The 56504-nt window shown below is 43.3% G+C and carries 64 protein-coding genes and 1 tRNA gene (2 of these 65 running past the window's edge); 54 read left to right on the top strand and 11 right to left on the bottom strand.

The genetic code is table 11. The features are described from left to right. Positions 1-557 carry the 3' portion of an ABC transporter permease gene (locus tag U1P77_RS00730; protein ID WP_321156569.1) on the top strand. The gene continues 217 nt to the left of window position 1, outside the view, so 557 of the gene's 774 nt are visible here — the last part of the coding sequence; its start codon lies beyond the left edge, outside the window; it ends in the stop codon at positions 555-557. Between the two features lie 273 nt (positions 558-830). After that, on the top strand, positions 831-1703 hold the full coding sequence (gene queF / locus U1P77_RS00735) for an NADPH-dependent 7-cyano-7-deazaguanine reductase QueF (protein WP_321155566.1): 873 nt from the start codon (positions 831-833) through the stop codon (positions 1701-1703). A 148-nt stretch (positions 1704-1851) separates the two neighbouring features. On the opposite strand, the gene U1P77_RS00740 is transcribed toward queF, so the two are convergent. Both U1P77_RS00740 and U1P77_RS00745 read right to left on the bottom strand, forming a co-directional pair. Beyond that, complete coding sequence (locus U1P77_RS00740; protein WP_321155567.1) at positions 1852-3570, bottom strand: proline--tRNA ligase; 1719 nt, start codon at positions 3568-3570, stop codon at positions 1852-1854. Positions 3571-4270: 700 nt separating this feature from the next. Then, positions 4271-5965: a cryptochrome/photolyase family protein gene (locus tag U1P77_RS00745; RefSeq protein WP_321155568.1), complete on the bottom strand. Its 1695-nt coding sequence runs from the start codon at positions 5963-5965 to the stop codon at positions 4271-4273. Positions 5966-6144: 179 nt separating this feature from the next. Here U1P77_RS00745 and U1P77_RS00750 point away from each other — a divergent pair, with 179 nt between their 5' ends. The 7 genes from U1P77_RS00750 to U1P77_RS00780 all read left to right on the top strand — a co-directional run bounded on the left by U1P77_RS00750 (position 6145) and on the right by U1P77_RS00780 (position 14555). Next, positions 6145-6825: a phosphoribosylanthranilate isomerase gene (locus tag U1P77_RS00750; RefSeq protein WP_321155569.1), complete on the top strand. Its 681-nt coding sequence runs from the start codon at positions 6145-6147 to the stop codon at positions 6823-6825. A 193-nt stretch (positions 6826-7018) separates the two neighbouring features. Then, positions 7019-8305, top strand: a complete 1287-nt coding sequence (trpB, locus tag U1P77_RS00755; RefSeq protein ID WP_321155570.1) for a tryptophan synthase subunit beta — start codon at positions 7019-7021, stop codon at positions 8303-8305. A 185-nt stretch (positions 8306-8490) separates the two neighbouring features. Beyond that, a complete protein-coding gene (gene trpA, locus U1P77_RS00760; RefSeq protein ID WP_321155571.1) occupies positions 8491-9315 on the top strand; it encodes a tryptophan synthase subunit alpha in 825 nt (274 codons plus the stop codon). A gap of 325 nt (positions 9316-9640) precedes the next feature. Then, positions 9641-10594: an acetyl-CoA carboxylase, carboxyltransferase subunit beta gene (gene accD / locus U1P77_RS00765; protein ID WP_321156570.1), complete on the top strand. Its 954-nt coding sequence runs from the start codon at positions 9641-9643 to the stop codon at positions 10592-10594. 313 nt (positions 10595-10907) lie between these two features. Then, positions 10908-12308 (top strand): bifunctional folylpolyglutamate synthase/dihydrofolate synthase, encoded by a 1401-nt coding sequence (locus tag U1P77_RS00770; protein ID WP_321155572.1) that lies wholly within the window; start codon positions 10908-10910, stop codon positions 12306-12308. A 197-nt stretch (positions 12309-12505) separates the two neighbouring features. After that, on the top strand, positions 12506-13708 hold the full coding sequence (locus U1P77_RS00775) for an SPOR and LysM peptidoglycan-binding domain-containing protein (protein ID WP_321155573.1): 1203 nt from the start codon (positions 12506-12508) through the stop codon (positions 13706-13708). A gap of 304 nt (positions 13709-14012) precedes the next feature. Further along, positions 14013-14555, top strand: coding sequence for a DUF2726 domain-containing protein (locus U1P77_RS00780; RefSeq protein WP_321155574.1), 543 nt, complete (start codon positions 14013-14015; stop codon positions 14553-14555). A 15-nt stretch (positions 14556-14570) separates the two neighbouring features. On the opposite strand, the gene U1P77_RS00785 is transcribed toward U1P77_RS00780, so the two are convergent. The 5 genes from U1P77_RS00785 to gatC form a co-directional block, all read right to left on the bottom strand. Further along, positions 14571-15656, bottom strand: a complete 1086-nt coding sequence (locus U1P77_RS00785; RefSeq protein WP_321155575.1) for a DUF1853 family protein — start codon at positions 15654-15656, stop codon at positions 14571-14573. 180 nt (positions 15657-15836) lie between these two features. Continuing rightward, a tRNA-Pro gene (locus tag U1P77_RS00790) sits at positions 15837-15913 on the bottom strand. A gap of 111 nt (positions 15914-16024) precedes the next feature. After that, positions 16025-17563: an Asp-tRNA(Asn)/Glu-tRNA(Gln) amidotransferase subunit GatB gene (gatB, locus tag U1P77_RS00795; RefSeq protein ID WP_321155576.1), complete on the bottom strand. Its 1539-nt coding sequence runs from the start codon at positions 17561-17563 to the stop codon at positions 16025-16027. Further along, entirely contained in the window at positions 17563-19059 is a 1497-nt protein-coding gene (gatA, locus tag U1P77_RS00800; protein WP_321155577.1) for an Asp-tRNA(Asn)/Glu-tRNA(Gln) amidotransferase subunit GatA, read from the bottom strand. Before gatA ends, gatB begins: the two co-directional genes overlap by 1 nt. A 132-nt stretch (positions 19060-19191) precedes the next feature. After that, the gene (gene gatC / locus U1P77_RS00805; RefSeq protein WP_321156571.1) at positions 19192-19506 is read right to left on the bottom strand and encodes an Asp-tRNA(Asn)/Glu-tRNA(Gln) amidotransferase subunit GatC; all 315 of its coding nucleotides are present in this window, start codon (positions 19504-19506) and stop codon (positions 19192-19194) included. Positions 19507-20391: 885 nt separating this feature from the next. On the opposite strand from gatC, the gene U1P77_RS00810 reads away from it, so the two are divergent. The 33 genes from U1P77_RS00810 (at position 20392) to rplQ (ending at position 40475) form a co-directional block, all read left to right on the top strand. Beyond that, entirely contained in the window at positions 20392-21429 is a 1038-nt protein-coding gene (locus U1P77_RS00810; RefSeq protein WP_321156572.1) for a rod shape-determining protein, read from the top strand. A gap of 248 nt (positions 21430-21677) precedes the next feature. After that, positions 21678-22640 (top strand): rod shape-determining protein MreC, encoded by a 963-nt coding sequence (mreC, locus tag U1P77_RS00815; RefSeq protein WP_321155578.1) that lies wholly within the window; start codon positions 21678-21680, stop codon positions 22638-22640. Positions 22641-22752: 112 nt separating this feature from the next. Further along, a complete protein-coding gene (gene mreD / locus U1P77_RS00820; RefSeq protein ID WP_321155579.1) occupies positions 22753-23238 on the top strand; it encodes a rod shape-determining protein MreD in 486 nt (161 codons plus the stop codon). Positions 23239-23395: 157 nt separating this feature from the next. Next, a complete protein-coding gene (locus U1P77_RS00825; RefSeq protein ID WP_321155580.1) occupies positions 23396-24067 on the top strand; it encodes a Maf family protein in 672 nt (223 codons plus the stop codon). A gap of 134 nt (positions 24068-24201) precedes the next feature. Further along, positions 24202-25803, top strand: a complete 1602-nt coding sequence (locus U1P77_RS00830; protein ID WP_321155581.1) for an Rne/Rng family ribonuclease — start codon at positions 24202-24204, stop codon at positions 25801-25803. Positions 25804-26276: 473 nt separating this feature from the next. Next, positions 26277-26588 carry a 30S ribosomal protein S10 gene (gene rpsJ / locus U1P77_RS00835; RefSeq protein ID WP_010196670.1) on the top strand — a complete coding sequence of 104 codons (312 nt, stop codon included), beginning with the start codon at positions 26277-26279 and terminating at the stop codon, positions 26586-26588. Positions 26589-26637: 49 nt separating this feature from the next. Continuing rightward, the gene (gene rplC, locus U1P77_RS00840; protein ID WP_321155582.1) at positions 26638-27276 is read left to right on the top strand and encodes a 50S ribosomal protein L3; all 639 of its coding nucleotides are present in this window, start codon (positions 26638-26640) and stop codon (positions 27274-27276) included. Between the two features lie 14 nt (positions 27277-27290). Then, positions 27291-27893 carry a 50S ribosomal protein L4 gene (gene rplD, locus U1P77_RS00845; RefSeq protein ID WP_201556513.1) on the top strand — a complete coding sequence of 201 codons (603 nt, stop codon included), beginning with the start codon at positions 27291-27293 and terminating at the stop codon, positions 27891-27893. Beyond that, a complete protein-coding gene (gene rplW / locus U1P77_RS00850; protein ID WP_321155583.1) occupies positions 27890-28240 on the top strand; it encodes a 50S ribosomal protein L23 in 351 nt (116 codons plus the stop codon). Before rplD ends, rplW begins: the two co-directional genes overlap by 4 nt. Positions 28241-28251: 11 nt before the next feature. Beyond that, positions 28252-29076, top strand: a complete 825-nt coding sequence (gene rplB, locus U1P77_RS00855) for a 50S ribosomal protein L2 (RefSeq protein ID WP_321155584.1) — start codon at positions 28252-28254, stop codon at positions 29074-29076. A 12-nt stretch (positions 29077-29088) separates the two neighbouring features. Then, positions 29089-29364 (top strand): 30S ribosomal protein S19, encoded by a 276-nt coding sequence (gene rpsS, locus U1P77_RS00860; protein WP_201556516.1) that lies wholly within the window; start codon positions 29089-29091, stop codon positions 29362-29364. 10 nt (positions 29365-29374) lie between these two features. Further along, positions 29375-29704: a 50S ribosomal protein L22 gene (gene rplV, locus U1P77_RS00865; RefSeq protein WP_201556517.1), complete on the top strand. Its 330-nt coding sequence runs from the start codon at positions 29375-29377 to the stop codon at positions 29702-29704. 3 nt (positions 29705-29707) lie between these two features. Next, positions 29708-30433 carry a 30S ribosomal protein S3 gene (gene rpsC, locus U1P77_RS00870; protein ID WP_201556518.1) on the top strand — a complete coding sequence of 242 codons (726 nt, stop codon included), beginning with the start codon at positions 29708-29710 and terminating at the stop codon, positions 30431-30433. 3 nt (positions 30434-30436) lie between these two features. Further along, complete coding sequence (rplP, locus tag U1P77_RS00875; protein ID WP_201546358.1) at positions 30437-30850, top strand: 50S ribosomal protein L16; 414 nt, start codon at positions 30437-30439, stop codon at positions 30848-30850. Next, on the top strand, positions 30850-31047 hold the full coding sequence (gene rpmC / locus U1P77_RS00880) for a 50S ribosomal protein L29 (RefSeq protein WP_201556520.1): 198 nt from the start codon (positions 30850-30852) through the stop codon (positions 31045-31047). The genes rplP and rpmC overlap by 1 nt, the downstream gene beginning before the upstream one ends. Then, positions 31044-31322 (top strand): 30S ribosomal protein S17, encoded by a 279-nt coding sequence (gene rpsQ, locus U1P77_RS00885; protein ID WP_321155585.1) that lies wholly within the window; start codon positions 31044-31046, stop codon positions 31320-31322. Before rpmC ends, rpsQ begins: the two co-directional genes overlap by 4 nt. 182 nt (positions 31323-31504) lie before the next feature. After that, positions 31505-31873, top strand: a complete 369-nt coding sequence (gene rplN / locus U1P77_RS00890; RefSeq protein WP_010196702.1) for a 50S ribosomal protein L14 — start codon at positions 31505-31507, stop codon at positions 31871-31873. Positions 31874-31881: 8 nt separating this feature from the next. After that, positions 31882-32199 carry a 50S ribosomal protein L24 gene (gene rplX / locus U1P77_RS00895; protein ID WP_321155586.1) on the top strand — a complete coding sequence of 106 codons (318 nt, stop codon included), beginning with the start codon at positions 31882-31884 and terminating at the stop codon, positions 32197-32199. Positions 32200-32220: 21 nt separating this feature from the next. Beyond that, entirely contained in the window at positions 32221-32757 is a 537-nt protein-coding gene (gene rplE / locus U1P77_RS00900; RefSeq protein ID WP_201556523.1) for a 50S ribosomal protein L5, read from the top strand. A gap of 12 nt (positions 32758-32769) precedes the next feature. After that, positions 32770-33075, top strand: a complete 306-nt coding sequence (rpsN, locus tag U1P77_RS00905) for a 30S ribosomal protein S14 (RefSeq protein ID WP_201556524.1) — start codon at positions 32770-32772, stop codon at positions 33073-33075. Positions 33076-33086: 11 nt separating this feature from the next. After that, positions 33087-33485 carry a 30S ribosomal protein S8 gene (gene rpsH, locus U1P77_RS00910; RefSeq protein ID WP_321155587.1) on the top strand — a complete coding sequence of 133 codons (399 nt, stop codon included), beginning with the start codon at positions 33087-33089 and terminating at the stop codon, positions 33483-33485. Positions 33486-33706: 221 nt separating this feature from the next. After that, positions 33707-34240 carry a 50S ribosomal protein L6 gene (rplF, locus tag U1P77_RS00915; RefSeq protein ID WP_321155588.1) on the top strand — a complete coding sequence of 178 codons (534 nt, stop codon included), beginning with the start codon at positions 33707-33709 and terminating at the stop codon, positions 34238-34240. A gap of 11 nt (positions 34241-34251) precedes the next feature. Further along, positions 34252-34602, top strand: a complete 351-nt coding sequence (gene rplR, locus U1P77_RS00920; protein ID WP_321155589.1) for a 50S ribosomal protein L18 — start codon at positions 34252-34254, stop codon at positions 34600-34602. 2 nt (positions 34603-34604) lie between these two features. Continuing rightward, positions 34605-35120 (top strand): 30S ribosomal protein S5, encoded by a 516-nt coding sequence (rpsE, locus tag U1P77_RS00925; protein WP_201556528.1) that lies wholly within the window; start codon positions 34605-34607, stop codon positions 35118-35120. Between the two features lie 20 nt (positions 35121-35140). Then, positions 35141-35320 carry a 50S ribosomal protein L30 gene (rpmD, locus tag U1P77_RS00930; protein WP_201556529.1) on the top strand — a complete coding sequence of 60 codons (180 nt, stop codon included), beginning with the start codon at positions 35141-35143 and terminating at the stop codon, positions 35318-35320. After that, positions 35320-35760: a 50S ribosomal protein L15 gene (gene rplO, locus U1P77_RS00935; protein ID WP_321155590.1), complete on the top strand. Its 441-nt coding sequence runs from the start codon at positions 35320-35322 to the stop codon at positions 35758-35760. The genes rpmD and rplO overlap by 1 nt, the downstream gene beginning before the upstream one ends. A gap of 19 nt (positions 35761-35779) precedes the next feature. After that, positions 35780-37111 carry a preprotein translocase subunit SecY gene (secY, locus tag U1P77_RS00940; protein WP_321156573.1) on the top strand — a complete coding sequence of 444 codons (1332 nt, stop codon included), beginning with the start codon at positions 35780-35782 and terminating at the stop codon, positions 37109-37111. 31 nt (positions 37112-37142) lie between these two features. Continuing rightward, positions 37143-37259, top strand: coding sequence for a 50S ribosomal protein L36 (gene rpmJ / locus U1P77_RS00945; RefSeq protein ID WP_010196721.1), 117 nt, complete (start codon positions 37143-37145; stop codon positions 37257-37259). 259 nt (positions 37260-37518) lie between these two features. Further along, positions 37519-37875, top strand: a complete 357-nt coding sequence (gene rpsM / locus U1P77_RS00950; protein WP_321155591.1) for a 30S ribosomal protein S13 — start codon at positions 37519-37521, stop codon at positions 37873-37875. Between the two features lie 20 nt (positions 37876-37895). Continuing rightward, positions 37896-38285 carry a 30S ribosomal protein S11 gene (gene rpsK / locus U1P77_RS00955; protein ID WP_058368279.1) on the top strand — a complete coding sequence of 130 codons (390 nt, stop codon included), beginning with the start codon at positions 37896-37898 and terminating at the stop codon, positions 38283-38285. A 48-nt stretch (positions 38286-38333) separates the two neighbouring features. Continuing rightward, entirely contained in the window at positions 38334-38975 is a 642-nt protein-coding gene (rpsD, locus tag U1P77_RS00960; protein ID WP_010196731.1) for a 30S ribosomal protein S4, read from the top strand. 113 nt (positions 38976-39088) lie between these two features. Then, positions 39089-40096, top strand: a complete 1008-nt coding sequence (locus U1P77_RS00965) for a DNA-directed RNA polymerase subunit alpha (protein ID WP_201556533.1) — start codon at positions 39089-39091, stop codon at positions 40094-40096. Positions 40097-40115: 19 nt separating this feature from the next. Beyond that, positions 40116-40475: a 50S ribosomal protein L17 gene (rplQ, locus tag U1P77_RS00970; protein ID WP_201617858.1), complete on the top strand. Its 360-nt coding sequence runs from the start codon at positions 40116-40118 to the stop codon at positions 40473-40475. Between the two features lie 134 nt (positions 40476-40609). On the opposite strand, the gene U1P77_RS00975 is transcribed toward rplQ, so the two are convergent. After that, positions 40610-41230, bottom strand: a complete 621-nt coding sequence (locus U1P77_RS00975; protein ID WP_321155592.1) for an L-threonylcarbamoyladenylate synthase — start codon at positions 41228-41230, stop codon at positions 40610-40612. Positions 41231-41614: 384 nt separating this feature from the next. After that, the gene (locus U1P77_RS00980) at positions 41615-42337 is read right to left on the bottom strand and encodes an elongation factor P hydroxylase (protein ID WP_321155593.1); all 723 of its coding nucleotides are present in this window, start codon (positions 42335-42337) and stop codon (positions 41615-41617) included. A gap of 184 nt (positions 42338-42521) precedes the next feature. Here U1P77_RS00980 and U1P77_RS00985 point away from each other — a divergent pair, with 184 nt between their 5' ends. The 6 genes from U1P77_RS00985 to lysM all read left to right on the top strand — a co-directional run bounded on the left by U1P77_RS00985 (position 42522) and on the right by lysM (position 47169). Then, positions 42522-43112, top strand: a complete 591-nt coding sequence (locus U1P77_RS00985; RefSeq protein WP_321155594.1) for a YceD family protein — start codon at positions 42522-42524, stop codon at positions 43110-43112. Between the two features lie 350 nt (positions 43113-43462). After that, positions 43463-43645 carry a 50S ribosomal protein L32 gene (gene rpmF / locus U1P77_RS00990; RefSeq protein ID WP_062533653.1) on the top strand — a complete coding sequence of 61 codons (183 nt, stop codon included), beginning with the start codon at positions 43463-43465 and terminating at the stop codon, positions 43643-43645. A gap of 444 nt (positions 43646-44089) precedes the next feature. Then, complete coding sequence (gene fabD / locus U1P77_RS00995) at positions 44090-45058, top strand: ACP S-malonyltransferase (RefSeq protein WP_321155595.1); 969 nt, start codon at positions 44090-44092, stop codon at positions 45056-45058. Then, on the top strand, positions 45055-45783 hold the full coding sequence (gene fabG, locus U1P77_RS01000) for a 3-oxoacyl-ACP reductase FabG (protein ID WP_414479025.1): 729 nt from the start codon (positions 45055-45057) through the stop codon (positions 45781-45783). The genes fabD and fabG overlap by 4 nt, the downstream gene beginning before the upstream one ends. Positions 45784-46056: 273 nt before the next feature. Beyond that, positions 46057-46293 carry an acyl carrier protein gene (gene acpP / locus U1P77_RS01005; protein ID WP_201556541.1) on the top strand — a complete coding sequence of 79 codons (237 nt, stop codon included), beginning with the start codon at positions 46057-46059 and terminating at the stop codon, positions 46291-46293. 366 nt (positions 46294-46659) lie between these two features. Beyond that, positions 46660-47169, top strand: a complete 510-nt coding sequence (gene lysM, locus U1P77_RS01010) for a peptidoglycan-binding protein LysM (RefSeq protein WP_321155596.1) — start codon at positions 46660-46662, stop codon at positions 47167-47169. A 130-nt stretch (positions 47170-47299) separates the two neighbouring features. On the opposite strand, the gene queG is transcribed toward lysM, so the two are convergent. After that, positions 47300-48499 carry a tRNA epoxyqueuosine(34) reductase QueG gene (gene queG, locus U1P77_RS01015; protein ID WP_414479026.1) on the bottom strand — a complete coding sequence of 400 codons (1200 nt, stop codon included), beginning with the start codon at positions 48497-48499 and terminating at the stop codon, positions 47300-47302. A gap of 246 nt (positions 48500-48745) precedes the next feature. Between queG and U1P77_RS01020 the strand changes: the two genes are divergently transcribed. Continuing rightward, positions 48746-50533 carry an NAD(P)H-hydrate dehydratase gene (locus tag U1P77_RS01020; RefSeq protein ID WP_321155598.1) on the top strand — a complete coding sequence of 596 codons (1788 nt, stop codon included), beginning with the start codon at positions 48746-48748 and terminating at the stop codon, positions 50531-50533. A gap of 42 nt (positions 50534-50575) precedes the next feature. Here U1P77_RS01020 and U1P77_RS01025 read toward each other — a convergent pair whose 3' ends face one another. Further along, a complete protein-coding gene (locus U1P77_RS01025) occupies positions 50576-51079 on the bottom strand; it encodes a DUF4124 domain-containing protein (RefSeq protein ID WP_321155599.1) in 504 nt (167 codons plus the stop codon). 974 nt (positions 51080-52053) lie between these two features. On the opposite strand from U1P77_RS01025, the gene U1P77_RS01030 reads away from it, so the two are divergent. From U1P77_RS01030 to U1P77_RS01050, 5 genes are all read left to right on the top strand, one after another. Next, positions 52054-53766: an acetolactate synthase 3 large subunit gene (locus U1P77_RS01030; RefSeq protein ID WP_321156575.1), complete on the top strand. Its 1713-nt coding sequence runs from the start codon at positions 52054-52056 to the stop codon at positions 53764-53766. Further along, complete coding sequence (gene ilvN, locus U1P77_RS01035) at positions 53766-54263, top strand: acetolactate synthase small subunit (protein WP_321155600.1); 498 nt, start codon at positions 53766-53768, stop codon at positions 54261-54263. Before U1P77_RS01030 ends, ilvN begins: the two co-directional genes overlap by 1 nt. Positions 54264-54485: 222 nt before the next feature. Next, positions 54486-55502, top strand: coding sequence for a ketol-acid reductoisomerase (gene ilvC, locus U1P77_RS01040; RefSeq protein ID WP_201556547.1), 1017 nt, complete (start codon positions 54486-54488; stop codon positions 55500-55502). Positions 55503-55771: 269 nt separating this feature from the next. Then, entirely contained in the window at positions 55772-56197 is a 426-nt protein-coding gene (locus tag U1P77_RS01045) for a hypothetical protein (RefSeq protein ID WP_321155601.1), read from the top strand. A 212-nt stretch (positions 56198-56409) separates the two neighbouring features. After that, positions 56410-56504: the beginning of a cold-shock protein gene (locus U1P77_RS01050; RefSeq protein ID WP_010196799.1), read on the top strand. The gene runs 118 nt beyond the window's last position; only the first 95 of its 213 coding nucleotides appear in the window; the start codon lies at positions 56410-56412; its stop codon lies off the right edge, out of view.

Genomic DNA, 56504 nt, shown 5'->3' on the forward strand with positions numbered 1-56504 from the left:
TTACCAATAGTTATTCTAACGTGGTATCGAGCTTTTTTAGTGCTAAATTTACAGCCAGTATTGAAGAGCTGTTAGTATCTCCAGTTTCTAAGCACGCCATATTAATGGGTTACATCGGTGGCGGTATTTTTCGCGGTCTGATTATTGCTCTTATCGTCTCTATTGTGGCGCTATTCTTTACTAAGCTGGGTATCGAGCATCTATTTGTCACTATATTTACGGTGCTTGGAACGTCTATCTTGTTCTCGCTTGGCGGCTTTATTAATGCGGCCTATGCACGCTCATTTGATGACATCACTATTATTCCAAGCTTCGTACTGACACCGCTGACCTTTCTTGGCGGGGTTTTTTATTCGATGGAAAACTTATCTACATTTTGGTACAACGTCTCACTACTGAATCCTATCGTCTATATGGTTAACGCATTCCGTTACGGTATCCTCGGTCATTCTGATGTCAACGTTTGGTATTCGATGGTGGCCATTTTTGTATTTTGCGTGGTGTTTTATACTATCTCTTATCGACTACTGAGTAATGGCTCGCGGATTCGCTTGTAGATAAATATCGACCTAACTAAAAGTTATAGAGAGCAACGTTGGTAATAGATAACTATTAATAGTTAGTAATAAATAACAGTAACGGATAATGTTAATAAAAATTAGGTATGGTGAATACTAAATAAAATAGATACGGGTCATAAACTCATAAGGCTGGCAAAATTTTCTCGCTTGCTGTGCGGCTGCGCCACTCCAGAGGCTTCGAAACTTTCCCACAGCCCTGCTTACTGTATCCGTTTTAGAGTAGACCAACTGTATTACGAGGAAGTACGAATGAGCATTCATGGTATTTTAGGCGAGCAAACTACCGATTATCCTACTGAGTATAGCCCGCAAACGTTATATCCTATTGCCCGTAGTATTGGGCGTGACGTTATTGGTTGGCAGACAGATAAGTTGACGGTTGGGGTGGATTGGTGGCATGCGTTTGAGATGTCATGGCTCAATCCGCAAGGTATCTCACAGGTGGCGCTGGCACGCTTTAGTATTCCTGCCAGCTCGCCTTATATTGTTGAGTCTAAATCGTTGAAGTTGTATCTCAACAGTATTAACTTTACCGAATTTGACAGCTGGCAACAAGTAAAAACGTTGGTTGCAACAGACTTATCAGCTTGCGTACAAGCAGACGTACAATTCGAGTTATTTGCATTAGACGATGCTCAGTCAGGGTTGTTGATTAGTCAGCCTGAGGGCGTTTGTATTGATAATGCGCTAGCAGGCAGTACGGATAAAGTAGGGCTAAGTATTCATCCTGATGCGTCGTTGCTGAATAGTAATAAAGTAGAATCTAGTACTGTTAAAAAGAACGATAGCGACAATCAGCCATATACTTTTTATTCTAATCTACTGCGGAGTAATTGTCCGGTGACCAATCAGCCGGATTGGGGCACTTTAGCGGTCATTATGACCAGCACACGCGCAATTGATGATGCCGCTATGCTACGTTATATTTTAAGTTTTCGTCAGCATAATGGCTTTCATGAGCAGTGTGTGGAGCAGATATTTGCCGACTTAAGCCAATATTACGAGCCAAGCAAACTTATGGTACGCGCATGGTACACACGCCGGGGTGGTATCGATATCAATCCTTGCCGAATCAGTGAGCTGTCGTTACTGCCAGCGCCAAGTCGCTTGATTCGGCAGTAATTTGAGTGGTGAGGAAGCAGGTTTGTAAGACAATAATCATCTTTATATGATTTCGGTAATTTCCAACTGAATTATCAAACACAAAAAAAGCGCCTATTTCATTTAATGAGATAGGCGCTTTTGTATTAGCTAAGATTGTCTTATTAAACTATTTAATGCTTACTTTTGCTAAAACCTCTTCACGGTTTAACATTAGCTTTTCATTATCACGGCGATTGACGTACTCGTATTTGTCTTCAGCAAGGTTGCGGTCAGACACGACAATACGGTGCGGAATACCAATCAGCTCAAGATCCGCAAACTTAACGCCAGGACGTTCGTTACGATCATCTAACAAGACATTGATACCAAGCGCCTTTAGCTCATCATATAGCGCTGTAGCCGTTTGCATGACCGTATCTTCTTTGGATTTCATCGGCACAATAGCCACTTCAAATGGTGCGAGAGAATCTGTAACGTTGGGCGTTGACGGCCACATGATGCCAGCTTCATCATAATTTTGTTCGATAGCGGCGGCAATGATACGACTAACGCCAATACCGTAGCAGCCCATCATTAAAGTAACAGGCTTGCCATCTTCACCTGAAACCCTACAATTCATCGCTTGCGAGTATTTATCACCCAACTGGAAAATATGGCCAACTTCGATGCCGCGTTTGATTTTTAGCGACCCTTTGCCATCAGGAGAGGGGTCACCCTCTTTGACGTTACGCACATCAACAATACGAGTGATACTCGCATCTCGTGCCCAGTTCATACCAATAGTATGTTTATTAATCACGTTGGCACCAGTCACAAAATCTGACAAGGTAGCCGCTGAACGATCAACAAAAACAGGCATATCTAAGTCAACACCAATGTAACCTTTATGCAGACCAGCCGCTCTTAATTCTTCATCAGAGGCTAGAGTGAACGGAACATTGGCTTCTTCTATTTTTTCAGCTTTGATGGTGTTTAGTTGATGATCACCGCGCAAAACGATAGCAATCAGCTGCGGCTTTTCGTCTTCGGTATGACCATGTACGATAAGGGTTTTGACTGTGGTTGCTAGTGGCACATCCAAATGTTCAGCAACCATTTTACAAGTCGTCATCTCTTCTGTTAATACATTTTCACGTGCCATTTTGGATGGTTGACGCTCAGCGATGCTAACTGATTCGGCAAGCTCAACGTTCGCCGCATAGTCAGATGAGTCTGAAAAGGCAATATCATCTTCACCGCTATCCGCGAGTACATGGAACTCATGTGAGGCAAAGCCACCAATAGAGCCAGTATCTGCTTGTACGGCACGGAAATCGAGCCCTAGACGGGTAAATATCCGCGTATAGGCGTCATACATGTCATGATAAGTCTTCGCCAGTGACGCCTGGTCAACGTGAAATGAATAAGCGTCTTTCATGGTAAATTCGCGTGCGCGCATTACCCCAAACCGTGGACGAATCTCATCACGAAACTTACCTTGAATCTGAAAGAAGGTAATCGGTAGCTGCTTATAACTGCGTAACTCGCCTTGTGCTAAGTTAGTAATTACCTCTTCATGGGTAGGACCCAGCACAAAATCGCGATCATGGCGGTCTTTAAAGCGTAATAGCTCAGGACCATAATCGTCAAAACGTCCGGTCGTTTGCCAAAGCTCGGCAGGTTGAGTCATGGGCATCAGCACTTCTTGTGCGCCGACATTTTGCATCTCTTCGCGAACAATACGTTCGACCTTTTGTAAGATGCGTAGCCCCATGGGCAACCAAATGTATAATCCAGAAGCGATTTTACGAATAAGACCGGCCCGCACCATCAATTGGCTTGAGGCGATATCGGCATCACTTGGGGTCTCTTTTAACGTGGCAAACAAAAACTGACTGGCTTTCATAAATAAAGCATAACCTTATCAACGATAAAATAAAAAATAAGTAGTAGAAGGCCGAGCATTTGGTCAATGGTTTGATGACCGCCGTAATCTTGCCGTTATAACTACTGCCTATAGGCACAATAACAAGGGGCTAAATTTTGATCAATGTATCAATATTTAGCCCATTTAACGTCTTGTAAACCTGATAAATAAATTTATGTCGATATTTTATCGATACAATCTGACTATGTTAGGTAAACTTTGCTTAAGACGCAATGACTTTTTGACTTTTCCAGCAGAACGGTACAGAAAGGTCAGAATAGGCCCAAAAATAGCAGGGTTATTGACTGATTTTTGACGTATTGTACTCTAAGTTATCTATGTGTTTTTATAAGCAATTGTATAGAAAATTGGTAGTTATTCCTTGAACTTATCTGCAAAATCGTCATTTATATGATATTACTTATTTCTCATTCATAATGTTCATAAGGGTTTTATGAGTGTCTTGATAACCTAAAAGGTAGCATGCATGAAAACTTCTGATAATAGGACACCTGCTGATCCTAGCACCACTTCTAATAAGACGTCTCAATCGAAAAAACCTATTGCAAATGATGTCGTGGTTGTTATTGATTGTCGGTTTAGCCGCATTAGTTGTTGCTATATAGCTCGGTTAATTGGGCTTCAGATGGAATCAAACCGTTTGAAGCCTTTTTTGAATTCAGTTTTTAAATTCAGCGATGGCCAGTTGCCGTGCAGCCTTGTGCTCTACCATCGGTTCTGGATAATCAATTTTGGCAAACTTACCACCCTTTGCTAATTCTTTACGCATCTTATCCTCGCTATGCAAGATGCTGGCAGGAATGTCTTTTAGCTCAGGCAGCCAGGTTTTGATAAACTCAGCGTCAGGATCGTGAGTCTTGGCTTGGCTAAAAGGGTTCATAATACGGAAGTAGGGTGCAGAGTCTGTACCAGTCGAGGCACTCCATTGCCAGCCACCATTGTTAGACGCAAAGTCGCCATCTATCAGCTGTTGCATAAAATAACGCTCTCCCCAGCGCCAATCAATAAGTAAATCCTTAGTCAAAAACATCGCTGTAACCATGCGCAGACGATTGTGCATGAAGCCAGTGGCATTGAGACAACGCATCGCTGCATCTACTAACGGTACACCAGTCGTACCTGCACACCAAGCATCAAAATTATCCTGATTATATGACCAATTAATACGGCTATCTGTCTCTTTTTTATAAGCATGATGACGAATGAGTTCCGGCTTATCAGATAACACATGACGATAAAAATCTCGCCATGCCAGTTCGCTTATCCAGCGGTTTATATCTGTATTATCTCCTTGGTCATTATTTTGATCGCCTTTATCAGCCTGTGCACTCAAGTGTTGATTGTTAAGCGCCTTAGTCGCTTGCAAATAGCAATGGCGGGCACTTATTGAGCCAATAGTGAGATAAGCCGATAGCTGGCTGGTTGCGTGCAAGCTGGGCACGTCACGGCTGACATCATAGTTATCAATATCAGTAGCGATAAATTGATCTAAACGATGACAAGCTTCGATTTCACCAGCTGGATAGTCTGTACGTGCCTGAGTAAGCTGGGCGTCGCTATCAATGTTATCTAATGATACAGGTGTTTGGACCGTTTCTAATCGCTTTTGATAGTCCTTGACCAGCTCTTTACTTAACGTCTCTATGCTCTCAGCGGTATTGGCGCTGGCAGTTATTTGGGTTAGCTCAAGCGGTTTATCATTGGATTGGGTATTTTGGTTTAAGCTATTATTGGTATTGACTGCTTGTGCGTCATGAAGTTGAAGGGAGCTGATATCTAAGGTCTGCCGCCACTTTTTATAAAATGGGGTGAACACCTGATACATGCTGTCATCATTGGTGGTGATGCTATTAGGCGGTAGGATACATTGGTCATGCCAGCGTATAAATTCGATATCTTTTTTTGCAAGTTGCTTGTTCAATTGCTCATCACGGGCAATCTCACTACCTTCATATTCATGATTGGCCATCACGCAGCTGATCTGCTTAAGATCACACATCTCGATAATGATAATGGTATTCGTGCAGTCGTCGAAGTTTTCACAGACTTGCACTGTCAAAGGGATATTCAATTGCTTCTGCAAGTTTGCCGCCAGTTTGGGCAGCGTACGCGCAATCAAATCCACCTGTAGTAATGAGGTATCGTGAGCTTGCCACTGTTCAGGGGTACAAAAGAACAGCGCTGTTACCAAAGCATTATCTGTCCGCGCCCGTTCGCAAAGTGCAGCAAGCGCGGTATTATCGTGAACTCGCAAGTCACGACGAAACCACATCAAATAGTGTGGCTGGGTAGGTACAGTATCAGAGGCTACATCAGCGTCGGTACTGCCAGTAGGCAGCGTGGTTATGGGCATGGGTCATCCTTTTTCTTATCACAAACAAAACTATGAATAAAAGTATGCTAGGATAAGTTTTTGGATGCAATTTATTTGGCATTTAATTAACAAATTATCACCATTTCTTATGATTAATGGCTCATTATAATTTATAATCAATCATTACTGATTGTTAAGATCATATTTAAGGTTATAAAATGCACGTTAAGTTTTGCGGTTTTACCCAGCTGGCCGATATTTATACTGCTGCCCAGTTGGGTGTTGATGCGGTAGGCTTAGTGTTTTATCCGCCAAGTCCACGTGCGGTGACGCAAGCTCAGGCACAAACACTCAGTGCAGCGCTACCCGCCTTTGTCAGTGTGGTGGCCTTAGTGGTCAATATGCCCCATGATGAGCTGGTCGAGCTTGCTGATAATGTCGCCTTTGATATTATCCAATTCCACGGTGATGAGACCCCTGAGCAATGCCAGCAGTTGGCAAGCGCGGTCAATAAGCGTTGGATAAAAGCCTTACGTATCAATACTGACCAAGGTGACCTAAACAGCATGGATAGCGTAACATCACAAATAGAGCGCTTTGCCGCTGCCGGTGCCAGTAGTATTTTGCTTGATGCCTATCATCCTAATAAATACGGCGGTACGGGTGCGCGCTTTGATTGGAGTTTGATTCCTCAAAATAGCTCATTACCTGTTATTTTGGCGGGTGGTCTTGATGCCCAAAACATTGCGGCGACTTCAGATTTACCGATCTATGGCGTCGATGTCAGTGGCGGTATCGAGCATGATAAGGGCAAAAAAGACAGCGCTAAGATGCGTGCCTTTATGAAAGCGGTCAAACGTGATCGATGGCAAAGTGACACTATTCTTGAAACCATTTAGTGTGAAGGAAACTGGTGTGAAGAAAACTGATGTGAAGGAAATATCAGTTTGAGTTAAATAGGGCAAAACTACCCATTTTTAGCTTTAACACCGCCTAGTATTCGTTTCTCTACTTGGTTCTCATTCCGTTTGTTGTAAATGTTAGCCCTCCTCATATCTATATTAAAAAACACCACTTATCGTAGGAATTATCATGAGTCATGTCGACAGCAAAAATGCAACTGATGCTTCATCTGCTACCGAACAATCTATCAATACCTTTACCAATCCAAAAGATGTTAAAGACTTTAACCAATATCCTGATGCTCGCGGGCATTTTGGGGTACACGGTGGACGCTTTGTCTCTGAAACCTTGATGGCAGCGTTAGAAGAGCTGGAAGCGTTATATACCAAAGTAAAAACCGATCCCGCATTTTGGGAAGAATATCATACTGATTTGGTTAATTATGTTGGTCGCCCAACCCCGCTCTATCATGCTAAGCGCTTGAGCGATGAAGTTGGCGGTGCGCAAATTTACTTTAAGCGTGAAGACCTAAACCATACGGGCGCGCATAAAATCAATAACACCATTGGGCAGGCATTACTTGCTAAAATGTGTGGTAAAAAACGTATTATTGCTGAGACCGGCGCAGGTCAGCATGGCGTTGCGACAGCTACTATTGCCGCGCGTTTAGGTCTTGAATGTATCGTGTATATGGGTGCCGATGATGTCGAGCGCCAGAAGATGAACGTCTATCGTATGCGTCTGCTAGGGGCAACCGTTGTGCCAGTGACTTCTGGCTCACGTACGCTTAAAGACGCGATGAACGAAGCCATGCGTGATTGGGTCACTAACGTTGACAGCACTTATTATATTATCGGTACCGTAGCAGGTCCGCATCCTTATCCGCTGCTAGTACGTGACTTTCAGGCGATTATTGGTAAAGAAACCCGTATTCAACATTTAGAAAGAACCGGTAAATTACCAGATGCCTTGGTTGCTTGTGTTGGTGGTGGCTCTAACGCTATTGGTCTATTCTTTGACTTCCTAAACGATACTGAAGTGGAAATGTATGGTGTGGAAGCGACTGGTGATGGTATCGAGACCGGTCGCCATTCAGCGCCACTTGCAGCCGGACGCATTGGGGTCCTACATGGCAACCGTACTTATCTAATGGCTGATGATGACGGTCAGATTCAAGAAACTCATTCTATCTCAGCTGGACTTGATTACCCAGGTGTTGGCCCTGAGCATAGCTTCTTAAAAGATATGAAGCGTGTTAAGTATGTCGGTTGTACTGATAAAGAAGCGCTAGCTGGCTTCCATGAATCGACCCGTAAAGAAGGTATTATCCCAGCGCTTGAAACGGCTCATGCGGTCGCTTATGCGCTTAAACTTGCTAAAACTATGACTCCTGACCAGACTATCGTTGTTAATATGTCTGGTCGCGGCGACAAAGATTTGCATTCTGTTATGAAAGCGGAAGGTCTTGAGTTTTAGAGTCCTATAAGCTGTAGTAATTTTAAATAGGGTAATTGCATAATTAGTGATTGCCCTATTTGATAATCACTATTAACTATGTGAATTATTAGCTACTGATCATCCAAAAAGTCGCTGTGCAAAGATTAGCAACTGCTCAAAGTCCGATAATTGCGTGAAATATTTAAAAATTATAAGAGACCACTATGACCCGAATTGAAACCACCTTTGATACCTTAAAAACCCAAAACAAAAAAGCCTTGATTCCTTATGTGATGGCAGGCGATCCCAATCCCCAAACTACTGTAGGCTTGCTACATGATTTAGTTAAGCATGGCGCGGATATGATTGAAATTGGCTTGCCGTTCTCAGACCCTATGGCCGATGGTCCAACGGTAGCACTAGCCGCAGAACGTGCTCTAGCAGCAGGTACCAGTACCCGTGGCGCGCTGAAGATGGTCGAAGAATTCCGCAAGCAAGATATTCAAACGCCCATTATCCTAATGGGTTATCTTAATCCAGTTGAGATTATCGGCTATGATAACTTTGTCGCCTTATGTGAGCAGTCAGGAGTAGATGGCATTTTGATGGTCGATTTACCGCCAGCAGAAGCCGGAAGCTTTACCCAGCATCTAACCGATCATTCGATGAATGAAATTTTCTTATTATCGCCAACGACTTTGGCTGAGCGTCGTCAGCAAGTGCTGACTCATTGTGGTGGCTATATTTACTACGTGTCGCTCAAAGGTGTGACCGGTTCAGCCACGCTTGATACCGATGATGTGGCGACCCAAGTGCAAGCCATCAAAGCGCAAACTGACTTACCTGTGTGTGTGGGTTTTGGTATTCGTGATGGTGTTTCAGCTAAAGCCATTGGCGCACATGCAGATGGTATTATTGTTGGTAGCGCCTTGGTACAGAATTTTGCTGACGTAGATGCTGATGATGCAATCGTGGTTGCGGCGGCTCAGCAACAAATTATGGTAAAAATGGATGAGTTACGTGAAGCCTTAGACAGTTTAAGCGCATAAGTTAATATTTATGCCTGATAACGGTTTAATAAAAATAAACCAGCGGCTTTGAAAGCTTGCGAACTATTATCAGTGATAGAGTATTAATAGTCGAGTCGAGAGCCCTTTATTGAAGTACCTTTTATTAAATTGTATCAATAATTATGATGATAATATTGAATGACTTTGCTAAAGTTAGTTTACGTGTGTAAACTAACTTCACGTATAAATTGTTACAATTACGGGTAAGCGTGCTTCATAACGGCTCATGTTATGACTGGATTGAACTCCTGATTTAACTTTCAGCGACAAGTACATGAGCAAACTTGTCGATAAGCCGACGATAATGGCGAATAATATGACTGATACTATAACAACACCTGATACTCAAAATGATAGCTCTGCTACTCTTGCAGCGAATGGTAATATCGCTGGTCACTCATGGTTTAATCGCCCAGTACCGGGTATTAAGCAGCAATTGTCTGCACCACTGACCGCAGTAGAGACCGAACCGTCAACGGAATGCACCAGCTGTCATTCGATGATTACTAATACGGCGCTTATTTTTAACTGCTATGTCTGCCCGCATTGTGACCATCATTTGGCTATGACTGCACGTGAGCGTTTGAATTGGCTTTTAGATCAAGTAGACGGCGAGCTTGGACAAGAATTTACTGCCAAAGATCCGCTTGGGTTCGTAGATAGTAAGCCGTATCCGCAACGTATGACTGAAGCACAGACCAAAACTGGCGAGACCGAAGCACTGATAGTCTTCCATGGTAAGCTTCGTAATCTTGATGTGGTCGCTTGTGCTTTTGACTTCCGCTTTATGGGCGGCTCAATGGGTTCGGTAGTTGGCGATCGCTTTGTGCAAGCAGCCGAAAAAGCGCTAAAGGATAGAGTGCCATTGGTTTGCTTTGCGGCATCCGGCGGTGCGCGCATGCAGGAAGGCATATTGTCGTTGATGCAAATGGCACGGACTGGTGCGGCTATTGAACGCTTAAGAATTGCTGGCGTGCCTTATATTGTGGTGTTAACCAATCCAGTTTATGGCGGCGTTACTGCTTCTCTTGCCATGCTTGGCGATATCCATTTAGCAGAGCCCAAAGCAATGATTGGCTTTGCTGGTAAGCGCGTGATTGAGCAGACCGTTCGCGAGACGTTAGAAGAGCCGTTCCAGCGCGCGGAGTTCTTGTTAGAGCATGGTGTAGTGGATGAAGTGGTACATCGTCATCAGATGATTGATACCATTTATCGTCTGTTGGCAAAATTATGCCGTCAACCGAACGTTGATGCCTAAGTTTCTGCCAATCTATATTTGATCCATTGGTTTTAATGTAGCAAAGACTTTAATAGCATTTACCGTATTTTGACGGTAAATGCTATTTTTACTTTTAGAGGTTATGATTTTTAAGGGTCATAATTTAGGCTTTGATGGTTGGTTTAGGTCGCTGTCTTGAGTTTTTATTTTAGTTTTCGCTCTTAATTTTGTGTCTTTAGTTTCCAGCTTTTTATTTTGGTTTTAAGCAGGGTTGATATACACTGAGTTATTCTTCTATTTCCAATATTCTTAATAAGTCTTCTAACATAGTCCTTAACATAGGTTTTCGTCCATGTCTGCATCTTTAACTTCTAACCTCATTAACCCTGATAGTCCTAATAGCGAAGCCAGCCTAACCGAATGGCTGGACTATATGCAGCAAATACATGTCTCAGCTATAGATATGGGGCTATCGCGAGTACTACCAGTCGCAGAGTATTTAGGAGTAGTGCAGTCGGCCAAAGACGATGCTTATGTATTCACCGTGGCAGGCACTAATGGTAAAGGTTCGACCACAGTCGTTATTAGTGAGATATGTCAAGCGGCAGGTTATAAGACTGCGCTATATCAATCACCGCATCTAAGTCGTTTTAATGAGCGTGTACGTATTAATGGCGAGATGGTTACTGACCAGACTTTGATTGCAGCGTTTACTAAAGTAGAAGCGGCTCGACTACAATGCGAGTTAACATTGTCGTTTTTTGAGATGACCACTCTGGCAGCGCTACTCATATTCTCTGAAGCTGACTGTGATGTTTGGGTATTAGAAGTGGGGCTTGGCGGACGCTTAGATGTGGTTAATATTATTGACCCTGATATGGCAGTGATTACTAATATCAGTATCGATCATGTCGATTGGCTGGGTGACAATGTCGAGGATATTGGCGCTGAAAAGGCCGGTATCTTACGTGATGATATGACTTTAATTTATGGTGCTACTGAGATGCCTAACAGTGTACAGCAGCTTATCAATACCCATAATGTCACCTGCTATCAAGCGCAGCAAGACTTTAGCTACCGCATGTTTGACGCGCAAACGTGGCAGTATAGCAATGCATCTGTCACGCTACAGCTACCGCGCCCAGCGCTGTCACTGATGAATACAGCCAATGCGCTATCAGCAGTGCTGGCAAGTCCGCTGAACATTGAAATTTCTGCTATTGAGCAAGCGCTACAAGCGGTAAAGCTAGCAGGGCGCTTTGATTATCGTGAGATTAAAGATCGGCATTGGTTGTTTGATGTGGCGCATAATGAACAAGGGGTTGAGTTTTTATTGGCGCAGTTATTACCATTGTGGCAGCAACATCTTAACACTCAATCAAATCGGCAATTGAACCGGCAATTAAGCAGGCAACCAAACAGTCAACCAAGCACAGCACCTGCGACTATTAAAATGTTATTCTCAATGTTGGGAGATAAAGCTATTGATAAAGTCGTGCAGCGTTTAACTGAAGCTAACTTGCCAATTAGTGACTGGTTTGTCGCAGAAATTGATTATCCCCGTGCGGCTAGCACTGTGCAATTACAGAACATTTTAGCGGCTTATGTTGATAAGCCTTATATCCATGAATTTAGTGGTTTATCAGAAGCAACATACGCGGTGATAAGCGCCAGTCAGCCGCAAGACTTAATCGTAGTCTGTGGCTCCTTTCATACCATCGGTGAAGCGCTTGCATCACTTGAGGGACAATAATTTGTCTTAAAAGAGAGACGATTAAACGTTAATGTTCGCAACAGCGCGATAGCAGACAGCGTTAAAAGTATGCTTTATAATCAAAGCACTTTTATAAAAACGGCATAACTTTCGACAACTGATCGCGATAACGGGTGGCTGGCAAATGCCATTGCGCCGACCAATCAGCCTTATTACCAACTAAGAGACGTAAACGGATGAATTTTTCGAGACAAGCCTTATTGGGCATTGGGATGATTATAGGTGGCAGCGTGATGTTATACGCCATGCTGCAGCAAATCGGTGCTGGAAATGATCCAGAGCCAACACCTGCTATGGTAGATAAACCGCGTACTGAGCAGGCATCGTCGCAGCCGTTGACGATAGATATTGAGACTGAAAAACGTATTTTGGCACAAAAACAAAAGGAACGTGCCGCCCGCGTGGCAGAGCAAGAAAAACGCGCGCAGCAGTTTTTGATGGAGCAAGAGACTGCCGAGGCGCAAGCTCTAGCCAAAGCACGTGCTGAAAACCAGCAGTATGTGGAAAACAGTACTTCAACTGGCGGCGATAGTGACAGTCCGGAAGCGGCACAAAATACTAGTGATGGGTCGCAAGTGAAATCTAGCCCCGATAATACGGCTACCAATGCGAGCTTAAATGACAGTGATAAGAGCGACACACAAAAAGAAGCACAAGCACTTGCTAAGCAAAAAGAGGTTAGAAAGCAAGCAGAGCTTAAAAAACAAGCCGAAGCCAAAAAATTAGCAGAGAGCAAAAAACAGGCTGAGGCTAGAGAACAAGCGGACGCTAAGAGACAGGCTGAAGCGCAAGCAACAGCCAAGCAAAAAAAGCAAGCTGAAGAAAAGGCAGCCATTGAAGCGTCTAAACTAGAAGCCGCTAAATCAGAACTGCCTAAGTCGCCTACCGATTATACCGTCAAAAGCGGTGATGGTCTGATAAAGCTCGCGCGACAAAATAACATGTCTGTTGAGGCGCTAGCACAAGCTAATAATATTGCGTCGACTACCTCTCTGCAGGTTGGGCAGGCGTTGACCATTCCTTCCCGTATGCAAGTTCAACGTCTAGAGCGTGACGCGGCGAATGCCCAGCAAGCACGTGAAGACAAGCGCGATGCCCAAGAAAAACTACGCGAGGCACGTAAAGAAGTCAAAGAAACGGACGCTAAAGGCAGCTTTGGGGTACAGGTTGCCTTGGCGAACAATCAAACCACTGCGGATGAGATGGCAAAGAAGTTTAAATCAGCGGGTTATCAGGTCAAGACTAGCGCTACCAGCCGCGGCGTACGAGTCATCGTTGGTCCTGAACGCGGCAAAGTTGCTGCGTTAGCGTTAAAAGATAAAATCAATAGCGACTCTAAGGTTAATACTACTGGTGCTTGGGTGCTCTACTGGCGCTAAGACTGCTGTAGTGGTAAGAGTGCTATTGTTATTTGAGACAACGTTTTAATTATCTTTAGGTATTCTTTTAGCTTTTTAGCCTGCTATTTTTTGTATTTTCAAAACACGACATTTAATGTCGTGTTTTGTGGTTTATAGGTTGCCGATTATGGCAAGCTTATATAAGATAAGCGCCATTTTTCTCTATTTATTTCTGTATGACATGTCAGCCTAAAAGGGTTGCTGTGTCGTGACTGGCTATTTGATGACTGCAATTTAGTCATAAGAGATGTTTAGTCACTCTAATATTGTATAAGGCAAAACTATGTCATTTGGCATTATATTTTTAATCTTGGCTGTTGGGTTCTTAGGTTTGATTGCCTTACCCAAACTAACAGCAAAGCGTCAGTCCGCTTCTAAAAATTCCGAGCCTGATCCAAAACCTGTTCGTGGTGATGAGCTGGCTATTTGGCCATTTGCGCTCATGCCTATCATGACCGATACCGAAGTCATATTTTTTCATAAACTAAAAAACGCCCTACCGGAATATCATATCTTTGTCCAAGTCCAGCTGTCACGCATTATTGAGGCCAATAGTGATGAGACCTCTGAACGTAGCTTTTGGTTTAATCGCATCTGCCGCCAGAGCGTAGATTATGTGGTCGTCGACCACGATGCTCAGACCACACTGGTCGCTATTGAGCTTGATGACTGGACCCACAGTAGTAAATCTCGCCAAAAAGCCGATGACAAAAAAGACAAAGCCCTTGCTAGTGCCGGTATTCCAATTGTGCGCTTTCATGCTGAGCGCATGCCTAGTGCTGATATGCTTCGGTATGAGCTGACGCAGGTTATTGAGACTTATTAGGTAATATTATCTGACTCAATCAATCAAAATATTTTGGCTAGCGTTAACATCAGTGTGCAAAATTACCATTGGCTCATAGCTTTCTTGATCAGACATTTGGATAAAGTATAGCCCTTGCGGCAAAGTCGCTAAATCAGACGGCACTTTAGGAAGGGTCTTATTTTTATTATAAAAACTGCGCTGGGTAAACCATTCAATATAGTGAGCGCGGCGTATATCTGTAATATCGCTAAGAGGTTCTGTCATGGTTTCGATGTTGCTTACTGGGTCTTTAGTTGGGTCTTCGATTTTATTTTTATCTAGATTAAGAGCTTCCGGCGTAATATTAGAATTTTGATTATCAGGGATAGCCAGCCAGCGATGCATAGGAAAGCTAGGCTCAAGCCAATCGGGATAATTAAAATCAGCTACTGTCGTTGGCAAAAAAAACCGTCCCTTAATCACCCCATAACGCTTATCAATTTTAACTCGCCCATGATCTTTGGTGTCCACCCACACGGTGCGAAACTGCTTGGTTTGCATGTGAGTCATCTTGCGTTGTAAGTTGTCATTAGAATTAATGCCGACCCAATTGACGGGTACAAATGGCGCTGAGCCCATAAAGAACTTAATGGCTAATTCCCAATGTTCAGTTATCTCATCCTGATGATTGTATAAAATTAAATCCAATTCACCAGAAGTCTGCTTACCGCAGAATAACTGGACGTTACTCGCCAGCATCTCATAATGATGCAACTTACGCGCAAAACCATCTTCCAACCAAAATGATAATAGCCCCTCGAAATGAAACCCCAAACGATTGGGGCTTGGCCTAGCTAATAAATAGCGCGTGAGCTCTTGATAGGCATTGGTAGTATCGAGTTCATTTAAACGTTCGCGATAGGCTTCAAATTGTGTTTGCCAAAAGTTCGGGCTATGAACCGCAATCGTTGGGTTATTCTGATGGGGAGCAAAATCTAGCCACTCAGTTAAGACATTGGGGCAGGCCAGTACGTAAGCCAAATCACGAACGTAAGGTCGTTGATATTCCTCCCACGGTGCATTACTGCTAACAGTAGGATGCATAATAGTAGGAGAGGGCTGAGCGATAGACTCGGACATAGGTTGAGCCAAAGTGAGTTGTAGAGAATTTACCCTAACGGCTCGTCTAGTAAAAGTCTAGAGGAGGCAAGTATCAGCTAGGGTAGCCCATCGGTGACAGAGCTATAGTTGAATCTAACACAAAAAAAAGCCAGCCATTGAGAACAATGGCTGACTTTTTCGGTATTCAACTAACTTATTTGGTCGGAACGGCAGGATTTGAACCTGCGACCCCTACACCCCCAGTGTAGTGCGCTACCAGACTGCGCTACGCCCCGAATGACTGACTATTTTACGCAAAATCTTACATATTGCAAGAGTTAATTACTTCTCGAATCTGCAAATAGATTTTATTGACAACAATCAGTCCAGTCTACTACCCATTAACCTTAACCCAATAACTCTTTTAGTACTTGGTTGACCTGTTGTGGATTGGCGCTGCCACGACTGGCTTTCATCACTTGCCCGACCAGACCGTTAAAGGCTTTTTCCTTACCACCGCGATATTCTTCAACCATAGCTTCATTGTTGGCAATCACACCTTCAACGATGGCTTTGATAGCGCCAGTATCAGTTTCTTGCTTAAGACCTTTGGCTTCAATGATTTGATCAGCGGCATCATCGGCATCGCCAAATTCGCGTTCATATAACGCGCTAAAGGCTTTTTTAGCAAGCTTACCTGATAGCGTGTCGTCAAAGAGTCGTTTGAGCATACCGGCCAATTGTATGGCGCTGATAGGGGTAGTGGTGATGTCTTTATCGTCTTTGTTGAGTGCGCCTAACAACTCACCCATGACCCAGTTAGCGGCAATCTTGGCGTGCTTTTGACCGACCTCATCAACCACAGCTTCAAAATAATCCGCAAGCTGACGGCTGTCTGTTAAGATACGGGCATCGTATTCTGATAGTTCAAGCTCATTCTCTAACCGTGCGCGGCGGGCAACCGGTAGCTCAGGCATGGCGGCTCTAATCGTATCAACCGTATGCTGCTCAATGCGCACAGGCAGCAAGTCAGGGTCAGGGAAATAACGATAGTCATTAGCGTCTTCTTTAGTACGCATAACGCGGGTTTCGTCTTTATCAGGATCATAAAGCATCGTCGCTTGCACGACTTGACCGCCTTCTTCGACAATATCAATTTGACGTTCGATTTCACGGTTGATTGCACGTTCAATACTACGGAATGAGTTCAGGTTCTTGAGTTCAGTACGCGTACCTAAAGCGGCGCCAGGCTTACGCACTGAGACGTTACAATCACAGCGGAATGAGCCTTCTGCCATGATGGCATCTGAGATACCAAGCCAAGTAACCAATTGATGAATGGCTTTGATATAGGCTAGCGCTTCAAACGCTGAGCTCATATCAGGCTCAGAGACAATCTCAATCAGCGGCGTGCCGGCACGGTTAAGGTCGACGCCCGTCATACCATCAACGGCATCGTGTACCGACTTACCTGCATCTTCTTCTAAATGAGCGCGAGTGATACCCATACGCTTAGGATATTCGTTGTTCTCACCTTCATTGATCACCACATCGATATGACCACGGCCAACGATAGGGTTGGCCATTTGCGTGATTTGATAGCCTTTAGGCAAGTCAGGATAGAAGTAGTTTTTACGGTCAAAGGTATTAAATAAACCCAGCTCGGCATCGACACCGATACCGAATTTTAGCGCGCGTTCTACTACGCCGCTATTGAGGACTGGCAAGACACCGGGCAGACCTAAATCTACGATACTCGCTTGGGTATTCGGTTCATGACCGAAGTCGGTCGGAGCGCTGGAAAAGATCTTACTGTCGGTATTGAGCTGACAGTGAATCTCAATACCGATGACCACTTCATAGCCGTCGACCAATAGCTCTGAACGCAAAGTCTCTTTACGGACGGTGTCATGATGGACGGTGCTGTTATCAGTTGTTGAGTTCATTATACCGTCTCCTTAGCAATGGCAGAGTGTTGTAGATGATGATCAGTATGCTGCTGGAACAGATGCGCGGTAGTGAGCAATTGGCTCTCTTGCCAATGCTGTCCGATTAGCTGTAAACCAACGGGCAGACCCTCAGAGGTCAAGCCAACTGGTTGACTCAGTGCAGGCAAACCAGCAAGGTTGACCCCAATGGTATAAACGTCGCCCAGATACATCGTGGCAGGGTCTAAATTTTCGCTAAGCTTATAAGCGGCTGTTGGTGCCGTTGGACTGGCAATCACATCACAGTTGGCAAAGGCATCATCGAAGTCTTTGATGATTAAGCGGCGCACTTTTTGGGCTTTGATATAATAAGCATCAAAATACCCAGCAGATAAAGCATAAGTCCCCATCAAGATACGGCGCTGGACTTCAGGGCCAAAGCCTTCAGAGCGTGAGCGCGTGTATAAATCGATTAAGTCTTTTGGATTTTCACAGCGATAGCCGAAACGCACGCCATCGAAGCGCGATAAGTTTGAAGAGGCTTCAGCAGGTGCTAGCATATAGTAAGTAGCAAGAGTGATTTCGGGGTCAGTGATATTAACTTCGACAATCGTCGCACCAAGTTCCTCATACTTCTGTAATGCCGCACGTACCACTTTGTCGACTTCGGCATCTAGTCCTTTACCGAAATATTCTTTGGCAATTCCAATACGCAGACCAGCGAATGGCTTATCGCCTGCTTGCGCTTCGGCCTCATTGATATCTTGCACGTAGTCGGGGATGTCGTGCTTAATGCAAGTGGCATCACGTGGGTCATGACCGACCATGGGCTGTAATAGATAAGCACAATCTTTAGCGCTGCGACCTAAGCTGCCTGCTTGATCCAAACTTGAGGCGTAGGCAATCATACCAAAACGCGATACTCGACCATAAGTGGGCTTAATACCCGTTAAACCACAAAAGGATGCGGGTTGACGAATAGAGCCGCCGGTATCACTACCCGTTGCTACTGGTACAAATCCTGCTGCGATGGCTGATGCGCTACCACCTGATGAGCCGCCAGGGACGCGCTCAAGATTCCACGGATTTTGCACTGTGCCATAATAAGAGCTGCTATTGTCCGAGCCCATTGCGAACTCATCCATATTGAGCTTGCCGAGGCTAATCATGCCGGCCTTAGTAATGTTGGTCACGATAGTAGCGTCATAAGGTGAGACAAAATTGTGTAGCATTTTAGAGCCGCAGGTGGTCAGCACCCCTTGAGTACAAAATATATCTTTATGCGCCATAGGGACGCCAAGTAGCGGACGCTTATCGCCTTGCGCGCGCATTTCGTCTGCGGCTTGCGCTTGTGCACGCGCGGTCTCAGAGGTATAAGTGATAAAGCTATTAATCTTACTATCTAAAGTGTCAATACGTTTGATAAAGTGTTCGGTCAGCTCAAGACTGCTAAATTGTTTGTCTTGTAAGCCTGTAATCAGCTGCTGGGTACTTAAGAGATGAAGGTCAGACATAAGGGGTCGTCCGTCAAAATGTTAACTGCGTAAAATAAAATGGGGCTAAATTAAATCGGCTTGCCAGTCGAAGCTTTTAATAAAAATCTATTGAACAGAAGGCTATTAAACAACAAGCTAACTAATAAAAAGCTATTCAATGACTTGTGGTACCAGATATAAGCCTTGCTCAACGGCTGGCGCGATCGATTGATTGCGTTCGCGATTGATGTCGTGCTTGGCAACATCAGCGCGCAAGTCTTGGCAAGCTTCGTGAATGTTGGCTAAAGGCGTCAAATCTGTGGTATCCACAGCAGCTAAGGTATTCATTAACTTTAAAACCTTGCTGATGTCATTGGCGTAGCTATCGGCCGTATCTTCATCAACACCCAACCGCGCTAGGCTGGCAACTTCTAGGATTTCGTGGCGGCTGACGCTGCTTTCAGTCGTTGACGGTTGCTGGGACATATTTGACATTGTTTCTCCAGTGAATGACAGTGTTTGTTAAAAAAAGCGCCTATCGGTAATGATAAAACACGCTTATAGATTTAATAGTAAATACAATTAGGGTTTTGAGCTTGTCTTATTGATAAGGTACTGAATTTTTTTATTAACAATACCCCACTCTCAACTATCATAATTTTTGGCGTAGGCTGTGGCTTTAGCCCAGCGTTTTTGGCAAATGGTTACGATTGACTGGGCTAAAAGCGCCAGCCTACGATAGCCCCTATTAAGTTGAGAGTCGCGTTAACAATATAAATCGTTATTGCGGTCTACTTGATGAGCGCTATTTTTGTTGAGGCGATAATTTTACGTCTAGTCTAATAGGAGCTAAACTCACAATCAGTGACTTTCAGTGACTTTTTATCACAATCAGTGACTTATTATAAAGCATCTTAATCAAGTTTACAGAGGATGACGCTTGATTGCAGCACAATCTTAGTTAGGATTGGCGACTTTGCCATAATGACGGAGCAGTTATTGATTTATTATCAATCGCTTACCCATTAAGTCACAAAATACGTTACAGTAAGCGCACGCTGCTGAGCAAAATACCATACCAATGTAGAGCCTTGTTGTTTATTGATTCAAATAGTATTTAACGCTATTTCAAAATTTGTAACAATTTTTCTCATATAAGTCCAAGTTACTGGCTTAATGATGTAAATAGCTGTGTTTTTTTTGTGCTAAATCGGTATAATTTAGCCCAATTTCATCATTTCATTATTATCTTTTAGCTTTAACTGTTGTGATGCCAAAATCAAGCCACAGTTAATGCCCAACGACGACCTACTCAACATTGATGAGTAACGCCTCAGTCATCTCATTCGCCTTATTTGTAAGACGCTGGATATATTAGTCATGAACCTATTTGGATTTTTATCAAATAATATCGCAATCGACCTTGGTACTGCTAACACCTTAATTTTTATTCCTAATAAAGGCGTGGTGCTTGACGAGCCTACTGTGGTTGCTCTACGAAGTAATCGCACACAAAACCCTACGGTTGCCGCTGTTGGTATTGATGCCAAGCAGATGCTTGGTCGTACCCCTTCCAATATTACGGCTATTCGTCCTTTAAAAGACGGTGTGATTGCTGACTTTGAAGTGACGCAAAAAATGCTGAAGCATTTTATTGGCAAAGCCAAAGCCAAGCGCTTTATGGCACAGCCTAATGTAGTGGTTTGCGTGCCTTGTAAATCGACCTTGGTTGAGCGTAAAGCCATTCGTGAAGCCGTATCCTCAGCAGGCGCGAGCAAAGTTCTGCTATTAGAAGAACCAATGGCAGCGGCAATTGGGGCGGGCATGCCCGTTCACGAGGCCAGTGGTTCAATGGTGGTCGATATTGGCGGTGGCACGACTGAGATTGCTGTTATCGCACTGTCAGGCTGTGTCTATGCAGAGTCGATTCGTATCGGTGGTGACATGTTTGATGAAGCGATCATCACCCATGTTCGCCGTACCCATGGTTGCGTAATTGGGGAAACTACTGCTGAGCGTATCAAAAAAGAAGTCGGCTCTGCGCTCAATGAAGATAGTGAGCTAGAAGTGGAAGTCCGTGGCCGTAGTATGGCTGAAGGCGTTCCTAAGACCTTTACTGTTAGATCAGAAGAGATTCAAAAAGCGCTGAGTGACCCATTAAGTGGCATTGTTAGTGCCGTAAAAGCGGCGCTTGAGGAAACCCCACCTGAGCTGTCATCTGATATTGCCGAGCGAGGTATTGTTTTGACTGGTGGCGGCGCATTGCTACGAGACCTAGACAAGCTAATCTCAAAAGAGACTGGTTTGCCAGTGACTGTCGCTGAAGATCCACTCACTTGCGTCAGTCGTGGCGGCGGTATAGCGCTGGACTTTATTAATAACAAAAGCCTGAATATGATTTTCGTATAAGCGTTTTTGATTGCCAATCTTAAAATGAGCAATGTTTACTGACCTAACTTGGCTGAATTAAAGCCAGTATTGACAGAGATAGCGTTAAAGGTAGCCTATGAGGCTGCCTTTTATAGCATTAACAAATGGCAACCATAAGCTTTATTGGTTAACGATGTTAACGCTGCCAACGTTTGATATTTTAACCCCAGCGCTGGGTATGGATCAAATTAGACCCCTAAATTAGAACCTCTAATATTAGACCCTTTATGACTACAAGTATTTTTGCTCGCCAGCCGTTATCACTTCATAAGACTGCTATTGTATTAATAGCGGCACTAATACTGATATGGTTTGACAGTAAGAATCCAGAGTGGTTCAACCCCATTCGTAACACCAGTCATGCAGCCATGCAGCCTATTTATGAGCTGTCTTTATTACCGAGCTATGCTGAGCATTGGGTAAGTGGTAGCGCGCAATCAAAAGAAGCGCTACGCCGCGAAAACGTACAATTAAAATCGCAATTGATTCACGCACAAGCCAAGCTACAGCAGCAAGATTATATCCTGGCACAAAATGCACGCTTGCAAGGTATTTTATCGACCACCAAGCCTGAGCAATTTGAGCTTAATTTGGCACAAGTCATCGGTACTGATACTAATTTGCTCAAGCAAATCGTCGTGCTTAATAAAGGCGCGCAAGATGGTGTGCAAGTCGGGCAGACGGTCATCGATGAAGATGGTATCTTAGGGCAAATTATCAATGTTTACCCCAATACCAGTCGTTTATTATTGATTACTGACAAGCAACAGTCGGTTGCAGTGACCGTTAAGCGTACGGGTCAACGCGCTATTGTCACCGGTGAAGGGATACCCACGTCACTGCGTCTTAACTATGTGTTTAAAACTTCAGATGTGCGGGTCGGTGATGAGTTGATTTCCTCAGGTCTGGGTGGTCGTATTCCAGCAGGCTATCAGGTTGGGCGTATCGCTCAAATTAAAGACAATGAAGAAACTCAAGCGGATAATTTTAGAAGCATTAAAGTGACGCCTGCCGCTAATTTTGTTGACAATGCCTACGTATTAATTTTACAAGACAAGATGGTAGACGCTGAGAGTAAACCGTCATCATTAGCATTCACTGGTAAGACGAGTAGCAATATCAGTACTGAAATCAGTACTGATATGACTAGTGCTAATAGTGATACCGTAGCGCCCGTACCGATCCAATGAGCTGTTCACTGAGACTTCATCAGTAGTAACTTTATCAGTCACCGCTTATCCTACTCATCGCTAAATAAACGTTAAAGTAGTAGCCGCTATATACTCGTTAAGGCACGCATCTATGGCGCATCCCAACTCTGAGCACGCAACTGGCCTGTTGTTGATCGCGATTATCCTAAGCTTTGTGGTTGCCTCATCGCTCAATGTTTATCCACTAAGTCCAAATATGGCAACCCTGCGCCCGATGGCACTGATCATGGTGCTGATTTTTTGGTTGCTGTTTCAGCCGCGCTATGTGGGTATCTTTACCGCTTTTACCATTGGTCTTATTGCAGACTTACTTATGGACACGCGATTGGGTCAGCAGGCCTTTGCTGCTGTGGTGGTCGCGTTAATTATTAAAATAACTAGCATATATATCAGGGAGTTAAACACGGCTAGCGCTTGGCTAATAGCAACGCTAGGATTAGTGGTGTTTCAGCTGATTCTATGGATATTACAGCTGATTACTCAAAATATATTTGTGGCACAATCCGGCCTATCCTTATTAATGAGCATCATAAGCTGGCCTCTAGTGCTATTGGCCTTACGCAAATTTGCCCACTAATGACATTTATTGCTACTTCAATGATGATTGGCTTAAATTGCTACTTTAATAGGTATCTTAGGGATTGTAAGTGTGTTGCTAGTCGTTAAAGTATCTGCCATGACAAACTCTACAAAACGTACCCACATAATAAACGTGTCAATATAAGAGAATAGCGATGGATATCATTTTAGCTTCTGGTTCGCCCCGTCGTCGCGAGCTGCTAGCAATCGCGCAGCACAATTTTAAGGTCATGAGTGTTGATGTCGATGAAACGCCGTATGATGCCGAGCCACCAAAAGACTATATTGAACGTATGATCGCCACCAAAGCCAATTCAGCTATTGAACAGCTCAATGCCGATTTTGAAAGTGACAAAACTGAGTTATCTATACTTTCTATCCCTCCTAACAAGCCATTTATAATGCTAACCGCTGATACCATCGGCGTATTACCGGATGGTCAGACAGTATTGATAAAGCCAACCGATCGCAATCATGCGTACAGTATGTGGCAGCAGATGTCTGATAATACCCATCAAATATGGACCGCCGTCCAAGCCACGCTAGTAATGCTAACGCCTACAAATAATACTAATATGTTTAAAACATTGTGGCAGCAGCAAATTATTGAGCGCACTGAAGTGACCTTTGTACCATTAACTTCAGATATGATGGCGGGGTATTGGAATAGCGGGGAGCCTGCTGACAAAGCGGGTGGTTATGCTATTCAAGGGTTAGCTGCTGCATGGGTCACCCGTATTAATGGTAGCTATACTAATGTGGTAGGGCTGCCACTGGCGCAAACGCTGGCGTTAATTGATGAAGCCAATGAAGTGCCCACAAATTAGGTGGGTTTACACAGTCGTCTGCACATAATGATACGCTAGGGTAATGGGCAAGGTCGAGTCGCATTTGCTACACTGTAAGGCTAAAACGCTACTAACTCCTAATAAGAAAGTTAAGAGATAAGAGAAGAAACCCTATGTCTGAAGAGCTGCTGATTAATGTCAGTCCAATGGAATCCCGCGTAGCAGTCTTAGATAATGGTGTGCTGGGCGAGATTTATATTGAGCGCCATCATAAGCTGGGCTTAGTCGGCAATATTTATTTGGGCACAGTGGTACGTGTCCTTCCAGGAATGCAAGCTGCCTTTGTCGATATTGGCCAGTCACGGACGGCGTTTTTGCATGTTAATGATATGCAGCGAGAACCTCGTCCAGCAGTGAAAGCTAAGGCTAAATCTGATGAAGACTCAATCGCCCCTACCGATGCAGAGGCTATAGCAACGTCTGCTGATAATTTGGCAGTCACGCCGCCCGTAGTTAGCGCCCAAAACACTGAAACTATACCTGTCGCCAGTAAAACCTTGATTCAACATCGCTTGCACGAGAGTCAACGTATTTTGGTACAAGTGACCAAAGACCAATTAGGCAGTAAAGGCGCACGTCTGACCACCAACGTCTCTTTGCCTTCGCGCTATTTGGTTTATTTGCCCTCTAGTGCTCATATCGGTATCTCTCAACGTATTGATGGTGAAGAGGAGCGCACGCGTCTAAAGACTGAACTTAATAGCCTGATGCAAACGGTTAATTTGCAAGGTGGTCTGATTGCTCGTACTGCTGCTGAGCGTGTACCAGTAGACAAGTTAGAGGAAGATATCTACTACTTATTACAACTTTGGCGCACTATTTGCGCGCGCCAAAAAGACATGAATCATCATCAAAGCTCAGAGCTAATTTATCAAGAGCTGTCCTTACCATTACGGTCTATTCGTGACTTAGTACATGAAGAGACTGGCAAGGTCATTATCGATAATGAACAAATTTATGAACAAGTCAGGACTTTTGCCAAAGAGTTCGTGCCTTTTGTTTATGATCGTATCGTCCACTATACTGCTGAACAGGCGTTGTTTGATGTGCACCGCGTTGAAGAAGACTTGCGGGATGCACTAAAACGTCGCGTCGATCTAAAGTCTGGTGGCTATCTGATTATCGATCAAACAGAGGCTATGACTACCATTGATGTCAATACTGGCTCTTTCGTCGGTGGACGTTCATTAGAAGATACCGTTTATAAGACCAACTTAGAGGCCACTCATGCTATTGCTCGGCAGCTGCGCCTACGCAATCTAGGTGGTATTATAATCCTAGATTTTATCGATATGCTGGAGCAACAGCACAAAGACGATGTACTCGAGAGCTTACAATCTCAGTTAACGCAGGATTATGCCAAAAGCAATATTACTCAAGTTAGTGAGCTAGGTTTGGTAGAGATGACTCGCAAACGTACTCGCGAGTCGCTAGGGCAGCAATTGTGCGAACCGTGCTCAACTTGTCAAGGTCGCGGTTTTGTCAAAACTGCCGAGACCGTCTGCTTTGAGATTTTCCGCGAAATTATGCGCTGTGCTCGTACTTATAACTCACCGAAGAAGTTTACGGTGGTCGCCCATGCTGCCGTTATTGATTTATTACTAACCTCAGAAGCAGATACGGTGGCTGACCTTGAATATCTATTAGGTCGGGTGATCACTTTTGATGTAGAAAATCTCTATACCCAAGAGCAATATGATATTGTGTTAGATTGATTTTCTACATAGAAATTGATCAAAAGATCTGTGTTTTATGCTTCTATTCAATCAGGCCCGATAGTGTGAAGTAAGTACGAATTGAATGTAAATATCAGCAGTAAAACAAGAGTACATAGTTCTAATTTGGCGAAAGCTTTTAAGGGTCCCTAATAATACCCTTGCAATCAAGAAAATACTCTGTATAATATATACCACTGATTTATATGCGCGCGGCCAATCAAACAGCTGGCGCCATGACAGCTAGAGCATCGTTTCTAGCACTATTTCATTATGCCTTTGCTGACTCCCAATAAATGGGAGAGTCGGCGGGGCTTTAAACTATTTTGCTTTTGGCGTATTACTAATTCTATAAAAGAATAGATTCTGATTAAGAACAGTGAACCGCTCGGAGTGAATCTTTAACCAAACGGCTTTTGCTCATCCACTTGCAACGCAAGAATGATCAAGGCACATATTAGGAGCTTGCTGGCATGGCTAACCAGAGAATCCGTATCCGTCTCAAGTCTTTTGATCATCGTCTGATTGATCAATCTGCACAAGAGATCGTTGATACTGCAAAGCGCACCGGTGCGCAAGTTTGTGGTCCTGTACCGTTGCCGACTCGCATTGAGCGCTTCAACGTTCTAACCTCGCCACATGTCAATAAAGATGCTCGTGACCAGTACGAAATCCGTACTCACAAGCGCATGGTTGATATTGTTCAGCCTACTGACAAAACTGTGGACGCGTTAATGAAGCTAGACTTAGCGGCGGGCGTTGACGTTCAAATTGCTTTGGGTTAATGCACATTAAACGCCCAATCCATTAATAGAAGATATAAAGAGGTTTAAAATGGCGATTGGTTTAGTCGGTAAAAAATGCGGCATGACCCGTGTCTTCACTGCAACAGGTGATTCTATCCCTGTAACAGTGGTTGAGATCGATGCAAACCGCATCACTCAAGTAAAAAATACTGATATAGATGGCTATCAAGCCATTCAAATTACCACAGGTACTCGTCGTGACAGCCGCGTAACAGCCGCTCAAAAAGGTCACTTCGCGAAAGCTGGCGTTAAAGCTGGTCGTGGTGTTTGGGAATTTCGTGCCAATGAAAGCGATCTTGAAGGTCGTGAAATTGGTGGTGAGATCCAAGCTGACCTATTTGAAGAAGGTCAAATGGTTGATGTCACAGGAAATAGTAAAGGTAAAGGCTTTCAAGGCGGCGTAAAGCGTCACAACTTTAGCATGCAAGATGCTACCCATGGTAACTCAGTCTCTCACCGTGCCATTGGTTCAACTGGTCAAAACCAGTCACCAGGTAAAGTATTTAAAGGTAAGAAGATGCCAGGTCAAATGGGTAACAAGCGTGTTACAGTTCAAGGCCTAGAAGTGGTTTCGGTTGATGCCGAAAAAGGATTACTTGTCATCAAGGGTGCTATCCCAGGTGCCACCGGTGGCGATGTCATCGTACGTCCGTCAGTCAAAGCCTAAGCAAGGGGATTAACGTGGATTTAAAAACAGTTACAGGTGCGGCGGTTGAGCTTTCTGATACGGCCTTTGGTCGTGAATTCAACGAAGCATTAGTGCATCAAGTCGTCACCGCATATCTTGCTGGTGCTCGTCAAGGTACACGTGCACAAAAAACCCGTGCCGAAGTTTCTGGCGGTGGCATTAAGCCATGGCGCCAAAAAGGTACTGGTCGCGCTCGTGCAGGCTCTATTCGTAGCCCAATCTGGCGTGGTGGTGGTCGTACATTTGCTGCGAAACCACAAGATTGGTCACAGAAAGTTAACCGCAAAATGTATCGCGGTGCTATGCAGTGCATCCTAGCCGAATTAATACGTCAAGAGCGTTTAATTTTGGTTGAAGAGCTGAGCGTTTCTGGGCCTAAGACCAAAGAGCTAATCGCAAAGTTAAATGAGTTGAATGCATCTCGTGCATTGATCGTCACAAAAGACGTCGACGAAAACTTGTACTTAGCAGCTCGCAATATTCCAAACGTCAATGTACTTGGTACAAACGAAGTGGACCCAGTGAGCTTGATCGCTTATGATAAAGTGATCATGACAGTCGAAGCTGCGAAACAATTTGAGGAAGCACTAGCATGAATAACGCAAGACTTTATCAGGTCTTAAGAGGACCTGTATTCTCAGAAAAATCTCAAATGCTTGGCGACTCATTTGGCGTGCAGGTGTTCAAGATTGACTCTAATGCTACTAAGCTGGAAGTCAAAAAAGCAGTTGAGTTAATGTTCGAAGGTGTTGAAGTCACTAAAGTAAACACTTTGAACGTTAAAGGTAAGACAAAGCGTTTTGGTAAAAGTATAGGTCGTCGTAACGATTATAAAAAAGCCTATGTTACCCTAAAAGCTGGTCACGATGTACAAATGGCTGATGCTGGTGAGGACGTAGCGAATACTACTGCCTCTACTAGTGAAACAGCTAACAACGAATAAGGATACCACTCATGCCTATCGTAAAAGCAAAGCCAACATCACCAGGCCGTCGTTTTGTTGAAAAAGTAGTGCATCCACACCTTTACAAAGGTCGTCCGTTTGCAGCACTTCTAGAATCAAAAAGTAAGTCAGGTGGTCGTAACAATAATGGTCGTATTACCACTCGTCACATTGGCGGCGGTCATAAGCAACATTATCGTATTATCGACTTCAAACGTACCAAAGACAACATTCCAGCAACGGTAGAGCGTATTGAATACGATCCTAACCGTACTGCACATATCGCCTTACTTAAGTATGCTGATGGTGAGCGTCGTTACATTATCGCTCCTAAAAAGCTAGCTGCTGGTGATACAGTGCATTCAGGTGAAACGTCTCCAATTCGTCCAGGTAACTGTTTACCGCTTAAGAATATCCCTTTGGGTACTGTGATCCATAATATCGAGCTTAAAATCGGTAAAGGCGCACAGATGGCTCGTTCAGCGGGTACAAGCGTTCAGCTACTAGGTCGTGACGGTATTTATGCGATTCTTCGTATGCGTTCAGGTGAAACACGTCGTGTTCACGTTAACTGTCGTGCCGTTATTGGTGAAGTCTCTAATACTGAAAACAACTTGAAATCACTTGGTAAAGCTGGTGCTTCACGTTGGCGCGGTATTCGTCCTTCCGTTCGCGGTGTGGCGATGAACCCTGTTGATCACCCACATGGTGGTGGTGAAGGTCGTAACAAAGGTCGCCATCCAACCAGCCCTTGGGGTCAGAAGTCTAAAGGACTTAAAACGCGTCATAATAAGCGTACTGACAGTATGATCATCCGTCGCGCCAAGAAGAAATAAAGGAAGAATTTCATGCCTCGTTCATTGAAAAAAGGTCCATTCATAGACGCGCACTTGTTTGCTAAAGTTGAGAATGCAATAGAAAACAACTCACGCAAGCCAATTAAGACTTGGTCGCGCCGCTCGATGATTCTGCCACAAATGGTTGGCCTAACTATGTCTGTTCACAACGGCCGTACTCATGTACCGGTTATTGTGAGCGAACAGATGGTTGGTCATAAACTAGGTGAATTTGCCCCGACTCGTACGTATCGTGGTCATGGCATTGACAGAAAAGCTAAGAAATAAGGTGCTTACCATGGAAGTAACTGCAAAATTACGCGGTGCCGCCATTTCGGCACAAAAAGTTAGACTCGTTGCTGATGAAGTTCGTGGCAAATCTATCGAACGTGCTTTGGATATCCTGACGTATAGCAATAAAAAAGGCGCTGTGTTTGTTAAGAAATGTCTTAACTCAGCCATCGCCAATGCCGAACATAATCACGGCTTAGACATTGACGACCTAAAAGTCGGCACTATCTACGTTGATGAAGGCATTACGCTAAAGCGTATCCTACCACGTGCCAAAGGTCGTGCTGATCGTATCAGCAAACGTACCTGTCACATCACTATAAAGGTAGGAGAATAAGTTATGGGTCAAAAAGTACATCCAATCGGAATTCGTCTTGGTGTTGTAAAAAAGCATAACGCAAACTGGTATGCTAGCCCTAAACAATACTCAGAATACCTAATCAACGACATACAAGTTCGTGAATATCTGCGCAAAAAACTAGATAAGGCTATGATCAGTAACATTATGATCGAGCGTCCTACTGGTGCTGCTAAGATTACCATCGCCACTGCGCGCCCTGGTATTGTTATCGGTAAAAAAGGCGAAGATATAGAAAGACTTCAAAAAGAATTGACCAAAATTATGGGCGTACCTGCTCAGGTTAATATTGAAGAAATCACGTCACCTGACCTTGATGCTCGTCTGGTAGCAGACGGCATTGGTAGCCAGCTTGAGCGTCGTGTTATGTTCCGTCGTGCGATGAAGCGCGCCGTGCAAAACAGCATGCGTTCTGGTGCCAAAGGTATTAAAGTTGAGCTGTCTGGCCGTCTCGGCGGTGCTGAGATTGCTCGTACTGAATGGTATCGTGAAGGTCGTGTGCCACTGCATACGCTACGCGCCGATATTGACTATTCGTCAGTACGTGCGGAAACCACTTACGGCACCATCGGTGTAAAAGTTTGGATTTTCCGTGGCGAAATCCTTGACGGTATGAACAGTGTATATAATCCCGTCAACGAAGAGAAGCCTCGTGCGCCAAAACGCCGTGGTCGTGGTGGAAACCGTCGAAACACAGACAGAGGTTAAACTATGTTACAGCCAAAACGTACCAAGTTTCGCAAAATGCATAAAGGTCGTAACACTGGGCTAGCTCATCGTGGAAGCACCGTTGCATTCGGACAAATTGGTCTAAAATCTTTGACTCGCGGTCGTATGACAGCTCGTCAAATCGAAGCGGCACGTCGTACCATCACTCGTAAAATTAAGCGTGGTGGTAAGATTTGGATTCGTGTTTTCCCAGACAAACCTATTACTAATAAACCATTAGAAGTACGTATGGGTAAAGGTAAAGGTCCTGTAGAATATTGGGTATGCGAAGTCAAACCTGGTAAAATACTATATGAACTCGAAGGGGTTTCAGAAGAGCTTGCTCGTGAAGCTTTAACGCTTGCTGCAGCAAAACTGCCCTTTAAAACTACCATTGTTAAGCGGACGATAATGTAATGAAGATCAGTGAATTACGTGATAAATCATTAGAAGAACTGACTCAGTTACTTGATGAAAAGCAGCTTGATGCTTTCCGTATTCGTATGGCTAAAGCAACGGGTCAGTTGGGGAATACCCATGAAGTTCGTGGCAATCGTCGTACGATTGCTCAGCTTCAGACTTTGATTAACGAGAAACAGCGAGGCAACTCATGAGCGATAACGATCAAGCCACCCCAACAAATGCTAGCGTATTAACAGGGCGAGTTGTTAGCGACAAGATGGACAAGTCCATCACGGTTTTGATTGAGCGTCTGGTTCGTCATCCTTTATATGGCAAGCAGCTTCGTCGTTCAACTAAAATTAAAGCCCATGATGAGAACAACGTTTGCCAACAAGGCGACCTTGTCCAAATCAAAGAAACGCGTCCAATCTCAAAAACTAAGTCATGGACTTTAGTAGATGTGATTGAAAAAGTAGAAAAAATCTAAGTAAATTGCATTAAAAGCCAGAATCTGTTAAAATAGCCGCCTTTTTAAGGATGCTGATTGCGCTGAGCGTATATCACTGACATTAAGAGTAAGGTGCGGTTATTTATATTAAAATGCCGTCTACTCATAGTGTGCTAGCGGCAGCAACTGGCTTTTATTGCTCATACGTGTGGAGTAACGCTATGATTCAGGTTGAGTCAATGCTGGAAGTTGCAGACAATAGCGGTGCAAGGCGAGTTCAGTGCATTAAAGTACTGGGTGGCTCTCATCGTCGTTATGCATCGGTCGGCGACATCATTAAAGTAACGGTTAAAGAAGCCATTCCTCGCGGTCGTGTTAAAAAAGGCGACGTGATGAATGCGGTAGTTGTACGTACCAAAAAAGGCGTTCGTCGCCCTGATGGTTCAGTGCTACGTTTTGATGACAATGCTGCGGTATTGTTGAACCAAAATAAAGCGCCGATTGCAACTCGTATTTTTGGACCGGTAACTCGTGAACTACGTGGTGATCAGTTTATGAAAATTGTATCCCTAGCACCAGAAGTATTGTGAGGTAACCCATGGCTAAATTACGAAAAGGCGATACAGTTATTGTTATTGCTGGTAAAGACAAAGGCAAGCAAGGTACTGTTCAAGTCGTAAAAAACGATCGTATTAAAATTGAAGGCATTAATATTGTCACTAAACATCAGAAGCCAAATCAGGCGACTGGCGTTGAAGGCGGCATTCTTAAGCAAGAAGCTTTTTTACATATCTCAAACGTCGCAATTTTAAATGCGCAAACCCAAAAAGCAGACCGTATTACTTACCAATTTAACGAAGACGGCAAAAAACAGCGCGTTTATCGTTCAAATGGTGAAGTCGTGGCGACTGCGTAAGACACTAAGGGTGTAATGGTAATGGCAAGATTAAAATCTTTATATAATGATGAACTAAAGCAGCAAATCAAAGAAGTGCTTGGTTTAGACAATGTGATGCAAGTGCCTAAAATCACTAAAATCACACTTAACATGGGTGTAGGTGGCGCGTCTCAAGACAAGAAATTGCTTGAAGGTGCAGTAGCTGATATGACCGCAATTGCCGGTCAGAAACCTGTAGTCACCAAAGCGCGTAAATCAATTGCTGGTTTTAAAATCCGTGAAGAATGGCCAATTGGTTGCAAAGTAACGCTACGCGGTGAGCAAATGTACGAATTTTTAGATCGTCTCATTGCCATTGCAATTCCTCGTGTTCGTGACTTCCGCGGTTTTTCACCTAAAGCATTTGATGGACGTGGCAACTACTCATTGGGTATCAAAGAACAAATCGTATTCCCAGAAGTAAACTTTGACAGGATTGATCGTATCCGTGGTATGGATGTGACTATCACTACGTCAGCTGCTACTGATGATGAAGGTCGTGCGTTACTTAAAGCATTCGGCTTCCCATTTAAATAAGGTAAAGACGTTATGGCAAAAAAGAGCATGATTAACCGCGAATTAAAGCGCGAAAAAATGGTAGCTAAATATGCTGATAAGCGTATCAAGCTAAAAGAAACCATCGGTGATATGAATGCAAGTGATGAACAGCGTATGGAAGCGATGCTAGAGCTACAAGCTCTACCACGTAATTCATCGCCAGTCCGTCTGCGCAATCGTTGTGCTATCACAGGTCGTCCTCATGGTTACTTCCGTAAGTTTGGCTTATCACGCAATATGCTGCGTGAGCGAGTCATGCAAGGTGATGTACCTGGTGTTCGTAAAGCAAGCTGGTAAGGAGTAACTACATGAGTATGCAAGATACCGTTGGGGATATGCTAACCCGTATTCGTAACGCACAAATGGCCAATAAAGTATCCGTAGCTATGCCGAGCTCAAAACTACGTAAATCAATCGCTGACCTATTAGTTAGCGAAGGTTATGTAGCTAGTGCTGTTGTTACTGCAGAAGATAACAACAAAGCAACGCTATCTATCGAATTAAAGTATTTCGAAGGCAAAGCTGTCATCGAAACTATTCAGCGCTTTAGCCGTCCTGGTTTACGCCAGCATCGCGGTAAAGACGCTATCCCTACTGTTAAGCAAGGTATGGGTGTTGCTATCGTATCTACTAGCCGAGGTATCATGAGCGATCGTGCTGCTCGCGCTGCTGGCATCGGTGGTGAAATCGTTGCATTCGTTGCTTAAGGCAATGTGACGATAAGTCTATTTGTACCCTATTAAGTTTATGAAGACTTTCTTTAATATCATCATAAGCTCATGATTAAATGAATGCCTTGCAATTTTATAAGATTGGTTGGTGTTTAATAGGGACAATTATGCTAAACTAGCAGGCTTTTTAGCCTGTTAGTTTTTTCGCTATTATTTATTGCTAACAGAAGTTGTTAATTTTTTTAAGGAATACTCCTATGTCTCGTGTGGCTAAAGCCCCAGTAACGCTGCCTAACGGCGTAAGCGTTACTTTGAACGATCGGCAGGTCGAAGTGAAAGGCAAGAACGGTAATATGTCTTTACGCCTGCATGAATTGGTCGAGCTGAAACAGGAAGATGATGCTATTATTCTCTCACCTACAGTCGATTCAAAAGAAGCCATGATGCACACTGGCACCATTCGCGCTCTATTAAACAACTATGTTTTAGGCGTGACCGAAGGCTTTGAAAAACGTCTTCAATTAATTGGTGTTGGTTATCGCGCTCAAGCTACTGGTAATAAAGTAACCCTAAACGTTGGTTATTCACATCCAGTAGAATATACGCTACCTGAAGGTGTGTCAGCTGAAACTCCTACGCAAACTGAAATTGTTTTAAAATCAAACAATAAGCAGCAGCTTGGTCAAGCAGCGGCTAATATCCGTAGTTTCCGTCCACCAGAGCCTTATAAAGGCAAAGGTATTCGTTATAGCGACGAAAATGTGGTTCGCAAAGAAGCTAAGAAAAAATAAGGTGAGTTGAAATGTTTGATAAAAAAGCAGCTCGTCTGCGTCGAGCTAAGAAAACCCGCGCGCATATCCGTTTTTTAGGCGTTCATCGTCTAACGGTTAATCGTACGCCAAAGCATATCTATGCCCAGATTATCTCTCCGAATGGTGGTGAAGTGATCGCTCAGGCATCTACCTTAGACGGCAGTTTGCGCTCAGGTGCGACTGGTAACGTTGATGCAGCGACGTCTGTAGGCCAAATGATCGCAGAACGCGCAAAAGCAGCTGGTATTACTAAAGTTGCCTTTGACCGTAGTGGTTTTAAATATCATGGTCGAGTGAAAGCTTTAGCTGAAGCAGCTCGCGGAAATGGATTGGAGTTTTAATCATGGCTAGAAATGATAAAAATGATAAAAATGACCAAACAGACGGTCTAGTAGAACGCCTTGTTACCGTTGATCGCGTTGCGAAAGTGGTAAAGGGTGGTCGTATTTTCTCTTTCACTGCGTTAACCGTAGTGGGCGATGGCAATGGTCGTGTTGGTTTTGGTCGCGGTAAAGCACGTGAAGTGCCAGCTGCTATTCAAAAAGCTTTAGAAGCTGCTAAACGCAATATGATTACCGTTGAGCTTAATGAAGCAACTTTATATCATCCGATCAAAGCACGTCATGGTGCAAGTAAAGTCTACATGCAGCCTGCATCCGAAGGTACTGGCGTAATTGCTGGTGGCGCAATGCGTGCTGTATTAGAAGTTGCTGGTGTCAAAGATGTTTTGACTAAATGTTATGGTTCTACCAATACTGCTAACGTTGTACGTGCAACGTTTAACGGTTTACGTGATATGTCAACTCCAGAAAAGATGGCAGCTAAACGTGGTAAATCTGTAGACGAAATTTTGGGCTAACTTAGACTAGGCGAGTTACGATGAAAACAATGAAAGTCACTCAATTAAAATCAGGTGCCCATCGCCTCAAGAGCCACAAAGCGAGCTTGAAAGGATTGGGTTTACGCCGTATTAATCATACTGTTGAAGTTGAAGATACTCCATCAACTCGTGGTATGGTAAATCGCGTCAACTACATGGTAAAAGTGGAGGAAGCGTAATGGGACTCAGATTAAATGAATTATCTCCAGGTGTTGGCGCGAAGAAAAACGCCCAACGTCGTGGTCGTGGTATCGGTTCAGGTCTTGGTAAAACTGGTGGTCGAGGCGTAAAAGGCCAGAAATCACGTTCAGGTTCTGGTATTCGCAGAGGGTTTGAAGGTGGTCAAATGCCATTATTCCGCCGTCTGCCAAAATTTGGCTTTACCAGTAAAATGGCAATGACGACTGCAGAAGTCCGTTTGTCTGAACTGAATAAAGTTGAAGGCGACGTGGTTAGCGTTGAAACCTTAAAAGCCGCTAATATTATCCGTCATGATATGAGGCGTGCCCGTATTATCTTGTCAGGCGACGTTACTAAAGCTTATACCTTTAAAGATATAAAAGTAACTAAAGGCGCTAAGCAAGCAATCGAAGCTGCTGGTGGTAGCATCGAGGAGTAGTAACGTGTCAAAGCAATCAATGTCATCGGCTGGTATACCGCTTAATCCTTTTGCCTTTATACGTAAGTATGATGAGCTGTGGACGCGTTTACTGTTTTTAATCGGCGCATTGATTGTTTATCGTTTAGGGTCACATATTCCTGTACCCGGTATTAATCCGGTTAATTTGGCAGACTTGTTTTCGCGCAATGAAAACACCATTTTGAGCATGTTTAATATGTTCTCAGGTGGTGCGCTCGAGCGTATGTCTATCATGGCGCTTGGCATCATGCCGTATATTTCAGCGTCGATTATCGTACAGATGATGTCAGCGGTACTGCCGTCACTTGAAGCACTTAAAAAAGAAGGTGAAGCAGGACGGCGTAAGCTAAACAAGTACACCCGTCAAGGGACACTTGCTCTAGCTCTCGTGCAGTCATTAGGAATGTGTGCAGGCCTGATCAGTCAGAACTTGACTTTGTCTAGCGGTCTTACCTTTTACATCCCAGCCGTTACCTCCTTGGTAGCTGGTGCTATGTTTTTAATGTGGCTTGGTGAGCAGATTACAGAGCGTGGCGTGGGTAATGGTATTTCAATGCTGATTTTTGCCAGTATTGTTGCCGGTATGCCAGGCATGATTTCGCAATCTATCGAACAGGTCAGTCAAGGGCAGATGAACTTGATTGTACTATTTATCTTTATCGTACTAGGGGTCGCGGTGACGGCTGGTATTGTTTATATTGAACGAGCCCAGCGCCGTGTTCCCGTAAACTACGCCCAAAAGCAACAACAAGGCCGTAAAATCTATGCTCAGCAGCAGTCACATTTGCCACTGAAAATTAATATGGCAGGGGTTATCCCTGCTATTTTTGCCAGCTCATTATTGTTGTTTCCAGCAAGTTTAGGGCAGTGGGTCGGTCATTCAACTGATCCCACCTTTGTACAAAAGATATTGCAGAATATGGCTTTGGTGCTGTCTCCTGGACAGCCGCTGTATTTAGTTTTGTTCGGTGCGATGATTATTTTCTTTTGCTATTTTTATACGGCATTGGTCTTTAGTCCCCGTGAAGTTGCCGAAAACCTTAAACGTAGTGGTGCGTATATTCCAGGTATCCGCCCCGGACAACAAACTCAGCGTTACCTTGACCATGTATTGAACCGACTGACCTTTATTGGCGCGATATACATGACGGTTATTTGTTTAATGCCGATGGTCATCCAGTCAGCGTTCGGTGTGCCGTTTAACCTCGGTGGTACGTCGTTACTGATTATGGTGGTTGTGGTAATGGACTTCATTTCGCAGATTCAAGCGCATTTGATGACCCATCAATATCATGATCAGACGTTAATTCAGTCGCCCTCTCAATCTTAAATGAGCGGTGCGATATCTCAAGGAGTATGCTATGAAAGTTCAAGCATCAGTTAAAAAGATTTGTGGTAGCTGTAAAGTTGTACGTCGTAAAGGCCGTGTGCATATTATTTGCACAGCAGAACCTCGCCACAAACAACGTCAAGGTTAATTGATACTTAGTATGAGGCAACATGCCTACACTATAAATTGAATTAATACTTGAAAAATAACGGCGGATGCGCTATCATCCGCCACTTGCCGTAGTTTGTACTTATGTCTTTTATAGCTTGACTTCATTAGCCAGCTTGCTAAGCAAGTTAGTACGATGACAAAAGCTACCAAAGAACAAGTATCGACAGCAATGAATCTGAAAAATAACGCGTTCTTTTTAAGAGTGTCGCTTATTTTTCTTTAATGGAGAGAAATCAATGGCTCGTATTGCCGGTGTTAACATTCCGGATAATAAGCATGCTGTTATTTCACTAACTTACATCTTTGGTGTAGGTCGTACTACTGCTAAGAAAATTTTAGAAGCAGTTAGTATTGCCCCTACCACTAAAATCAGTCAGTTAGATGATACACAGTTAGATGCTATCCGTGCACAGATTGCAAATTACATGATCGAAGGTGACCTTCGTCGTGAAGTTTCAATTAATATCAAGCGTTTGGTTGATTTAGGCTGTTATCGTGGTATTCGCCATCGTCGTAACTTGCCTGTAAATGGCCAACGTACGAAAACGAATGCGCGTACTCGTAAGGGTCCACGTAGAGCAATCAAAAGATAATCAACTTAGGAAGCTAAAAGATGGCAAAAGACACTCGTAGTCGCAAGAAGGTGACTCGTCGTTCAGTATCGGAGGGCGTAGCCCATATCCATGCGTCTTTTAATAACACCATTGTTACGATTACCGATCGTCAAGGTAATGCTTTGGCTTGGGCCACTTCAGGTGGACAAGGCTTCCGTGGTTCACGTAAATCTACACCGTTTGCAGCCCAGGTTGCAGCTGAAGTCGCTGGTAAAGCGGCCCAAGAATATGGTGTTAAGAATATCGATGTTTTGGTCAAAGGACCAGGACCGGGTCGTGAGTCTGCGGTAAGAGCACTAGGTGCGTTGGGTTATAAAGTTAACAGTATTTCTGATGTAACCCCAATTCCACACAATGGTTGCCGTGCGCCGAAAAAGCGCCGCGTCTAATATTAAAGACGAAGCTTTTTATCCCAAAAGCTTACAGGAGACATGAATATGGCCCGCTATATTGGACCAAAACTTAAATTATCACGTCGCGAAGGGACAGACCTAGGCCTTAAGTCTGGTGTTAAACCTTATGACGTGAAAACGAAAAAAGCTGGCCGTCCGCCTGGTCAACATGGCGTTAGCCGTAATAAGACCTCAGAATATGCTCTACAGCTGCGTGAAAAGCAGAAAGTTAAGCGTATTTACGGCGTACTTGAGCGTCAGTTCGCAAACTACTATAAAGAAGCTGCTCGTAAACGTGGTGCTACTGGTGAAAACCTATTAGCCATGTTAGAGAGCCGTTTAGATAACGTGGTGTATCGCATGGGCTTTGGCTCAACTCGCGCCGAAGCACGTCAGCTAGTCAGTCATCGTACTGTTATGGTAAAAAAAGCCGGCCGTGATGAGTTTGTTCGTGTGAACATTCCTTCAATCCAGCTGCAAGATGGTGATGTCATCGCTATCCAAGAGAAGTCTCGCGAGCAACTGCGTATTAAAAACGCTATTGAACTGGCTACCCAACGTGGTATCCCAGAGTGGCTTGATGTTGATCACAGCAAACTACAAGGCACGTTTAAACAAGCGCCTGATCGTATTGATCTTCCTGCTGAAATCAACGAAAGCTTAATCGTTGAGCTATACTCTAAGTAACTGACGTTATGACTGATTTTAATACTGATATCAATGAATATTGATGTCAGTAAATAATACCAGTAAATATAAATAACGTTAATTAAACCAGTTAAATAAATCGAGGTGACATCATGATGCTAAATGCAACTGAGTTTCTAACGCCAAATGCCATTAACGTGGATACGGTTAACGAAACAATTGCGAAAGTCACGCTCGAACCGTTAGAACGCGGCTTTGGGCATACCTTAGGGAATGCCTTACGTCGTATTTTGTTATCTTCATTACCTGGCGCTGCCGTTATTGAAGCTGAGATCGATGGTGTTGACCATGAATACTCAACTCTTGAGGGTTTGCAAGAAGATGTACTTGACCTGCTTTTGAATTTAAAAGGCTTGGCCATTACCCTTCATGACCAAAATGAAGTATTTTTGACCTTGGATAAACAAGGTCCAGGCACCATCACTGCCGCAGACATCACTTTGCCGCATAATGTCGATATTATCAATCCAGAATTGGTATTGGGTACATTAAGCGATCGTGGTCATCTTAAGATGCGTCTGCGTGTAGTTATGGGTCGTGGATACGAGCCAGCAAATCAGCGCCGTGAAGATGGCGACACCAAAGCAATTGGCCGCTTAAAGCTTGATGCAAGCTTTAGCCCTGTGCTACGAGTCGCTTATCAGGTCGAGAACGCACGTGTAGAACAACGTACCGATCTTGACCGTCTTATCGTCGAGCTTGAAACTAATGGCACTATTGATCCAGAAGAAGCAATTCGTAAAGCAGCGACTATCTTGCAACAACAGATTTCTATCTTTGTTGACCTAGAAGCTGAAGAAGCGCCTGAGCCTGTGAAAGAAAAAGAAGAGGTTGATCCGGTGCTATTACGCCCTGTGGACGATCTTGAACTAACGGTTCGCTCAGCCAACTGCTTGAAAGCTGAAAACATTTACTATATCGGTGATTTGGTCCAGCGTTCAGAGACTGAACTACTTAAAACCCCAAATCTTGGTAAGAAATCATTAACGGAAATCAAAGACGTGCTAGCATCTAAAGATTTAGAGCTTGGAATGCGCCTTGATAATTGGCCTCCAGCTGATTTACGTGTTGATGATCGCTTTTCTTATCGTAGCCGTTAAACTTTAAGGATATTTGACCATGCGCCATCGTAAGAGTGGAGTCAAGCTGGGTCGTACCGGCAGTCATCGCAAAGCAATGTTCCAGAACATGACCAACTCATTATTTGAGCATGAACTGATTAAAACAACATTACCAAAAGCTAAAGAATTACGCCGTGTTGCTGAGCCATTAATCACTATGGCTAAAGACGACAGCGTTGCTAATCGCCGTCTAGCATTTAGCCGTATGCGTAGCAAATCTATGGTAGGCAAACTATTTGGCACGTTAGGTCCTCGTTACCAAACGCGTCCAGGTGGCTATCTGCGTATCGTAAAATGTGGCCATCGTGATGGTGACAATGCGCCAATGGCTTATGTAGAATTAGTTGATCGCGACTAATTTTATACGCTAATTGTATATTGCATAAAAAAGCTCCAATTTATTGGAGCTTTTTTATGCGCTTGTATTTTAATTTTTGTATCTAGAATATCTATTTCCGATTACAGTGTTTTTCGTTTACATCCGTCTCTTATCTACAACAACAGTGAGCTGACGTCGGCGGCACCTTGTCTAATTATTTCAGGTTGGCTACTAGTCATGTCAACAATAGTAGTCAGTTTGGTAGTTTTTATACCAGCGTTGATCAAACCATCTATCTGATGACCTAATAGTTCTTCGATATCGAATGGATCATCCAATACCTGGTCATGCGTGGGTAATATCAATGAACTGGTTAAAATAGGCTCATCCATCGCGGTCAATAATGCTTGAGCAATCGGATTACTGGGAACACGGATACCAATGGTTTTTTTCTTAGCATGAGCAAGTTTTTTGGGTACGTCTTTAGTGGCGTTTAAAATAAAGGTGATGGGTGCTGGCGTATGGGCTTTGAGCTTTTTAAATTGCACATTATCGACTGCAGCATAAGTAGCAATCTCACTTAAATCACGACATAGCAAAGTAAATTGATGCTTATCATCAAGTTCGCGAATTTTTTTAAGCTTATCAAGGGCATCTTTAGCCCCTAGACGGCAACCAAACGCATAGCTGGTATCGGTCGGGTAGATGAGTAGTTGGTCGGCACGCAGTAAGTCAGCGGCTTGCTCAATGAGACGTGGCTGCGGGTTTTCAGGGTGGATGTAGAAGGTTTGCATGACGGCTCCTTATTTAATGATTTTTACGGGTCTTATAATTTTGACTTTATGCACTTATGGTTGTTAGTTAAGCATCGCTATTGATCTGATCTGTTTGATTGATTGAAGATGTCTCTTTTTCTAATTTCAACTTTTACTGTTAATCTCAAAATAGCCATTAGATAGAAATCTTTAGATAAAAATCGCTCATTACTTAGTCAGTATAGCGCTAAAACAAATGTGGGTTATAGGGGCAAGAAGTTACTATTAGTAGGTAATTATTTAGTAAGCGATTATTTAGTAAGTGATTATTTAGTAGCTGGCTATTAAATATCACAAACGAGATATAGAATGACAACGAGTATAAAGCGTCGTTAATGGTTTTGAGCTACTAATTTTGAGCTATTAAGTAATAGAAACAGTCAACAATGCCCGTAACAGAGTTTTGGCATCGCGAGGGAGGTTTTTAGGCGTTGCAATATACTGGGAGGCTTGTTGATAAACATCCTCGGCAAAGGTACTAGCGCTGGTATCAAAATCGGCAAATAAATTATCTTGTGAAATCCGAAAAGGTCGTTTACACGCAAGGGTAAATAAGCACTCTAAAGCTTGTGGCTTAATCTCTAAGCACTCAAAGGCCTCCTGCTGAGCAGCGTTACGACCGTCTGGTGCATACCAATAGCCAAAGTCAGCCAACTGTCTACGCTTCTCACCAGCAATACTCCAGTGGCTAAGCTCGTGTAAAGCACTGGCAAAAAAACCATGAGCAAATTCAATACGTGCAGGATTGGTATCACAAGCAGGGATATACTCTGGCTCATCATTACCACGAACCAATTGTACCTTTTGGCTGGCAAATAGCGTATCAAATAGCGTTATCAACCAATCGGTAGCGAGTTGTTCGCTGTCCTCAGTATCAGTAGCTTGTTCCCTATCGTATCGGTCAAAATAATAAAGCTGTTGCCCTTGCTGTATTAAATTTTTGAAATACTCCTTTGTATGAGATTTTACTGGGTCATCAATCTGTTTTATCTCACTTTCTAACTTGACTAATTGTTGTAACAGCACCTCAGCATCATTAGCGTTCAATAATGTAGAAAAATCAGTATTGGTGTTTTGAGAGATCATAAGTAAACAGTTAACCGGATAAAGAGGCAAATATCAAAAAAGACGCGGTTTTTGACTGTGCTTAATAAAAGTATTATCACATCAAATGTCAAAAATCGTAACACACTAGCGCTAGCGTCATCTTGAGCTTTCGGTTAGTATGGCAGGCAATATTATACACCGTTTTTGACCAATGAGGCCGTGCATGTCAAGTACTCCAGTAAACAAACCATCAGCGGTTGACACCGACGCTACTCAAGCGTCTATGACAACGCCTATGCCTGAACATATTGTTTTAGACAGGTGGGCTGATAATGGTTTTGAATGGCAAGGTGAGGTGGTGCCGACGACTTTTGAACGTCTGGCCGCGCAACTGACCACAGAGCATGAGCAACCAAAATTGCAAATGAAAGCCAATCTATATCGCCAAAACAATGTTCTGCATCTTGCCTTTAAAATAATAGGAGAGATGTGGCTTAACTGTCAACGCTGTTTGCAACCTATAGCAATTGATATCACCGATGATTATGATATTGCGCTATTAGATGATGATAGCCAAGTGCGCACAGTTGATGATGAGCAAGATTATTTGCTGTTAAATGAAGTGGTTAGCGATCAGACGCCTGAGCGTTTGTTACCCTTTAAGAACTTAGTTGAAGATGAGATACTGCTCAAAATTCCAATGGCAACAAAGCATGATGACTGTGAGATGGCTGTTGAGCAGGTAGGAGACATACCGGAAGAAGAAAACGAAAATCCATTTGCGGCATTGGCCTCATTAAAAGGTAAGCTATAAGCATAATAGCGCCTCACTGAACTTAGCTGTTTTGAGCAAACTGTCTCGACTAAAATTAGTTGCCTTGCCTTTTAGCAGTTTTGTACATAACAGTGAAGGGCAGGGCTTTATTAATCGGTGAAACATGCGTATAATGTCCCGTTTATTGCATTCTGGCAACACGCTGCTTGCAGATAGAAACTGATTGAGCGAATTATCTATAGATTTTAGACTCAGCCAGTAATTTAATGCACGTGGCAAACTATTTATTAATGATGCGTAAGACTTAGGTTGTTGTGATTATATAGCCTCTGTCAGTATCGATGAAAGCTGAATTTTAAGCTTATCCCTTTAAGTATAGGAGCTATATCATGGCCGTTCAAAAAAGCCGCAAAAGCCGTTCACGTCGTGACATGCGCCGTTCACATCACCACATGACTGTAGCTGAGCTCAGCGTAGATGCCACCACTGGTGAAAAACATCGTCGTCATCATATGACTAAAGATGGTTTTTATCGTGGTCGTCAGTTGTTTAAAGTCAGTCAAGAGGCTTAATCTATTGGTTATATGATAGTTGATGCAGAATTATAGTAGTGGCCATACTAACTATGATAATTCCTTACAAATATCATTAAGCAATAAGCATTGAGTTAACAAAAGCCAAGTTATGTCGCTATCACATATTTTGTGGTCGGATAACTTGGCTTTTTGTTATGTGTTATTTGGCTCACGCCGTATTTTTAGCTCTAGTGTTAAGATTGTTCAACCGTACAAAAATCAGTTGTAGCATGAGTAGCGTTTTGCTATACAAATATAAGCTTCGTTTTCTCATCCTCTATAATAATAGTATGCATCAGTGTATAGTTTGCTATTAATCAGCTATGATTGATGACTTGTTAAAATAGCATCTGAGAATAAATTTTCAAAATAGCGTCTAATTTTAGAATAACGCCCTCATTCATTTTAGGGATATTTCCAATTACATAAGGAATATTGGCTATGGCATCTGCAACCAATATGACAACAACACAGTCAACTCGCATCGCAGTTATCTTTCCTGGACAAGGGTCTCAAGTGGTCGGTATGACTACCGAGCTTGCTGAACTCTACCCGCAAATTCACGATACCTTTACTGAGGCTAGTGCTGCGCTTGGTGAGGACTTATGGGCAATCTGTCAAAATGAAGAACAGCTGAACCAGACTCAGTATACCCAGCCCGCATTATTGACTGCTAGCATCGCCATTTGGCGTATTTTGCAAGAAAAAATGGATAAAAAGCCTTGTTTTTTGGCCGGTCACTCTTTGGGTGAATATAGTGCCCTTTGTGCTGCTGGTGTGATCTCTCTTGCTGATGCGGTACGCCTGGTACATAAGCGTGGTCAGCTGATGCAACAGGCAGTTGAGGGTGTTGATACGGCTATGGCAGCAGTATTAGGTCTAGAGGATCATCGCGTTGAGACTTTGTGTGAGCAGGCGACTGAGCATGTCGATGGGGCAGTTGTTGGAGCGGCGAACTTCAACAGCCCAGGTCAGGTTGTAGTATCGGGTAATGCTGCTGGCGTTACTGCCGTGATTGACAAAGTACAGAATACCGGCAAAAAGGCCATTCCTCTAAAGGTCAGTGTGCCCTCACATTGTGCATTGATGCGTCCAGCAGCTAGTGCACTGGCTGAAGCATTAGCAGCGATTAAATTTAATCAAGCTAATATTCCTGTTATTCAAAACTGCAATGCCCGAGTTGAGACCAGTATTCAAGGTATCAAGCAGGCACTGACCGAGCAGCTAAGCGAGCCTGTGTTATGGTCACAGACCATGCAGGAGCTGGCTGATAAACAAATTAACGTCCTAATTGAATGCGGCAGTGGTAATGTACTGAGCAATCTGGCCAAACGTCAAGCGCAACCTATTGCCAGTTATCCGGTAGACAAGCCTGCTCGCCTAGATAAACTAATAGAGGTATTATCATGAGTAGAACGATTACTTTAGTCACTGGCGCCAGCCGTGGTATTGGCAAAGCAGTCGCCAAACGCTTTGCTAAAGAGGGCCATTTCGTCATCGGTACCGCGACCACTGAAAAAGGTGCAACGCTTATCGATGGCTATCTACATGACTCCGGCGGTATTGGTCGTGTTCTAGACGTGCGTGATAGCGCGCAAATTGATAAGCTGTTCGAAGAGATTGAAAGTGTTTACGGTACCGTGCAAGTGTTGGTGAATAATGCGGGTATTACTCAGGATGGTCTGTTGATGCGCATGAAAGATGATGACTGGGAAAATGTTGTTGATACCAATCTGACATCGGTGTATCGGATGAGCAAACGCGCCGTTCGCGGTATGATGAAAGCTCGCCGTGGACGTATCATTAATATTAGTTCTGTAGTTGCACAGATGGGTAATGCTGGACAGTCTAATTATGCGGCCACCAAAGCTGGGGTCGAAGGTTTCAGTCGTACACTTGCGCGCGAAATTGGGTCACGGCAAGTGACCATTAACTGTGTCGCCCCAGGCTTAATCGAAACAGATATGACTGATGATCTTGATGAGCGCCTGCTAAATTCTATGCTAGATGCAGTCCCTATTAACCGTCTCGGTCAGCCAGAAGACATTGCTGCTGCGGTACTATTCTTGGCGAGTGATGAGGCCAGCTATATCACTGGAGCTGTTCTTCCCGTCAATGGTGGAATATATATGTAATTCAAAAAAAGTCATTACATACTTATAATAAAAATTTGTGTGAACGAGTGTAAACTCTAATAAATGGTGCTATAATAACGGATACTTTTATGTCAAAGCCCTGTATGATAATAGGGCTTTATCGAACATTAGACAAAACGTATAACGTGTTATAGGGTACTAAATCGGTAACACTGATTTGATAAGTGCCATCTTATATATAATGCCGTAAGCGTAAAAAATAGCATTATGACAATTTTTTAAAAAATGATAGATGAAAAAGGAGAAGTCTATATGAGTAATGATACCGAGTTAAGAGTAAAATCTGCAGTAGCTGAGCAATTGGGCATGAATGTTGAAGACATTAACAACGAAGCTTCATTTATGGAAGATCTAGGTGCTGATTCATTAGACCTAGTTGAACTGGTTATGTCATTTGAAAGTGATTTTGGCATTACTATTCCTGACGAAGATTCAGCAGAATTGACCACCGTGCAAAAAGCAATTGATTATGTACAAGCTCAGCTATAAGTAGCTGTTGTTTTAGCAGATTTTGCTAAACCGCCTACCCGTCAGGGTAAGCGGTTTTTTTGTGCCTGTCTGTAGGAAAATTCTGTAATACTGTCTTTAGCTATGAATACTGTAGGACTGTTTTCAATTATAAATAACTTTATCCGAATTCTATTTACATAAGCCATGTGAATTTAACATTATTCAACATACTCTTACTATGCAAAGCTATGCAAGCAGAGTGTCTTTGTTATACTTATGCTCGGTAGCAATGAAGCTGTTATTGAAATCACTTTCAAAAATATCTGATTGTTATTTCGATAAATAATAAACATCAATAACTAATAACCATCAATAACTAATAACCATACTTCAAGGAATTTACATATGGGAATGTTCAGTTTTGCAAAAGACATTGGTGACAAGATTTTTAATCGTGATGATGAAAAAAATGATGCTAAAGCAGAAACCAAAGCAGATGCAAATACGCAAGTAAAAGACAATGAACCTTCTGCTCAGTCGGTTGCTAGCCTTCTTTTACGCCGTATTCAACAGCAGAATCTTAACATTAGTAACTTGAAAGTTAAATATAACGGTTCAACGGATACCGCAGAAATCAGCGGTAATGCTAAAACTCAGGCCGACCGTGAAAAAGCCATCATTGCTATTGGTAACGTGCAGAACGTTGCTAAAGTAATCGATAATATCGATATTGAAGAAGATGCTCCTGAATCCACTATGTATACTGTAAAATCAGGCGATAGCTTGTCTAAAATTGCTAAAGACGTCTATGGTTCATCTAGTGATTATATGAGTATATATGAAGCCAATAAGCCTATGCTTTCTGATCCAGATAAAATCTATCCTGGTCAAGTATTACGTATCCCCAAGCCGTAATATTATTAAAGCGGTGGCTTTAATGAGCTATATTTTCAATAGTTATTCTACTTAGCATAGAACGATAAACATAGAAAAACGCCTTTTATAATTTAAAGGGCGTTTTTTTTGCATTTTTTAGATGTTTAACTCACAAAGAGCTATTGTTCAATTTGTTTTGTTGTTCATTAATTGCCCAGTCAATATGTTCATCAAGCATGTCGCCATGAATACCTAATTTAGACTGTAATTGCATGATGATATCGGTACTGGCACCGGCGTTACCCAAACCAATAGTGATATTGCGCAAAAAGTTGACGTAACCTGTACGTCTGAGTGGACTGCCTTGGGTCTTTTGCAAGAAATCTGCCTCCTGCCATTGCCACAATTCAAGCAAGCTGCTGTTATCAAGCTGATGTCTAGGTGCAAAGTCATCGACTACCGTCAGCTGGGCATAGCGGTTCCATGGGCAAATAAGCTGACAGTCATCACAGCCAAATACGCGGTTACCAATGGCGCGGCGATATTTAGTATCAATTGAACCTTCGTGTTCTATAGTAAGATAAGAGATACAGGCAGCTGCATTAAGCTCATGGGGCGCGACAATCGCTTGAGTAGGGCAAATATCAATACAGGCGCTGCAACTGCCACAGTGCGCCTCTACCGGCTCATCATCGGGCAGCTCAAGACTCATAAATAGCTCGCCTAGCACAAAGAATGAGCCGGCTTGTTTGTTAAGCAATAAGGTATGTTTGCCTGTCCAGCCAAGTCCTGCTGCGTCGGCTATGGGACGTTCAAAGATAGGAGCAGAGTCGCTAAACGGTCGGAAAATAAAATCTGTCTCAGCACCAATATCTAAATGCTGCCACTCAGGTAGCATGGCTTCTATCTGTAGCGCTAATTTTTTTAGACGACCCCGCATAGTTTTATGATAATCACGCCCGCGTGCATAACGGGCAATGATCCCATGGTTAGGACGAGCATTGTCGGCGACTGTTCGCGGTGTCGGTGCTTGAGTGAGATAATCCATGCGGACACTTATGATGGTTTTTGCTCCCTCTACCAACTTTTCAGGATGAGCACGTAGATCATGATTGTTATGCATGAACTGTAATTGCCCTTCATAACCTTTATCTAGCCAGCGTTGTAGCTGTTCCATCTGCTTAATAAACAAAGGATGATGCACCGATAAAAAGCCGCAATCAGCAAATCCTAAGGCTTGCGCTTGGGTTTTAATCCATCGTTTTACCTCTGTTGTCGTCGCAAAGGTCGGCGTATTATTGACCGTGATATTTTCTTTTGATGCGTTACTAAGCGTTGATGAAGGCTGTTTGGCTTTGTTAGATGACATAGCTACTCGAGATTTAGTATTCATATATAACAGTAAATGATGGCGTGAATATCATTATGATAAGCCAGTTGGCTAATAGCGCAAGCTTAAAATAAAATAAATAAACATTGTCCTTGCTATATAGGGTGATATATAAGATTGATACATAAGGCTAGGTAAGGTTTTGCTAAGCTTACAGGAGTTAATAAAGTGTAAGTTAACAGAAATTAACTTACAAATTGGTAGAAGAATAACCGAGGGTCAACCATGCAAGCGCCATCTACTTTACTTTTGTCACAGACAACGAGGCCTATCGCACTATATAGCAGCGAGCAGCTCTATACGATGGAGCAAGCATGGTTTGCAAAAGGTCATGATAGCTTTGGGCTAATGCAACAAGCTGCTTGGCAAATGGCACAGTATATCGAACAGCTGCATGCTCGAAAATATTGTTTCTCTCATTTATCAGGTACGAGCCCGACTCAACAGAGTAATAATCGACAGCGGCAAGTTAGCATTTGGGTAGGACAAGGTAATAATGGCGGTGATGGTTGGCTGATTGCCTATTATTTGCAGCAAGCAGGCTGGCAGGTACAAATCATAACCGTCGGCTTTGATAAAAATGCGTTTGGTGAAAGTAGTTTTAATAAAAATAATAAAAATGAACAAGGCTCCGTATCTGACGCGAAAAAGGCTCAACAGCTGGCGATATCTGCTAACTGTCCTTATCAGCGATTTGAAGATGGTGCCTACAGCCAAAACAATCATAAAGATGCAGCCTTGCAAGCTGACGTTTATGTTGATGCGCTGTTTGGTATTGGCCTAGATCGTGCGCCAGAAGGCGTTTATGAGCAAGCAATCAATACTTTTAATCGTGTTACTAAGCAAGATAAGTCGTCTGAGACACTGGTGGTCGCCGTTGACATTCCAAGTGGTCTCGTCGCATCCACAGGTCAAGTCTTCGAGTGTATAGCGATACAGGCCGATGTGACCTTATGTCTGATTGCACGTAAATTTGGTCTACATACCAAAGACGGCATGGACTATAGCGGAGAAGTGCTCGATATACCGCTGATACCCTATCAAACGACTAATCAAGCGTTGATGCCAGTTGCTACGTTACTTAACACTGCACATAAACTATCTGCGCGCCGACAGAATAGCTATAAAGGCAGCTATGGCCATGTCTTAATCATTGGAGGAAATCGGGTTGATGGATCACAAGGTATGGGTGGAGCTGCAATATTATCTGCCTCCAGTGCGATGGCGACAGGAGCGGGCAAGATTACCGTTGCTTGTCATGAAGCCTTTCACGGGGCGTTATTGACTTCGCTACCGGACGCTATGACTATTAATTTGCATGATGAAAATGGGGTTAAACCGTTAATTGAAGACGCTAGTATCGTTGCTATTGGCATGGGGCTGGGTCGGGATAAAAAAGCAAAAGCTTTATTTATCAGCTATATTCAAGCTGCGATAGTACAGGGTAAGCCTCTAGTCATAGATGCCGATGGTCTTTACCATTTAGCGTCGTTGCAAGTTGAGAATCATGAACTGGTGACTCAGCTGCGAAAATACAGTACTGAGCACCAAGTTTGTTTGACGCCTCATAGTGGTGAGGCCGCTAGATTGCTTGATAAAAAGATAAGTGAAGTAGAAGACGATAGATTAGAGGCTATCAAAAAATGCGCGACGACGTATGGTGGCGATTGGGTGTTAAAAGGGGCGGGCTCTTTAGTACTAGAACAAGTATTAGAGCAACAGCAAGTATACATCTGTGGCACTGGTAATGCCGGCATGGCAACGGCTGGCATGGGCGATGTATTATCGGGTGTGACTGCTGGTTTATTAGCACAGCAAGATTTGAAAGATGAATCGCATGGTTTACACCAAGCGGTCCTTATTCATGGACTGGCAGGAGATGCGCTGATTAATCGACCACTTCGTCACGGTGATGACAACGTATCGCTATTGATTGGACAGCGAGGCTTGCAAGCACAAGACATGCCCCTTGCCATTCGCCATATGATGGAATTAATTACTGATTATAACTAGCCAAGCCTAAGCAAAATAGCTTTAGGCTTAGGTGAAAAAAGACTAGGTAGCAGTGCTGCCACAGTATTGACTGATTGCTTGCTGGACCCGCTCACGCTTAAGCTCAATTTCGCGACCATCGAGATATTCACGTTTACCGCTGTCATCCATCTCATAGATACGGCCACCAACATTGAGGTTGGTTAAGTTATTACGTAGCGATTGACAACGCTGAGCATTCGCTTGTGCTTCTTGATCTTTAATGCGCGCCTCTAATTGTGCGACTCGCTGTTCTTCTGCGCTCTGGGTATTATCCTCTTGGTTGATATCCGTTTTGCCCGCCAATTGTCCTACATTGGTTTGCCTGCCATCGCTACGAAACTCAATGACTTCGATATTTTTGCCGTTTTGTGGCGCATGTTGGCTGTACTTAACCTCACCATGCGCTCCAATGGACTTATAAACTTGAATAGCGTGACTCGCATTCATAGATAGCATTAGCATACACGCGGCAACGATACTAACAAGCAGCTTGGTCGTGGTATTTATCATAGACGCAGACGGCATAGTAGCAATCCTTTTAATGGATAAAAAATAAGTGTGGGTGTTTATATAAAAACATCATATCGGTCTGTTAATACGCTTACCAATACAGTGGCATTTGATTTTAGCAAAAAAATCTTATTAATGTATATTATTTAATAACCAATAGTTAGGGGTGGGTGTTAGAAGTTTTTCTTGACAATAGCCCTCAAACCATCGAATATAATAGCAGTTGATTGGTCAGTGAGCGGCATTTATGATATTGCCGTGGCACTTGAAAATAATGACTACGGGTTGCTTATCGGTAGCTTAGATAGTTTTATTTACTTTGTGACAATGGTACAGCACGTATAGTAGTTATAATAATAGCTATTAGTGACTGTGTTTATTGTCTCCGGACTTATCTGTCTACAATGACTAAGATAAACTTATTATTTTAAATGTGTTAAATATAATATCTGTTGTAATATTACGCTAATAGAAAGCACGATATAACGTGCTGACTTCTGGTCACTTCTTGATAAGCGTGCCGTATGGTTTGGCATTAGCTTTGATGTTTGTCCTGTCATTCTATACCACCGCGTTTATAAGCAACGATAGCTCACATTTCTAGCAAGTAATAAGCTTCTTTTATAGATGCATTTGCATCTTGTCATAGTATATCGATAACCTCCTGTCACAAAGCTGACCCTACAAATTGCTATGTTCAAGTAGCCTGCTGTCTATCTTATCGAGCAGCTGTACTTTGGCATAGTGGGCAAACATTCTTGTTATGGACAAGGGCTAGAGATTGTTTTTATAAGTAGTAAACAGATACGCTAAAGCGTTGCTGTTTACTACTATAAAATAATATCAGTCCGCGCCGCAAAATAAAGGTGATGACAGTGACACAGACTACACAAAGTCCGAACATGACCGGACATACCCAAACGGGCAATGCCGCCAAAAATTTCCCTGAAAAGCAGCAAAAGCTCGCTGAAAATAGCGATCAACCAGTAATGCTATCAGGTGCTGAGATGCTGGTGCAAGCATTGACTGATGAAGGGGTCAAATACATTTTTGGCTACCCAGGCGGTGCTGTTCTTCATATCTATGATGCTTTGTTTCAGCAGGATCAAATTGAGCATATCTTAGTGCGTCATGAACAAGCAGCCGGTCATATGGCAGATGCTTACTCACGGGTTACCGGTGATACCGGCGTGGTGCTAGCGACTTCTGGCCCTGGCGCGACCAATACAGTTACTGCTATTGCCACTGCCTTTATGGATTCAGTGCCGATGGTGGTGATTGCCGGTCAGGTACCGAGTAGCTTAATCGGTGAAGACGCTTTCCAAGAAACCGATATGATTGGGGTATCTCGTCCGATCGTTAAACACAGTTTTCAAGTACGTCATGCCAGTGAAATTCCGATGATTGTCAAAAAAGCATTCTATATTGCCAAGGCTGGTCGTCCGGGTCCTGTGGTTATCGACGTTCCTAAAGACATGACCGCGCCTAGCGAAAAATACGCTTATGAATATCCAAAAGAGGTGTTCGTACGCTCTTATCAGCCTTCGATTAAAGGCCATAGCGGACAAATAAAAAAAGCGGTGGAGACTTTACTCGCAGCGAAACGCCCGGTAGTTTATGCAGGTGGTGGTGTCATTTGGAGTAAAGCTCATAAAGAGTTGACTGAGCTTGGTCATCGATTAAATTTACCTGTGACCAATACTTTGATGGGGCTAGGTACTTTTCCTGGCTCTGACAGTCAGTTCTTGGGTATGCTGGGTATGCATGGCACCTATGAGGCCAACATGAGTATGCATCATGCGGACGTCATTTTGGCAGTCGGCGCCCGTTTTGATGACCGCGTGACCAATAACGTTAAAAAATTCTGTCCTGACGCGACCATTATTCATATCGATATTGATCCCACCTCTATCTCTAAAACTATCTTTGCTCATATTCCTATCGTTGGTGATATAAAGTCGGTACTGACAGATATGTTAGAGATTATCGGTGAAGATAAAGAGCTAGAGCAGCATGCCTTATTAGATTGGTGGTCACAAATTAATGAATGGCGTAAGCGTCATGGTTTGCGTTATGACACCAGTACCGACAATGGCATCAAGCCGCAGAGCGCAGTACAAACCCTATGCAAAGTGACCAATGGCGATGCTATTATCACCAGTGACGTCGGTCAACATCAAATGTTTGCTGCACTCTATTACACCTACAAAGAACCAGGACAATGGCTTAACTCGGGCGGGCTTGGTACTATGGGCGTTGGTTTGCCGTATGCAATGGCGGCTAAGCTTGCCAATCCTGATCGCGATGTGGTTTGTATCACCGGGGAAGGCTCTATTCAGATGAATATTCAAGAGCTGTCAACCTGTTTACAATACAATCTACCGGTCAAGATCTTAAACATAAACAATGCGCAGCTGGGTATGGTTAAGCAGTGGCAGGACATGCTGTATGAAGGCCGTCACGCGCAGTCTTATATGGATTCGCTACCAGACTTTGTGAAATTAGCCGAAAGTTATGGTCACGTCGGGATCAAAATCACCGACCCTGAGACTATGGAAGCACAGATTGCTGAAGCGATGGCAATGAAAGACAAGCTAGTATTTATTGACGTTTATGTTGATCGTAATGAGCATGTGTATCCGATGCAAATCGCTGGGCAAACGATGCGTGATATGTGGTTATCAAAAGGGGAGCGTACCTAATGCAACAACAACATCTGATTTCGGTCTTGATGGAAAACGAAGCGGGGTCGTTGTCGCGGTTAGTCGGCTTGTTCTCCCAGCGCGGTTATAATATTGAAACACTAAACGTCGCACCAACAGACGATCCGACGATTTCACGCTTGACGCTGACCACCATCACGTCACCTGAAAAGATTGAGCAAATCACCAAGCAATTGCATAAGTTGATTGAAGTGGTCAAAGTTCTGAACTTATCTGATACCGTACACGTCGAGCGTGAATTAATGCTGATCAAAGTTCGCGCTACTGGCAACGTACGTGAAGAGATTAAGCGTAGCGCTGATATCTTTCGTGCACAAATTGTGGACGTTAATGCCAATATATATACTATCCAAATCGTCGGTGATACGGATAAGCTTGACGGCTTTATTGATGTCATTGGTCGTGAACGTACCTTAGAAGTGGTACGTTCAGGTGTAATCGGTATTGCCCGCGGTGAAAAAACGCTAAGCGTATAATATTTGCGGTTGTCTCTATCATTTGAGAAATTGAAAGCATTTAAGCAATTGCCAGTATTTAAGAGATCAAAAGTATGTAAGCCATTGAGATTAACTCTATATAAAGCTTATTTATCTAAAACCTAACATCATGCTTATATATCAAACTATTTTAATATAATAGTTGTGATATAAGCGTTTACTGCCCATGGCTATCCATGATTGAGGAAAAGGACTCTACTTATGAACGTTTTTTATGACAAAGACTGTGATCTATCTATCATCCAAGGCAAGAAAGTTGCCATTATTGGTTACGGCTCACAAGGTCATGCACACGCACTAAATCTACAAGAATCTGGCGTTGATGTGATTGTTGGCCTACGTGCTAACTCAACCTCATGGAAAAAAGCTGAAAATGCGGGCCTAAAAGTTGCTGAAGCAAAGGATGCAGTAAAAGCGGCTGACGTGGTCATGATTTTGACCCCTGATGAATTCCAAAAAGAGCTTTATAATGATGTGATTGAGCCTAATATTAAAGAAGGTGCAACGCTTGCTTTTGCTCATGGTTTTGCGATTCATTATAATCAAGTAGTACCGCGCTCAGATCTTGACGTGATTATGATTGCTCCTAAAGCACCAGGTCATACCGTTCGCTCAGAATTCGTTAAAGGTGGCGGTATTCCTGATCTTATCGCAATCTATCAAGACGCCTCAGGTCAAGCCAAGCAGTTGGCGCTATCTTATGCTGCCGGTGTTGGTGGTGGTCGTTCAGGTATTATTGAAACGACCTTTAAAGATGAAACAGAAACCGATCTTTTCGGTGAGCAAGCGGTACTTTGTGGCGGCGCTGTTGAGCTAGTTAAAATGGGTTTTGAAACCCTAACAGAAGCCGGTTATGCGCCAGAAATGGCCTACTTTGAGTGCTTGCATGAACTAAAGCTTATCGTTGACTTGATGTATGAAGGCGGTATCGCTGATATGAACTACTCAATCAGTAACAACGCTGAGTATGGCGAGTATGTTACTGGTCCTGAAATTATCAATGAGCAATCACGTGAAGCCATGCGTAACGCGCTTAAGCGTATCCAGTCTGGCGAATACGCTAAAATGTTCATTACTGAAGGTGCGACTAACTATCCATCAATGACTGCTCGTCGTCGTAACAACGCTGAGCATGAGATTGAACTTACAGGCGCTAAGCTACGCGGCATGATGCCTTGGATCGGTGGCAACAAAATTATCGATAAAGAAAAGAACTAAATCGTTATTTATTAGCTTTTGAGCTGTTATAAAGTATTAATTAATGACGCTAAAGAACATTTATTACCCATGTTATCGATTTGATGGCATGGGTTTTTTTATAATTAAATATTCTGTGGGTCGGTCGGGGGAATGGATTTTGGTCCATATTTAGTATTTGGCTTGAAAAGCAGTGTCAACTGCCTAATATATAAATGCGGCATAGCACTTGATTGGCTGGCTGATGCTACATTTATTTTTTCTTATTCTTAGATTACAGGTTGTGTGTTGTGCAAATATCTTTTCCAGACTGGCTGACGCCGCAGTTCGCATATATTGTCCTCAGCGCTATAGTTGCCGTCCTCATTTGGATAGAAGGAGAAATGCTCAAGCGCACTGATGGCAAGCTACCCAAATCGCCATTCTTTCAAATTAGCTCCTTATTAGACACAGCTTGGTTCTTCGTCTCTGTAATGATGTTGTATGTGATTGACTTGACGCCATTAGCCACTGCTGTTCCTGCCGCATACGGAATCTATACTATCTTTGGTTGGGTCTACGGTACACGCTTGCTCAAGCGTAAAGGTATTCCAGACTCTCCCAAGGATTTGGTTATACCGTCCAAATACATTGCTTATAACCAGTCGTTCTCATTGATATTTTTTGCGTTATGTCTATTAGTGTTGGGCTCTCCGTGGTTACCCTTAACCAACTAAATATTTACAAAACTATATAATTTAATCTGCTGTTGGTAAGAAAAGCTGCTATACTAAATTTGTACTCATAGAATTTGAGAGGGAAACAGTGAGACACTATAAACGTGAATTGCCTATTCGTTCTGAGCATATGCTCACAGATTAGATGAGTATATATCAATTAATCGGTGATGACACACGTCTCGCCAACAGTTAAAGAGTTAGGAAAATTTATGTCAGATAAAGTTGAAGGCACTGTAAAGTGGTTTAATGAAGCTAAAGGTTTTGGTTTTATCGCTCAAGACAATGGCGGACAAGACGTATTCGC

The sequence above is a fragment of the Psychrobacter sp. LV10R520-6 genome (genome assembly GCF_900182925.1).
GTDB lineage: Bacteria > Pseudomonadota > Gammaproteobacteria > Pseudomonadales > Moraxellaceae > Psychrobacter.

Excerpts from the sequence above, each read along its gene's own strand:
- queF (WP_321155566.1), top strand. The coding sequence starts at position 831 with ATGAGCATTCATGGTATTTTAGGCGAGCAAACTACCGATTATCCTACT.
- U1P77_RS00740 (WP_321155567.1), bottom strand. The coding sequence starts at position 3,570 with ATGAAAGCCAGTCAGTTTTTGTTTGCCACGTTAAAAGAGACCCCAAGT.
- U1P77_RS00745 (WP_321155568.1), bottom strand. The coding sequence starts at position 5,965 with ATGCCCATAACCACGCTGCCTACTGGCAGTACCGACGCTGATGTAGCC.
- U1P77_RS00750 (WP_321155569.1), top strand. The coding sequence starts at position 6,145 with ATGCACGTTAAGTTTTGCGGTTTTACCCAGCTGGCCGATATTTATACT.
- trpB (WP_321155570.1), top strand. The coding sequence starts at position 7,019 with ATGAGTCATGTCGACAGCAAAAATGCAACTGATGCTTCATCTGCTACC.
- trpA (WP_321155571.1), top strand. The coding sequence starts at position 8,491 with ATGACCCGAATTGAAACCACCTTTGATACCTTAAAAACCCAAAACAAA.
- accD (WP_321156570.1), top strand. The coding sequence starts at position 9,641 with ATGGCGAATAATATGACTGATACTATAACAACACCTGATACTCAAAAT.
- U1P77_RS00770 (WP_321155572.1), top strand. The coding sequence starts at position 10,908 with ATGTCTGCATCTTTAACTTCTAACCTCATTAACCCTGATAGTCCTAAT.
- U1P77_RS00775 (WP_321155573.1), top strand. The coding sequence starts at position 12,506 with ATGAATTTTTCGAGACAAGCCTTATTGGGCATTGGGATGATTATAGGT.
- U1P77_RS00780 (WP_321155574.1), top strand. The coding sequence starts at position 14,013 with ATGTCATTTGGCATTATATTTTTAATCTTGGCTGTTGGGTTCTTAGGT.
- U1P77_RS00785 (WP_321155575.1), bottom strand. The coding sequence starts at position 15,656 with ATGTCCGAGTCTATCGCTCAGCCCTCTCCTACTATTATGCATCCTACT.
- gatB (WP_321155576.1), bottom strand. The coding sequence starts at position 17,563 with ATGAACTCAACAACTGATAACAGCACCGTCCATCATGACACCGTCCGT.
- gatA (WP_321155577.1), bottom strand. The coding sequence starts at position 19,059 with ATGTCTGACCTTCATCTCTTAAGTACCCAGCAGCTGATTACAGGCTTA.
- gatC (WP_321156571.1), bottom strand. The coding sequence starts at position 19,506 with ATGTCCCAGCAACCGTCAACGACTGAAAGCAGCGTCAGCCGCCACGAA.
- mreC (WP_321155578.1), top strand. The coding sequence starts at position 21,678 with ATGACTACAAGTATTTTTGCTCGCCAGCCGTTATCACTTCATAAGACT.
- mreD (WP_321155579.1), top strand. The coding sequence starts at position 22,753 with ATGGCGCATCCCAACTCTGAGCACGCAACTGGCCTGTTGTTGATCGCG.
- U1P77_RS00825 (WP_321155580.1), top strand. The coding sequence starts at position 23,396 with ATGGATATCATTTTAGCTTCTGGTTCGCCCCGTCGTCGCGAGCTGCTA.
- U1P77_RS00830 (WP_321155581.1), top strand. The coding sequence starts at position 24,202 with ATGTCTGAAGAGCTGCTGATTAATGTCAGTCCAATGGAATCCCGCGTA.
- rpsJ (WP_010196670.1), top strand. The coding sequence starts at position 26,277 with ATGGCTAACCAGAGAATCCGTATCCGTCTCAAGTCTTTTGATCATCGT.
- rplC (WP_321155582.1), top strand. The coding sequence starts at position 26,638 with ATGGCGATTGGTTTAGTCGGTAAAAAATGCGGCATGACCCGTGTCTTC.
- rplW (WP_321155583.1), top strand. The coding sequence starts at position 27,890 with ATGAATAACGCAAGACTTTATCAGGTCTTAAGAGGACCTGTATTCTCA.
- rplB (WP_321155584.1), top strand. The coding sequence starts at position 28,252 with ATGCCTATCGTAAAAGCAAAGCCAACATCACCAGGCCGTCGTTTTGTT.
- rpsS (WP_201556516.1), top strand. The coding sequence starts at position 29,089 with ATGCCTCGTTCATTGAAAAAAGGTCCATTCATAGACGCGCACTTGTTT.
- rplV (WP_201556517.1), top strand. The coding sequence starts at position 29,375 with ATGGAAGTAACTGCAAAATTACGCGGTGCCGCCATTTCGGCACAAAAA.
- rpsC (WP_201556518.1), top strand. The coding sequence starts at position 29,708 with ATGGGTCAAAAAGTACATCCAATCGGAATTCGTCTTGGTGTTGTAAAA.
- rplP (WP_201546358.1), top strand. The coding sequence starts at position 30,437 with ATGTTACAGCCAAAACGTACCAAGTTTCGCAAAATGCATAAAGGTCGT.
- rpmC (WP_201556520.1), top strand. The coding sequence starts at position 30,850 with ATGAAGATCAGTGAATTACGTGATAAATCATTAGAAGAACTGACTCAG.
- rpsQ (WP_321155585.1), top strand. The coding sequence starts at position 31,044 with ATGAGCGATAACGATCAAGCCACCCCAACAAATGCTAGCGTATTAACA.
- rplN (WP_010196702.1), top strand. The coding sequence starts at position 31,505 with ATGATTCAGGTTGAGTCAATGCTGGAAGTTGCAGACAATAGCGGTGCA.
- rplX (WP_321155586.1), top strand. The coding sequence starts at position 31,882 with ATGGCTAAATTACGAAAAGGCGATACAGTTATTGTTATTGCTGGTAAA.
- rplE (WP_201556523.1), top strand. The coding sequence starts at position 32,221 with ATGGCAAGATTAAAATCTTTATATAATGATGAACTAAAGCAGCAAATC.
- rpsN (WP_201556524.1), top strand. The coding sequence starts at position 32,770 with ATGGCAAAAAAGAGCATGATTAACCGCGAATTAAAGCGCGAAAAAATG.
- rpsH (WP_321155587.1), top strand. The coding sequence starts at position 33,087 with ATGAGTATGCAAGATACCGTTGGGGATATGCTAACCCGTATTCGTAAC.
- rplF (WP_321155588.1), top strand. The coding sequence starts at position 33,707 with ATGTCTCGTGTGGCTAAAGCCCCAGTAACGCTGCCTAACGGCGTAAGC.
- rplR (WP_321155589.1), top strand. The coding sequence starts at position 34,252 with ATGTTTGATAAAAAAGCAGCTCGTCTGCGTCGAGCTAAGAAAACCCGC.
- rpsE (WP_201556528.1), top strand. The coding sequence starts at position 34,605 with ATGGCTAGAAATGATAAAAATGATAAAAATGACCAAACAGACGGTCTA.
- rpmD (WP_201556529.1), top strand. The coding sequence starts at position 35,141 with ATGAAAACAATGAAAGTCACTCAATTAAAATCAGGTGCCCATCGCCTC.
- rplO (WP_321155590.1), top strand. The coding sequence starts at position 35,320 with ATGGGACTCAGATTAAATGAATTATCTCCAGGTGTTGGCGCGAAGAAA.
- secY (WP_321156573.1), top strand. The coding sequence starts at position 35,780 with ATGTCATCGGCTGGTATACCGCTTAATCCTTTTGCCTTTATACGTAAG.
- rpmJ (WP_010196721.1), top strand. The coding sequence starts at position 37,143 with ATGAAAGTTCAAGCATCAGTTAAAAAGATTTGTGGTAGCTGTAAAGTT.
- rpsM (WP_321155591.1), top strand. The coding sequence starts at position 37,519 with ATGGCTCGTATTGCCGGTGTTAACATTCCGGATAATAAGCATGCTGTT.
- rpsK (WP_058368279.1), top strand. The coding sequence starts at position 37,896 with ATGGCAAAAGACACTCGTAGTCGCAAGAAGGTGACTCGTCGTTCAGTA.
- rpsD (WP_010196731.1), top strand. The coding sequence starts at position 38,334 with ATGGCCCGCTATATTGGACCAAAACTTAAATTATCACGTCGCGAAGGG.
- U1P77_RS00965 (WP_201556533.1), top strand. The coding sequence starts at position 39,089 with ATGATGCTAAATGCAACTGAGTTTCTAACGCCAAATGCCATTAACGTG.
- rplQ (WP_201617858.1), top strand. The coding sequence starts at position 40,116 with ATGCGCCATCGTAAGAGTGGAGTCAAGCTGGGTCGTACCGGCAGTCAT.
- U1P77_RS00975 (WP_321155592.1), bottom strand. The coding sequence starts at position 41,230 with ATGCAAACCTTCTACATCCACCCTGAAAACCCGCAGCCACGTCTCATT.
- U1P77_RS00980 (WP_321155593.1), bottom strand. The coding sequence starts at position 42,337 with ATGATCTCTCAAAACACCAATACTGATTTTTCTACATTATTGAACGCT.
- U1P77_RS00985 (WP_321155594.1), top strand. The coding sequence starts at position 42,522 with ATGTCAAGTACTCCAGTAAACAAACCATCAGCGGTTGACACCGACGCT.
- rpmF (WP_062533653.1), top strand. The coding sequence starts at position 43,463 with ATGGCCGTTCAAAAAAGCCGCAAAAGCCGTTCACGTCGTGACATGCGC.
- fabD (WP_321155595.1), top strand. The coding sequence starts at position 44,090 with ATGGCATCTGCAACCAATATGACAACAACACAGTCAACTCGCATCGCA.
- fabG (WP_414479025.1), top strand. The coding sequence starts at position 45,055 with ATGAGTAGAACGATTACTTTAGTCACTGGCGCCAGCCGTGGTATTGGC.
- acpP (WP_201556541.1), top strand. The coding sequence starts at position 46,057 with ATGAGTAATGATACCGAGTTAAGAGTAAAATCTGCAGTAGCTGAGCAA.
- lysM (WP_321155596.1), top strand. The coding sequence starts at position 46,660 with ATGGGAATGTTCAGTTTTGCAAAAGACATTGGTGACAAGATTTTTAAT.
- queG (WP_414479026.1), bottom strand. The coding sequence starts at position 48,499 with ATGTCATCTAACAAAGCCAAACAGCCTTCATCAACGCTTAGTAACGCA.
- U1P77_RS01020 (WP_321155598.1), top strand. The coding sequence starts at position 48,746 with ATGCAAGCGCCATCTACTTTACTTTTGTCACAGACAACGAGGCCTATC.
- U1P77_RS01025 (WP_321155599.1), bottom strand. The coding sequence starts at position 51,079 with ATGCCGTCTGCGTCTATGATAAATACCACGACCAAGCTGCTTGTTAGT.
- U1P77_RS01030 (WP_321156575.1), top strand. The coding sequence starts at position 52,054 with ATGCTATCAGGTGCTGAGATGCTGGTGCAAGCATTGACTGATGAAGGG.
- ilvN (WP_321155600.1), top strand. The coding sequence starts at position 53,766 with ATGCAACAACAACATCTGATTTCGGTCTTGATGGAAAACGAAGCGGGG.
- ilvC (WP_201556547.1), top strand. The coding sequence starts at position 54,486 with ATGAACGTTTTTTATGACAAAGACTGTGATCTATCTATCATCCAAGGC.